Genomic DNA, 57,671 nt, shown 5'->3' on the forward strand with positions numbered 1-57,671 from the left:
ATGAATCCTGAAAATGGCGGCATTTTGTCACTAGTAGGTGGTTTTAACTTTGTTCACAGCAAGTTTAACCGCGCAACCATGTCCGTGCGTCAGGTTGGTTCTAGTATCAAACCATTTATTTACTCAGCCGCTATCGATAAAGGCCTAACGTTAGCAACTCTAATCAACGATGCGCCAATCAACAAATGGGACGCAGGTTCAGGATCGGCATGGCGACCAAAGAACTCGCCTCCAACTTACGGCGGTCCAACTCGCCTTCGCATTGGCTTAGCGCAATCGAAAAACGTAATGGCGGTTCGTACCTTACGTGAAGTGGGTCTGGATGAAACTCGTCAGTACCTAACTCGCTTTGGATTCGATATCAACGAAGTACCTCGCTCAGAAACTATCGCATTGGGTGCGGGTAGCTTAACGCCAATGAAAGTGGCACAAGGTTACTCGGTTTTTGCAAACGGCGGTTACTATGTTGAGCCGTTCTACGTAGAACGCGTTGAAGATGCATTTGGCGAAGTTTTGTTTAAAGCCAACCCTAAGAGCGTTTGTCATCAAGATTGCCCACAAATGAGCCCACAACCAGAAATGGATCGCTTTGCCAGTGAGTTCGGTGAGCAAGACGTTGCCGTTGATGGCCAAGCTCCAGAGAACGCACTAGAAAATGATGAACCAAAATACGCACCACAAGTGATCTCTGAACAAAACGCATTCTTGATGCGTGAAATGATGTACAGCAACATCTGGGGTGGCGGCAACTGGCGTGAAGGAACTGGCTGGAACGGTACCGGCTGGCGTGCACAAAAACTTGAGCGTCGTGATATTGGTGGTAAAACTGGTACGACTAACGATTCAAAAGACGCATGGTACAACGGTTATGGTCCGGGCGTAGTTGCGATTGCATGGGTGGGCTTCGATGATCACTCACGCGCGTTAGGCCGCACGACGGTGAACAGCAATTTGGGTCAAGGCCAAGTATCTGGTGCTGAATCAGGAGCGAAAACAGCAGAGCCAGCATGGATTGACTTTATGCAAGTGGCATTGGAAGGCAAGCCAGAACAAGGCAAGAATATCCCAGATGACATCGTGCGCGTTCGCATCGATCGCAACAGCGGTCTGCTGACTCATAAAGTCGATAGCACGTCCATGTTTGAATACTTTGAGAAAGGCACGGAGCCAACCGAATACGTTGGTAACAGCCTCGAAGACAGCATTTATTCAAGCGGTTCTGGTGGCACAACGGAAGAGTTGTTCTAAACCAAACGAAAGAAAAGATAAGGGGAGAGCGTTGGCTCTCCCCTTTTTTATAACGTTAAGCGGCCATAGAAGATGGCTGCGACTCTAGAATTGCTTTGATTTTCGCTGCTAATGCTTCAAAACGAGCACGCAACGGAGAGCCAGGGCGGTACGCCAAAACAATGCTGCGTGAAGGCGTAGGGTTGACGGCAGGAATGTAGCAAACGCCATCTTTTTGTTTTTCGGCTGGAATAGAAAGCTGAGGCAACAAAGTAATACCCGCTCCCGCAGCAACCATATTACGCAAAGTTTCTAAACTGGTGGCTTTAAAGCGCTCATCATCTTTTGCTCCTGCCGCAAAGCAGAAACCTAACGCTTGGTCGCGTAAGCAATGTCCATCACCTAAAGCCAGCACAGTCTTCCCATTGAGCTCTAACATATCAACCTGGTCGAGCTGTGCCCATTCATGACCACATGGTACAGCAACACTAAGCGGTTCGTTGTACACTTCAATCTCTTTAAATGGGGCAGTTTCCGCCACAGAAGCCAATACCAAGCAGTCCAGCTTCCCTTCCTCTAGCTGACGAACCAACTGATGAGTTTGAGCCTCATGCAGGAACAGCTCAAGCTCAGGGAACTCTTCTTTCAGCTGTGGAAGAATTTTAGGCAATAAGTACGGCCCAACCGTCGGAATAAAACCGATGTGCATTGGACCGGTCATCGCCCCACTCTGTCCGCTGGCCATATCTTTAAAGGTTTTCACCTCACTCAGAATGCGTTTAGCTTGATCCACCAGCTGTAAGCCAGAGTCGGTGAACAACACTCGGCGGCTGCTTCTTTCTAACAATGCAGTGCCGAGTTCGTCTTCCAGCTTACGTATTTGACCACTAAGCGTTGGCTGACTGACAAAACACGCCTCTGCCGCTTTGCGAAAATGCTTGTGCTCCGCCAGTGCGACTAAGTACTCAAAATCCCGAATATTCATAACACACGATTCGCTTCTATTTGATGATAGTCAATGTCTATCAAAACCATAGCATCAAACGATTAGAGCTATCAAAGGATTTTTACAATAATGGGCTCAACAAAACGAAACAGAGCCAAACGACAAGTCACGCTCTAAACGCTTCACTCGAATATTTTAAAGGAATCAATATGTTTGTATCTAAAGAAGGTCAAAACGTACCACAGGTTACTTTCCCGACTCGCCAAGGTGATACTTGGGTGAACGTTACCTCGGATGATCTATTCAAAGGCAAAACCGTGATCGTATTCAGTTTGCCTGGAGCGTTTACACCGACTTGTTCTTCTAGCCACTTACCTCGTTACAACGAGCTATTCCCTGTGTTCAAAGAACACGGTGTTGATGAAATTTTGTGTATTTCGGTAAACGACACATTCGTTATGAACGCGTGGAAACACGACCAAGAAGCCGAGCACATCACCTTTATTCCAGATGGTAATGGAGAGTTCACCGATGGCATGGGCATGCTCGTGGACAAAAATGACATCGGCTTTGGTAAACGTTCTTGGCGTTACAGCATGTTGGTAAAAGATGGTGTGATTGAGAAGATGTTCATCGAGCCAAATGAGCCAGGAGACCCGTTCAAAGTATCGGATGCCGACACTATGCTGAACTACATCGCACCAGAGTACAGAACTCAGGAATCGATCACTGTATTTACCAAGCCTGGTTGTCCTTTCTGTATGAAAGCCAAACAAAACTTGATTGATCACGGTCTTCAATATGAAGAAGTAATTTTGGGGAAAGATGCAACTTCCGTCAGTCTTCGTGCTATTACAGGCCGTACGACCGTCCCGCAAGTATTCATCGGCGGTAAACACATCGGTGGTAGCGAAGAGCTAGAAACTTACCTAGGCTAACCTGTCCATAGCCTACACCCCCGGTCTCCGGCGTCTTTGACTCGGAGGCCACCCTGTCTCTTCCCGCTCAAATCTAAGTCCTTCGTTCTTAAATCGTTCTACTACCTGAATCAACGATTTTAAATACAACACTTTTTGTTCATCATAACGTCTTGTTTCTATTCCCAAGCCAAATACAAAAAAACCTCGCAGATACGAGGCTTTTTTCTGGACTAGAGTTTCATGGATTACATCATCGCATAACGACTCACTAGCACAATCGCGGTGAACCCAATGGTGAAAAATCCCCCGGCAAGTCCTAGTGCTACTCTCAGTTCTGTCGACATTATCTTTTCCTATTTTCTGGCTGACGCGGCACCATACACCAGTTACGTGCTACAGAATTTCATCCAAGCTAATTTTCCATTTTTGGGTCCGTACCACCTAACAAGCGCACATGGTAAAGCCTATTCATCTTCTGCTAATCTTGGGCAAGTTGAATTGAGGTAAACATCATGGCTTGTCGTAGCTGCCAAGAACATTGGTTTTGGAAAAAGATCGGTCGTTGTCAACGATGCATGGATCAATTGACCGTACTTTCAGTTGTGTGTTGGATCATTTGGTGGTTTGCTTTTCGCGATCATCCACAAAGCATTGAATCGATCGCCCTGATCTTTGCGGGCTTTGCATTTAACATTTTATTGTTTCTGCACTTATGGATGCGTTTTGTCATCTTGCCGTGGCAGCGTCGTCGCGGGAAACCGAATGGAGAGGATCACCACAAATGACAGATAGAAAAAAGCCCCAAAATCAATCTCGATTCTGGGGCTCTCTTAGATTCTTCTAAGAAAAAGCAGTGGTACTTTAATAGACCGAGCTTCCTCTCAAAGGTTCAAAGTTTTTTCGATTTTTTTAGCAAAAACTTATGTAAATGATCGTTCTCTAATGATATCTGTTTAAATACTAACAAAATCAATACGCTATGCGACATGACTGCGTTGGATGACCTGTTCAACTAAATTGATCTCTAACGCCACTTCATCACAGGCATGTTGACGCGGGCATTGGTCGCAATCTTTCAACACTTTTTCTGGCAACAGAGACTTAGATGTTGGCAAGAAACTCTGCTTCATAAAGAACTCTGGCGTACGTGTTAGTACGAAGACTTTCTTAATCGCCATTTGACGTGCTTTATCCACCAAATAGTTCACGATCGCGCTGCCTTGCCCTTGTCCTTGCCAACCCGCCTCAATACCGAGCGAGCGAATTTCCGCAAGTCCAGAGTCATACACATACAGAGACGCGCAACCAGTCACTTCACCATGATGTTCAGCAACGGCAAATGAGCCAATGTCGCGAACGAGTTCATTACGAGAACGAGGTAAGTTTTCGCCCATATTCGCCCAGTACGCAACCATGCCCTCAAGCGTTTCGATATCCGTTAAACGTGCAGGACGTACTTTGACGGCCGAGCTATCACGCTGCGCCAAACGCTTGTCCGCTTGGTCAACGGCATAAGCGACTTGTTTTGGTGACACGCCACCAAGCGCGCTACGTTTTTCTAGACAAGACTCAATCGTTAGGATGTCGTACACATCGTTGTCGATGACGTCAGAGAACTCTTGCAGCTCTTGCAATGACAACTCTTCCAGTGCACAACCTTTGGCAATCGCGCCAACGACAGCCACACCGACAATATGATGCGCTTCTCGGAAAGGAATGCCTTTCGCGACCAAGTAGTCCGCTAATTCTGTGGAATTGGCGTAGCCTTGTTTCGCTGCTTCTAACGTACGTTCGCCATTAACCTTGATACCATCGAAACACAACGCAGCCATTTCCATACAGTCGTTCCATGTATCAAGTGCATCGAACAAACCTTCTTTGTCTTCTTGCATGTCTTTGTTGTACGCCAGTGGCAGGGCTTTGACTGTCATCATCATGCCAGCAAGTGCGCCGTACACGCGACCAGTCTTACCACGAATGAGCTCTAGCGCATCTGGGTTTTTCTTCTGTGGCATCAATGACGAGCCAGACGTCACTGTATCTGCCAACTCAATGAAGTTCGACTCACCTGAGTTGTAGAAAATCATATCTTCCGCGAGACGTGACAAGTGCAGCATAGAAATAGAAGCGACAGACATCAGTTCCATCACATGGTCACGATCCGATACCGAATCGAGTGAGTTACGCGTAGCACGGTGAAAACCAAGATTATGCGCCAGTTGTTCACGATCAATTGGGTAAGCTGTACCAGCTAACGCGCCAGAACCTAGCGGACAGGTATCTAAACGTTGCAGCGCATCACTCAGACGTGAGTAATCACGCTCAAACATTTCAACATACGCCAAACACCAATGAGCAAACGTCACAGGCTGAGCACGTTGTAAGTGAGTATAACCAGGCAAAACCGTACCTTGATGCTGTTTCGCCACTTGCACCATTTGCGATTGCAGACGATCAAGCGCAATAAGAAGTTGCTGCCCTTGCTGACGACACCAAAGCTTTAAGTCGGTCGCCACTTGGTCGTTACGAGAACGACCAGTGTGCAGCTTTTTACCTAAGTCGCCGACTTTGCTGATCAACTGCTGTTCCACCCACGAGTGAATGTCTTCAGCATCAGAGCGTAAAATCTGATGCGGATCTTCCATCACTTCGAGTTTCAACTCATTTAAAGCGAGCTCGAGCTTTTGCTGCTCTTCTGCTGATAATACACCAACCGAAAGCAATGCTTTAGACCACGCAATTGAGCCTACGATATCTTGCTCAGCCAATCGGTAGTCGAAACGCAACGAATCGTTGAACTCTTTGAATCTGGTATCTGCCGCTTGGGTAAATCTTCCGCCCCATAATGCCATTGCGTCTCTCCTGATGACTATTGCTTACTTTAACGTGTCTAATGAGTGATGACGAAATCGGTGGTCATTTGCTCACTTTTTCTTATACGCCAACGTTACGGCAATTCAATATAAAAATAAAGTATAAATTCAATATTTTTACATATATATTCACCCCGCTTAATTTGCGACTCTTTGGGTAATAAAAAAAGACCCGCCATATGTTGGCAGGTCTTTATTCAATCCGAGATGGGGAGTGATTATTTTTTCTGGCTATTCAATGCACGAATACGGCTTGATAGCGAGTAAAGACGGATGAAGCCACCAGCATGACTTTGATCGTAAACCTCATCTTCACCAAAAGTAGCGAACTCTTCTGAGTACAAGCTGTTGTCAGAACGTTTTTGCGTTACCGTTGCTTGACCTTTGTATAGCTTAACAACCACTTCGCCATTGACGTCTTGTGCTAGCTCTTCTGAGGCAGCAAGAATCGACTTACATAGCGGTGTAAACCAACGACCGTCGTACACAAGGTGAGAGGCTTTTAGACCAAGTTCTTCACGGAACTCGAATGACGATTTGTCTAGCACCAATTGTTCAACTGCGCGCAGAGCTTCCATCATGATGGTACCTCCCGGAGTTTCGTAACAGCCACGAGACTTCATTCCCACCAAACGGTTCTCTACGATATCAATACGACCCACACCGTGTTTTGCACCTTTTTCGTTTAAGTAAACTAGCGCGTTGTATGGTGTCATCGCTTCACCATCCACTGCCACAACTTCACCTTTTTCGACTTTCAACGTAACGTATTCAGCGTCATTTGGCGCTTGTTCAGGATCAACGGTCCAGACCCAGCAATCTTCGTTTGGTGCATTCCATGTATTTTCAAGCACACCACCTTCAGTAGAAATGTGCCATGCGTTCGCATCACGTGAATAAATCTTCGTTAGAGACGCTGAACAAGGAATGTTACGCTCTGCAAGGTACTCCAGACATTGTTCGCGGCTCACTAAATCCCACTCACGCCATGGAGCGATAACGTGTAGATCTGGTGCTAACGCAGCAAATGCACCCTCGAAACGCACTTGGTCGTTACCTTTACCAGTGCAGCCGTGACACAATGCGTCCGCGCCCACTTTACGTGCAACTTCAACTTGCGCTTTGGCAATGATAGGACGCGCCATTGATGTACCCAACAGGTATTTGCCTTCGTAGTAAGCACCGGTTTTTAGTGTTGGGTAGATGTAGTCTGCTACCATTTCTTCTTTTAGGTCAGCGATGTAGCACTCTGATGCGCCAGATGCTTTTGCTTTCGCTTCAATGCCTTCGAGCTCTTCAGCACCTTGACCTACATCGGCCACGAAAGCGACGACTTCACAGTCATAATTCTCTTTTAGCCACGGGATGATTACTGAAGTATCTAGACCGCCTGAGTATGCGACTACCACTTTATTTACGTTCACTTTGCTCATGTTTTTTCTCCAAACTTAACTGGCGCTGCGCTCGGCGGTCAGTGCCAACCACTTCCTAATGTTGAATTCTTTAACTGTTTTGCTTCCGCTTATTGAGGCAGAAACTGTGTTCCAATACTTTCACCAGCAAATAACTGCGTGAGTTTTTCTGGGTAGCGCCACGTCGCCACTTCTATCGGACGACCAAGATCGTTGGCGGCTTCGAGAGCAGCTTTCACTTTGACGATCATCCCATCAGTGATCACTTGGCCTTCGATCAGCGCATTGGCTTCTTTCTCAGATAAGCTTTTAAGCAGATGACCTTTGCCATCTAACACACCGCTTACATCTGACAACAGCACCAACTCCGCGTCCAAAGCACCCGCAACGGCAACCGCTGCTTGATCCGCATTCACGTTCATCATTTGACCTTCAGCCGTGAGACCAATAGAGCTGATGATAGGCAGTGCGCCCGTATTTAAAATCGCTTGAAGTAGGCTTGAGTCACCCGGCGTCGCTTTGCCCACCGCGCCTAATTCAGGATCTAACTCTTCGACATGACAAAGGCCACCATCCGCTAGGCTCAAGCCCACCGCATTCAAACCATCGGCAATCGCTTGACCTTGCAGTAACTTATTTGCCGTTCCTGCCAGCGCACCGGCAATGACTGGAATTTGATCGTATGGCGTCACACGTAGACCATGTTTCTTTACGGTCTTAAGTTGAAGTTTCGCCATCAACTCATCCACCAAGTAGCCACCGCCATGAACGATGGCGATTTGTCGCTGCGCCGACTTCTGGTATGCCGCGATGGCACCAAACAGTTGGCTTAAGGTTTGAGTGCAAGATAGAGCCGCACCGCCTAGCTTAATGACTAAAGGAGCTTGATTGGTTTGCGTCATTGCTTTTCCCTCTTTCAACGACTACAGCAACGCTGTCAGTTCTGGGTAACCGTAATGAATATTTAAACACTGCATCGCTTGACTCGATGCACCTTTAAGTAGGTTGTCGATGGCTGAAATCACAATGATGTGTTCGCCTTGCACCTTCCAGCCGATATCGCAGAAAGGGGTATTTTCAACATCCTGAATACGTGGAATGCCATCACCTTTGAGGCGTACGGCTGGCTTACCTTGATAAGCTTGTTCAAAAGCTTGAGCAACTTGTTGCTCCGTTACACCTTGCGCCAACTTCATCGTGACAGTAGCAAGAATGCCGCGTTTAAAGTTGCCAAGATGAGGAGTAAAAATCACATCACACCCTAAATGCTGGGCAATTTCTGGTTGGTGACGATGATTGAATACACCGTAAGGCTGAAGGCTAACCTCACAAAAACTGTTGGTCATTGAGGCTTTACGCCCTGCGCCAGAGACACCACTTGTCGCGTTAATGACTGGCCACTGTTGAGTGTCCAACAAACCATCAACGAGTAGTGGCTTAATAGCCAACTGCGACGCCGTTGGGTAGCAGCCAGCTACCGCAACTAAAGGAGCGTTTTTAATCTCTTCTTGGTTCCACTCCGTTAAGCCATACGCCGCTTTATCTAGCCAGTTGTTGAATTGATGCTCAAAGCCGTAAAAGGTGTCGTAAAAGCCATCGCTTTTGACACGAAACGCGCCGGACAAATCAAAGACCTGACATCCAGCGTCGAGAAAGATAGGAGCAAGATCATGGCTGACCTCATGAGCCGTAGCTAAAAAAACCACATCAGAGTCTTGCGCAACTTGCTTTGGATCGGTCAACGCATTCACCACCATATCAACCACGTTCGCCAATTTACCGTGTAACTGTGCAATGGTTTTTCCTGCATCGACACTGTTGGCGGAAACGTACAAACCTGATAGCGTGAGTTGTGGGTGTTTATTAACCATGAACGCTAACTCTGCGCCGGTGTAACCGCTGGCTCCGATAATTGTGGTTTTTAGCATTGTGTGACATCCATATACTTAAAGCTCAAAATGATTATTCATATTTAAAATTAGCTTTATTTTGATTTTTTATTCATTAAATATGAGTTAATATGTGTTTTACATTTTTGTGCTCTGTCTGTCAATAGGAGAATTGAAGAATCCATGCAATTACCAACTTTTCTAGAGGTCTATGAAGGACTCATTAGTACCTCTTCGATCAGCTCGACTGATCCAAGCTGGGATCAAGGCAATGCCAAAGTGATCGAGAAACTCGCCACTTGGTTTAAAGATCTTGGTTTTCACGTTGAGGTGATCGAAGTCGAATCAGGCAAACACAATATGATTGCACGCATGGGCGAAGGCGAAGGCGGTCTGCTGCTTGCTGGGCACAGCGATACCGTGCCATTTGATGAAGGACGCTGGAGCTTTGATCCCCATAAGCTCACAGAGAAAGACAACCGCTTCTACGGTCTGGGTACGGCAGACATGAAAGGCTTTTTTGCTTTCATTTATGAAGCAGTAAAAAAGGTGGATTGGAGCAAGCAAAACAAGCCGCTTTACGTATTGGCCACCTGTGATGAAGAAACTACCATGCTCGGTGCAAGACACTTCACCACAAACGCGCCGTTCAAGCCGGATTACTGCATCATTGGAGAACCCACTAGCTTAGTTCCTATTCGTGGCCACAAAGGGCATGTCGCCAATGCGATTCGGGTTACCGGTAAATCCGGCCACTCCTCTGACCCAGCTTTGGGCGTCAACGCGATTGAAATCATGCATGAAGTGTTGTTTGCGATGATGCAACTGCGCGACAAACTCATTAAAGAGTATCACCATCCAGGATTTGCCATCCCTAGTCCAACGTTGAACTTAGGCCATATCCATGGCGGTGATAGTGCCAACCGTATTTGTGGTTGTTGCGAGCTGCACTATGACGTTCGCCCATTGCCGGGCATCAGTTTGGACGGTTTAGAAAACATGCTGCGCAGCGCACTACAAGAAGTAGAAGCTAAATGGCCGGGACGAATCGACATCGTACCGTTGCATGAGCCAATTCCAGGATATGAATGTCAGCACGATCATCCATTTATCGGTGGTGTCGAAGAGATCTGTCAAACCAGTTCGCAAACCGTCAACTACTGCACGGAAGCGCCTTTCTTGCAGCAACTGTGTCCGACTCTGGTACTTGGCCCTGGTTCTATCGAACAAGCGCACCAACCAGATGAGTTTCTATCCTTTGATTTTATCGAACCAACCATTGATGTGCTCTCAAAGGCGATGGTTAAGTATTGTTGTTGATTGAGTTTAAAAAAAGCCTTTATGCAGCTCCGATGAGCTGCATATTTTGGCTCTCAAAGCACAAGGTTTTATGCACCGTTAACACGAATTTAACTTGTTATTTTGTAATTAATTTTCACTTTTAATTCTATGCCCGTCGAAACTTTGCTCTAAATCAGGAGAGACGCCGAATAATTGCAAACTTAGTCTGCTTTATTTGACTAGAACTGGTGCTTTTCGCTAGATTGGAGTCTTAACAAGGACAATGGATGTAGTTTTTTTACGAGGCAGGACGACAATGAACGAGAAATACGCCGCACTTAAAAGCAATGTGCGCATGTTAGGCCACTTACTGGGTAACACGATTCGCGATGCCCACGGCGAAGAAATCTTCGAGAAAGTGGAGACCATTCGTAAATTATCCAAATCGGCTCAAGCAGGTAATCAAGCAGACAGGGAAAGCTTGATAGAAGAAATCAAACACCTACCCGATGAGCAACTAACGCCAGTCACCCGTGCGTTTAACCAATTTCTAAACCTCACCAATATTGCCGAGCAATACCACACCATTTCACGCCACTGTGAAGAGCACATCTGTGAACCAGACGCGATCAACTCGCTGTTTTCAAAACTGGTACAAAACGATGTTAGCAAACTCGATACGGCTCAAGCGGTACGTGATTTGAATATTGAACTGGTATTAACCGCGCACCCAACGGAAATCACTCGCCGCACCATGATCAATAAACTGGTCAAGATCAACGAGTGTTTATCCAAACTAGAACTCAGCGACCTGTCTTCTAAAGAACGCAAAAAAACTGAGCGTCGCTTAGAGCAACTTATCGCACAAAGCTGGCATTCTGACGTGATTCGTCAACAACGCCCTACTCCATTGGATGAAGCGAAATGGGGCTTTGCCGTAGTAGAAAACTCACTGTGGGAAGCTGTGCCAGATTTCCTACGTGAAATGAATGATCGTCTGAAGTCTTACCTAGGTGAAGGTTTACCAATTGATGCTCGTCCAGTGCATTTCTCTTCTTGGATGGGGGGTGACCGTGATGGCAACCCGTTCGTTACTCATAGCGTAACGCGTGAAGTACTGCTTCTGTCTCGTTGGAAAGCCGCTGACCTTTATCTCAATGACATCAATGAATTGATCAGCGAACTCTCTATGACCGTTTCTAACGATCAAGTTCGTGAACTTGCTGGTGAAGATCAACATGAACCATACCGCGCAATCCTGAAACAACTACGTGCTCTGCTCAATGAAACCAAAGATATTCTTGATGCGAAGATCCACGGTCAAAAACTGGCAGTCAAAGCACCGCTACAAAAAGTTGAACAGCTTTGGGATCCTCTGTACGCGTGTTACCAATCACTGCATGAGTGCGGCATGGGCGTCATCGCTGACGGCTCGTTGCTAGATACGCTGCGTCGTGTGAAAGCATTTGGCGTTCACCTAGTTCGTCTTGATATCCGCCAGGAAAGTACGCGCCACGCAGATGTACTCTCTGAGCTGACTCGATACCTCGGCATTGGTGATTACGAACAGTGGAGCGAGCAAGATAAAATTGCTTTCCTCACCAATGAACTTGCATCTAAACGTCCGCTACTGCCACGCGATTGGGAGCCATCAGAGCCGGTCAAAGAGGTGTTAGACACCTGTAAGATCATCGCTCTGCAACCGCGCGAAGCGTTCGGTGCTTACGTCATCTCAATGGCTCGTACCGCCTCAGACGTACTCGCTGTGCACCTATTACTGCAAGAAGCGGGCTGCCCTTACCGTATGGATGTTTGCCCTTTGTTCGAAACTCTAGACGACTTGAACAATGCAGAGTCGGTCATTAAGCAGCTAATGAGCATCGACCTTTACCGTGGCTTTATTCAAAACCACCAAATGGTCATGATCGGCTACTCTGATTCAGCAAAAGATGCGGGTGTCATGTCGGCAGGCTGGGCTCAGTACCATGCTATGGAATCTCTAGTTAAAGTGGCAGAAGACGAAGGTGTTGAGCTGACTCTGTTCCATGGTCGTGGCGGCACCGTTGGTCGCGGCGGCGCACCTGCACACGCGGCTCTGCTGTCTCAACCACCAAAGAGCTTGAAAGGCGGGTTACGCGTAACAGAACAAGGCGAAATGATCCGCTTTAAACTGGGTCTACCAGATGTTGCGGTAAACAGCTTCAACTTGTATGCAAGCGCCATTTTGGAAGCAAATCTACTGCCACCACCAGAGCCAAAACAAGAATGGCGCGACTTGATGGAAGTGCTGTCGGAAGTGAGCTGTGAAGCTTACCGTGGCGTCGTCCGTGGCGAACCAGATTTTGTTCCATACTTCCGTCAAGCGACGCCTGAACTAGAGCTAGGCAAACTGCCGCTTGGTTCACGCCCTGCGAAACGTAATCCAAATGGCGGTGTAGAAAGCTTACGTGCAATTCCTTGGATCTTCTCGTGGAGCCAAAACCGTTTGGTGCTTCCGGCTTGGTTAGGCGCAGGTGAAGCTATTCAGTACTCAGTAGACAAAGGTCATCAGGCGCTACTGGAAGAAATGTGTCGCGAATGGCCGTTCTTCTCAACTCGCCTAGGTATGCTTGAGATGGTGTACACCAAGTGCAACATGGAAATCTCTCGCTACTATGACCAACGCCTAGTTGAACCTCAACTTCAACCATTGGGTGACCGACTGCGTGAACAACTTCAACGTGATATTAAGTCCGTACTGAACGTAGAGAACAACGAGAACCTAATGCAAAGCGACCCATGGGGCCAAGAATCAATTCGCCTACGTAACATCTACGTAGAGCCATTGAACATGCTTCAAGCTGAATTGCTATACCGTACTCGTCAAACAGAAGAGGCGTCTGCAAACCTTGAAGAGGCACTGATGGTGACCATCGCAGGTATTGCAGCAGGTATGCGTAACACGGGTTAAAAATAACCATTCGTAATACAAAAGGCTGAGTTCATACTCAGCCTTTCTTATATTCATAACTTCCAACCACATAATTGCGCAGCAAATAACCAGATATTTATACCACAAAAAACCCATAAAATACCAACAAATTAGAATTATTAACTACAAAATAACTCTATTGAGTATTATGTTAGTTTTTCAGGGTAATTTTGTCCTAGTATTCCACTTCATGCTTATTATTTATATACTACTTGCCTGCTGAGAGCTCATAAATCCAATCATACCTGCTCCAGCCCTGATGGGGATCCCCATCTCTAGGTGATAAACGGCTTTAAGGTGACAGGACCAACTTTGTTGGTGCTACTTATACATTAAAAAACTCAAGCGCCAGTAAGAGCGCAGCTGAAAGTGTAAGTAGCTTGTTTACAAGTTTATTGACCATTTGGATTGAAGACATGTCATTACCACACGTAATCTTAACTGTTCTTAGCACTCGCGACGCAACCGGTTACGATATCACTAAAGAATTCTCTGCTAGCATCGGTTACTTCTGGAAAGCAAGCCACCAACAAGTTTACCGTGAACTAAATAAAATGGCCGAGAAAGAGCTGGTTACTTGCGTACTAGAACCTCAAGAAGGCAAACCAGACCGTAAGGTTTACTCCATCACAGATGCAGGCCGTAGCGCTCTTGGAGAATGGTTTGATCAACCAACTGCACACCCAACCGTTCGTGATGAATTTTCAGCGAAACTTATGGCTTGTGCTGTTCAACCATCAACACCTTTCCGTGATCAACTAGCAGAACTTGTTGAAGAGTCTCGTAAACTGGTTTCTCACTACAAAGAAATTGAAGCTGCTTACTACGCAACGCCTTCAACTTTGGACAAACAAGCTCGTTTAGAGCGCCTAACGCTTCGTCGTAACCTACTGTTACGTGAAACGTGGATCACTTGGGCAGAAGAAGTCCTAACAGAACTTGAAGTGATTGGTTAATTTCCTTTTACTTAGAGACAACGAAAAAGGCTTGCCACTTGGCAAGCCTTTTGTCTTTTTGAAACCGGATTTACGCTTCTACGGCTACACGAGGGCGAACACCCAAAGTATGGCATAGCGCATAAGTCATCTCCGCACGATTCAGCGTATAGAAGTGGAAATCTTTTACACCTTCGCGACTTAGTACACGAACCATATCAATAGCTTGGCTTGCACCTACAAGTTGGCGAGTCACAGGATCATCATCCAAACCTTCAAACTGTTTGCTCATCCATCCTGGCACTTTAACATTGTTCTGCGCTGCAAAGCGTGAGGCTTGCTTAAAGTTCGATACTGGCAAAATACCCGGAACGATTTCTACATCGATTCCCGCCGCAACACAGCGGTCACGAAAACGCAGATAAGATTCCACATCAAAGAAGAACTGAGTAATGGCACGGTTCGCACCAGCGTCCACTTTACGCTTTAGGTTTAGCAGATCCGATTGAGCACTTTTTGCCTCTGGATGCACTTCTGGAAAAGCCGCCACAGAAATATCAAAATCGTGACGAGATTTTAGTAGCTCAACCAAGTCCGAAGCATACATATCTGGAGCACCGCCACCAGGTGGGATGTCACCACGCAGCGCAACGATATTTTCGATGCCGTTATTCCAGTAATCATCAGCAATCTCAATCAACTCTGAACGTGTTGCATCGATACAAGTGAGGTGAGGCGCAGCAACTAAGCCGGTCTCTGCTTTGATTTCCTTGATAATGGAGTGAGTTCTATCACGTTCACCAGAGTTTGCTCCGTATGTTACCGAAACAAATTTAGGCTTGAGCGTTTTTAGACGATGCACAGAGTTCCACAGCGTTTCTTCCATCTTTTCGCTGCTTGGCGGAAAAAACTCAAACGAGACATTAATGTTATCTGACAACTCAGCAATATTCTGGTTTAAGGCGTCGATATGGCCTGCGTGCGTGTATCCCATCTTACTCTCCCTGTGGCACTCCGCCACGAAATCAAAATCCTTGAATCGACGTTTAGACGTCTATATGTCTACAGAATGTATTGAATGTGATTTAATGTCAACCTTGTGATTATGAATTTTTCTCACGTTAATAATGAGGACAGTTCAAGTTAATTCGCATCTGCTATTTACTCATAACAACGTTTAAAAATGGCGAATCTTATTTTAAGTATGGCACTGAGGAAGGAATAAAAAACCCCGGATGAATTCCAGGGTTTTTAGGTATCTCGCAAAGTTTAGAATAATCCAGCTAAGCGGTTGAGATCCGATTGGATTGCACCAGCGGTCACCTCGCGTCCTGCACCTGGGCCACGAATCACCAAAGGGTTGTCCTTGTACCATTTACTTTCAATCGCAAAAATGTTGTCGCATGGCAGCAAGTTAGCTAGCGCATGTTCGCGCGGTAATGCTTCTACGCCCACCGTCGCTTTGCCATTTTTCTCTAAGCGCGCCACATACCGAAGCACCTGCTCATCTCTTTGTGCTTTGGTTAGACGCTCTTGAAGAATCTCACTGAGCAGTGCGCCATTATCAAAGAACTCATCCAAACTCAGAGAGCGCAGCTCTTCAGGCACCAGTGATTCCACTTTTACGCTGTCCGGTTCAATATCCAGACCAGACTCACGCGCTAAGATAACCAGTTTACGCATGACATCCGAGCCATCTAAATCAGCACGCGGATCCGGTTCTGTTAATCCTTGTTGCCACGCTAAATCGACCAACTCATTAAACGGCACCGAGCCATCAAACTGCTGGAACAGCCAAGAAAGTGTTCCCGAGAAGATTCCGGATAACGCCACAATCTCATCACCACTTTCACGCAGATCTCGCACGGTATGGTTGATAGGTAACCCTGCCCCAACCGTCGCGTTGTAGAGCCAGTAGCGACCGATTTTCGCGAATGCATCTTGCACTTGATGGTAGTATTGACTGTCGGCAGAGCCTGCAACTTTGTTAGCAGAAATTAAATGGATGCCTTGTTGGGCGATATCAACATAACGTTGTGCCAACTCTTTGCTCGCGGTCACGTCCAATACCACGGCTTCATCATAACTTTGTAAATCGCCCAACCGACTCAGCCACGCCCCATCGTTCTCAATACTTTCTTCATCAAACCTGTCGGCAACCACCGCCGCATCGATACCCTTTTCATCAAACCAATATGTCTGACTATCGACAACGGCGACTAAGTCAAAGCTCATACCGTGGCGTTTTTCGAGTTCTGTTTTCTGAGTCGCAAATAGATTTAACCAGCTAGAACCGATATTGCCTTTGCCACATAACGCTACCGCTACGCGCTTTTGCGCTTGGAATAACTGGCTGTGAATCAACTGCACTAATGCTTCGGTATCGGTGCGACGCAGTACCGCAACTAGGCTTAAACCTGATTCAGTTTCAGAAACAAATTCAACTGGTGCGTGCTTCAATTTTTGGTAAAAACCAAAACAATGGTTGGCATTCTTCGTTACGCCCGCTCCGACAGCGGCCACAAGTGAATAGCCTTCTTTGAGTTTGATTTCAGCTTCAACTGCAAGATCTTGTAGGTACTTCAGCGCACCTGTCGCAATCTCTGCGGTGTACGCTAAGCGTAATTTTTGCTGATCGGCTTGGGCTTCGTAAGAGAGTGGCTCGAGTTGCGCACGTTGAAGAGACTTTAAAACATCACTTTGGGTTTTGTTGAAGTCATGACCATGCCTAAAAGACAATTGAATCAACAATACTTCATCCAAAGAAGTGATGATTTTCGCTCCACGCCCAGAAGCAAGTACACGCTCAATACGCGTTGAACCCGATTCAGGTTGATAACTGCACTTGAGGCTTAAGTCCATCGTGCTTTGCGCGACAGGTTGTAACGTACGGCTATGCAAGACCGGAGCTGCAAGGCGGGCCAGTTCACTCGCTTCGTCTAAGCGCAGTAAAGGCAACAGACATGCGTCCGACACCAAACGAGGATCCGCACTGTAAACACCAGCAACATCACTCCAAATGGTTACGGTTGTCACTTCCGCCAAAGCACCTATTACGGTTGCGGAATAATCCGAGCCATTCCGCCCCAACAGTACGGTTTCTCCTGCCTCATTTTGCGCCATAAATCCGGTGATGATGACGCGTTTGTGGCTGTGTTGCGCCAACGTCTCCTTAATCAGGGGATAAGAACGCGCACGGTCAACTTCCGGTTGAGTACCAGCTTCTGCACGTAAAAATGCACGTGCATCTTGTGCGACCGCAGGAACATTTTGTTGTGAAAGCAAGGCAGCCAATAAACGTGAAGACCACACTTCACCGTGACCCAACACTGCCGCTTTTTGCGCATCCGTCAGTGGTGCAGCCAGCTCGGCTAAGGTACTGAACTCATCGTGCAAAGAAGCGAGCAATTGCGTCTGCACCTCGCCTTCTAATAAAGATTCAATTAGCTCCGACTGGAATTGTCTTAAGCCTTGCAGTGCTTCATGCGCAATACGGCCATCTTTGTCTAAACCTTCCAGAAACTCGATCAAGCGATTAGTGGTCTTCCCCGCGGCGGATACCACCACCAGATCATTCTCGACAGAGTATTCTTTGAGAATATCGGCCACACGTAAGTAACATTCAGGGTTTGCTAAGCTGCTGCCACCAAATTTATGTAACTGACGTTGTACACTCATTTTTAGTTCTCCTATTACTGAGCAGCTTTTACAAAGGCTTGAGCGAGATCGGCAATCAGGTCTTGTGCATCTTCTAAACCCACAGACAGACGAAGCAGTTGATGCGACACGCCCGCTTCCGCTAACGCCTCTTCCCCCATGGCTCGATGCGTCATAGATGCGGGGTGACAAATCAAACTCTCCACGCCACCAAGCGACTCTGCAAGAGAAAACAGTTCGAGCTCTTTAACAAACACTTTAAGTTGCTCAAATGAGCCTGCAAATTCAAAGCTCAACATAGAACCAAAACCCGACTGCTGCTTTTTCGCGATTTCGTGACCAGGATGATCTGGCAAACTCGGATGGTAAATCTTCGCGACCAAAGCTTGCTGTTGTAGGTAGTTGAGTACGTGTTGAGAGCTTTCTTCGTGCACTCGCATACGGGCGCCTAAAGTGCGGATCCCACGCAACGTCATGTAACTATCGAAAGGCGTACCCGTGGCGCCAATACAGTTTCCCCACCATGCAAGTTCTTCTGCGTGCGCTTCTGTTTTGGTGATCACCACACCACCAATCACGTCCGAGTGGCCATTAATGTATTTTGTGGTTGAGTGGATAACAAAGTCAGCACCGAGATCCAAAGGCTTTTGGTACACCGGTGTCAAAAAGGTATTGTCGACCGCAACCAAAGCGCCCACTTGTTTGGCTTTTTCGCATACCGCTGCAATATCAACCACACGAACCAAAGGATTCGATGGAGTTTCTAACAAAATAAGCTTTGGCTTTTTCGCTAGTGCAGCCTCTAGAGCTTGCTCATCCGATTGATCAACGAACTGCACTTTGAAGTCGCCTTTGTTAGCTCGTGTATTGAACAAACGGTATGTGCCACCATAGCAATCATGCGGTGCAACAATCAGATCATCTGGCCCAAGAAAAGCCGATACCCACAAGTTAAGTGCGGAAGTACCGCAGTTAGTCACCACTGCGCCTTTGCCAGACTCTAACTCTGATAACGCACTCTCTAGCAAACCACGGTTTGGGTTACCTGAACGCGTGTAATCGTATTTAGGGACTTCACCAAAAGCAGGGAAACCATAGTTGGTTGAAAGGTAGATTGGTGGAACAACAGCGTGGTATTGGCTGTCTGATTCGATACCAGTGCGTACAGCAATGGTCGCAGGCTTGCGGGTGCTCATGGGTGTATCCTTTCACGGGTGATGACTTCTAAATAGGAATGCGCTATATCTAATTTGTCAGATCTATCTGAACAACACTCTTCCTTAACTGTTCTGTTCACTTTACTTGTCAAAAAATGAGACGTCAACACTTCTAGACGTCTATATGTCTTTGCTTGTGGCAGTAAATGCAGCTAAAATCAGCACCTATATTAATTTTCAACTTATTACATAAATGAAGGTGTGCAATGGCTGACTGGAATGGCGAATACATTAGCCCATATGCTGAGCACGGTAAAAAAAGCGAACAAGTAAAAAAAATTACCGTTTCTATCCCGCTAAAAGTTTTAAAAGTGCTGACTGATGAGCGTACTCGTCGTCAGATCAATAACTTACGCCATGCAACCAACAGCGAACTACTATGTGAAGCATTCCTGCACGCATATACAGGTCAGCCATTACCAACGGATGAAGACCTTCGTAAAGACAGACCGGATGACATTCCAACTGAAGCAAAAGCGTTAATGACGGCGATGGGTATCGAATTCGAAGCATTTGACGACGAATAATTGCTTACAAATTCATCCGCTTTAGGAGCTGCGCCGGGGGCAGTTTTTGGAGATATAAAAAATGGGACGTCAATGCGTCCCATTTTTGTGTTCAATGTGGCTGAGTAAATTACTCTGCCATGTAGTTTTCTGGCATCTCGATACGAGCAACACCGGAATCTACTGCCGCTTGAGCTACCGCTTTTGCTACGCGAGGTAGCAGACGTGGATCCATTGGCTTAGGAATGATGTAGTCGCTGCCAAATTCTAGCTTCTCAACACCTGCAGCTTTTAGTACCGATTCAGGCACAGGCTCTTTTGCCAATGCACGAATTGCGTCAACTGCTGCCAGCTTCATGTCGTCATTGATTTCACTCGCACGTACATCTAACGCACCACGGAAAATGAAAGGGAAACACAATACGTTGTTCACTTGGTTTGGATAATCACTGCGACCAGTACCCATAATTAAGTCATCACGCACTGCGTGTGCTAGCTCAGGTTTGATTTCAGGATCTGGGTTCGAACAAGCAAATACAACTGGCTTGTCAGCCATGAGTTTCAACGCTTCTGGTGGCAATAGATTTGGACCAGATACACCTAGGAATAGGTCTGCACCTTCGATCACATCTTCTAGTGTGCGCTTATCTGTATTGTTTGCGAACAGTTGCTTGTACTCATTCAGATCATCACGACGAGTATGGATCACCCCTTTGCGATCCAGCATGTAGATCTTCTCGCGCATTGCGCCACACTTGATAAGCAGCTCCATACACGCAACGGCTGCAGCACCAGCACCAAGACAAACAATAGTTGAATCTTCAAGCTTCTTACCCTGCAGCTCGATAGCATTGAGCATACCTGCAGCTGTCACGATAGCCGTACCATGTTGATCATCGTGGAATACTGGTACGTCACAACGCTCAATCAAACGCTTTTCAATTTCAAAACAGTCTGGTGCTTTGATGTCTTCAAGGTTGATACCACCGAAAGTGTCAGCAATGTTCGCAACCGTATCAACGAACTCGTCGATCGTGCGATGCTTCACTTCAATATCAATTGAATCAAGGCCAGCAAAACGCTTAAACAGTAACGCTTTACCTTCCATTACAGGCTTAGAGGCAAGTGGGCCAAGGTTACCTAGACCAAGAATAGCGGTACCGTTTGAAATAACCGCAACCATGTTGCCTTTCGCCGTGTACTTGTACACGTTGTCAGGGTTTTGTGCGATTTCACGTACAGGCTCAGCCACGCCAGGGCTGTATGCAAGAGCAAGGTCACCAGCAGTTTCTGCTGGTTTAGTTAATTCGACAGCGATTTTACCTGGGGTTGGGTAAGCATGGTAATCCAGAGCTTTTTGGCGATGTTCTTCTTCTGGGGTGGCTGCTTGGCGATTGTCTTCAGACATGGATCGTTTCTCTTTGTTATTTTTAGGTAAGGGGGGCATAAATTCTAAAGGATAGAAATCAATCTTCATAGGTAAGATTGCGAGCAATATCCTTAAAAAGCCGATAATAAAAGAGATTAGACCAGATAAATGTGTTAAGCACCTGATTTTCTGGTCAGGTGCTCTTTTTATGATATGAATTCTTTTTGAACAATGCGTCAGTATGTTCGTTACTCTTCATCGACATACTGAGCTTGAAGGTAGTTTTCAATGCCTGACATTTCAATCAAGCCAAGTTGGGTCTCAAGCCAGTCCACATGCTCTTCTTCATCTTCGAGAATATCTTGAAATAAATCACGCGAAACATAGTCGCGAATATCTTCGGCATAGGCAATCGCATCTTTTAGATCAGGAATGGCCGCCATCTCCAGTTTAAGGTCGCATTCGAGCATTTCCTTAGTATCTTCACCAATCATTAGCTTTCCAAGATCTTGAAGGTTCGGTAATCCCTCCAAGAACAAGATCCGCTCGATAAGGTGGTCAGCATGCTTCATTTCATCAATCGACTCGTGGTATTCCTTATCGGCAAGGTGCTTTAACCCCCAGTCTTTATACATACGAGCATGAAGAAAATATTGATTGATAGCGATGAGCTCGTTACCGAGCACTTTATTGAGATGTTGGATGATGATTGGATCGCCTTTCATGACAAAGCCCTCCTATTTGGCTTCTATTAACTTTAGAAGCAAATGAGAAGGTGTCAAAGAGACCAAGTAATCCTCAAAAAGCAATGAGGTAGTTAACTGGCTTGTCTTAATTCTGTGTAATGTGTTTCTGCTAGGATTTCTTTCGCCTGCTTAATGCACTTACCACACTGGCTCCCTAAAGCAGTGCATCTCTTAATGCCTCGAATATCAGTTACACCTTCATCTATCGCCAACTTCCTAATTTTTTTGTCGGAGACGCCATGGCAAAGACAAACGTACATATAAAAACCTTTCTAATAAAAACCGAAGACAAGAATATAAACGGGAATGGTTCTTGTTACCACTCGTATTGAGGGCGTATTGAGAACATTTCGTTATATAGGTTTTTGTTGGGAAAGAGAGGATCAATCACTTATGAGGGAACTACGAATCAGAAAAAACATACTTCAAGTAAGAGGTTGTTTTTTAAAAACAAGAAGGGAGCACCTTCAGTTTGTGCTTATAACTAAATAAAAAACAAATACGAAAAAGGGAAGCCGAAGCCTCCCTTTTCTTGATGCGCTTTCTTCAAAAAGAAGAAGAGTGCAAGATTTCGTTTAATTCGTTAAGAATTATTCGAAGATCTTAGCAACAACACCAGCACCTACTGTACGGCCACCTTCACGGATAGCGAAACGTAGACCTTCGTCCATTGCGATTGGTGCGATTAGCTCAACAACCATTTGGATGTTGTCGCCTGGCATTACCATTTCTACGCCTTCTGGTAGAGAGATATCGCCAGTTACGTCAGTTGTACGGAAGTAGAACTGTGGACGGTAACCTTTGAAGAAAGGAGTGTGACGACCGCCTTCTTCTTTAGATAGTACGTATACTTCTGATTCGAACTTAGTGTGTGGAGTGATTGAACCAGGCTTAGCTAGTACTTGACCACGTTCAACTTCGTCACGCTTAGTACCACGTAGAAGTGCACCAACGTTCTCACCTGCACGGCCTTCGTCTAGAAGCTTACGGAACATCTCTACACCAGTACATGTTGTAGTAGTTGTATCCTTGATACCTACGATAGCAACTTCGTCACCAACTGTTAGGATACCACGCTCGATACGGCCAGTTACTACTGTACCACGACCTTGGATTGAGAATACGTCTTCGATAGGCATTAGGAATGGCTGATCTACCGCACGCTCTGGCTCAGGGATGTAAGTATCTAGAGCTTCAGCTAGTTCAACGATTTTCGCTTCCCACTGCTCTTCGCCGTTTAGTGCGCCTAGTGCAGAACCTTGGATAACTGGTAGGTCATCACCTGGGAAATCGTATTCAGATAGAAGTTCACGAACTTCCATTTCTACTAGTTCTAGTAGCTCTTCATCGTCAACCATGTCACATTTGTTCATGAATACGATGATGTATGGGATACCAACCTGACGGCCTAGTAGGATGTGCTCACGAGTTTGTGGCATTGGGCCATCTGTCGCAGCAACAACTAGGATACCACCGTCCATCTGTGCAGCACCAGTGATCATGTTTTTAACGTAGTCAGCGTGTCCTGGACAGTCAACGTGTGCGTAGTGACGGCTTGGAGTGTCGTACTCTACGTGAGAAGTTGCGATTGTGATACCGCGCTCACGCTCTTCTGGAGCGTTATCGATAGATGCGAAGTCTTTCGCTTCACCGCCGTACACTTTAGCTAGAGTAGTACAGATAGCAGCAGTTAGAGTTGTTTTACCGTGGTCAACGTGGCCGATAGTACCAACGTTAACGTGCGGTTTCGTACGTTCAAATTTTTCTTTAGACACGATCGTGTTCCTTCCTAGTTATGATTCGCCGTGATCATTATTGATCTACGACGCGCCAGAAATTGTTATTTTATGCGCCAACGCCCGTTAGCGCAATATTTGGACGGCTTGATCTCGCAAAAAGTCGTAAACTTTTTGTAGTTCAATCGTCAATTAGTAACCACGCTCTGCAATAATTTTATCTGCGAAGTTTTTCGGCACTTCAGCGTACTCGTTAAACTCCATAGAGTAAGACGCACGGCCTTGAGTTGCAGAACGTAGGTCAGTTGCGTAACCAAACATCTCAGATAGTGGAACTTGAGCACGGATGATCTTAAGACCAGCCACACCTTCATCCATACCTTCGATCATACCGCGACGACGGTTTAGGTCACCAACAACGTCACCCATCCAATCTTCCGGAGTGGTTACTTCGACATTCATCATTGGTTCTAGAATCACAGGTTGTGCTTCTAGTGCACCTTTCTTGAATGCCATCGAGCCAGCGATCTTAAACGCCATCTCGCTTGAGTCTACATCGTGGTAAGAGCCATCAAATAGTGTAGCTTTAATATCTAGGACAGGGTAACCCGCTAGAACACCACTATTCATTTGCTCTTCGATACCTTTCGCTACCGAACTAATGTATTCCTTAGGAATCACACCGCCCACGATTTCGTCTACGAATACGAAACCTTCACCAGGTTCTGAAGGCTCAAGTTTGACCCATACGTGACCGTATTGACCGCGACCGCCAGATTGACGAACGAACTTGCCTTCCACTTCCGCTTTACCACGAATGGTTTCACGGTAAGCAACCTGAGGTTTACCAACGTTACAATCAACGCTGAATTCACGCTTCATACGATCAACGATGATATCTAGGTGAAGTTCACCCATACCAGAGATCAGAGTCTGACCTGTTTCGTCGTCCGTTTCTACGCGGAATGATGGATCTTCCGCAGCCAGTTTACCTAGCGCGATACCCATTTTCTCTTGGTCTGCTTTAGAACGAGGTTCTACAGCGATCTGAATAACTGGTTCAGGGAATTCCATGCGCTCCAGAATCACTTTGTGGTTCTGGTCACACAGTGTGTCACCTGTCGTTACATCTTTCAGACCGATAGCAGCAGCAATATCACCAGCGCGAACTTCTTTGATTTCTTCACGCTTGTTTGCATGCATCTGAACGATACGACCAAAACGCTCTTTCTTCTCTTTTACAGAGTTGTAAACCGCGTCACCTGAGTTAACAACACCAGAATAAACACGCATGAAAGTAAGCGTACCCACGAATGGGTCTGTCGCGATCTTGAACGCCAGTGCTGAGAACGGTTCATTGTCGTCTGCGTGACGTTCAATTTCGTTATCTTTCTCGTCAACACCTTTAATTGCAGGTACGTCAGATGGCGATGGCAAAAATTCGATTACTGCATCCAGTACCGCTTGAACACCTTTGTTTTTGAACGCACTACCACAAGTAGCCAGTACGATTTCGTTGTTTAGTGTGCGAGTACGTAGAGCTTGTTTGATCTCAGCTTCGGTCAATTCACCTTCTTCAAGGTACTTGTCCATCAGCTCTTCACTTGCTTCTGCTGCAGACTCAATCATGTGATTGCGCCACTCTTCAGCAAGCTCGATCATGTCTGCTGGAATGTCTTCGTAAGTGAACGACATGCCTTGATCGGCATCATTCCAGTTGATCATCTTCATCTTGATAAGGTCGATAACACCACGGAAGTCCTCTTCAGCACCAACGTTTAGTTGGATTGGAACAGGGTTCGCACCAAGACGGTTTTTAATTTGATCCACAACGCGTAGGAAGTCTGCACCTGCACGGTCCATCTTGTTTACAAATACCATACGAGGAACGTGGTATTTGTCAGCTTGACGCCATACTGTTTCAGACTGAGGTTCAACACCAGACGAGCCACAGAACACAACCACTGCACCATCAAGTACACGAAGAGAACGCTCTACTTCGATCGTAAAGTCAACGTGTCCTGGAGTATCAATGATGTTTACGCGATGCTCAGGGAACTGTGCTTCCATACCACGCCAGAAAGTAGTCGTCGCAGCTGAAGTGATAGTGATACCACGTTCCTGCTCCTGCTCCATCCAGTCCATGGTTGCTGCACCATCGTGAACTTCACCGATTTTATGAGACAGACCAGTGTAGAACAGAATACGTTCAGTAGTGGTTGTTTTACCTGCATCTACGTGAGCACAGATACCGATATTACGGTAGTGCTCAATAGGAGTTTTGCGAGCCACGATTGAATCCTCTTAACTTAGAGATAGGGACTATTGCTATAGCTAAAAAATGCTATCCCCTAGATATAGCAATAGTTCCTAGCATAGGCATAGGAACTAAAGAAGTGCTGCAAGGAACCTTGCAGCACTGAAAAGGTATTACCAACGGTAATGTGCAAACGCTTTGTTCGCTTCTGCCATACGGTGAACGTCTTCACGTTTCTTAACAGCAGTACCTTTGTTCTCAGACGCGTCTAGCATTTCAGCAGCTAGGCGTTGAGCCATAGATTTTTCACCACGCTTACGCGCAGCTTCAACCAACCAACGCATAGCAAGTGCGTTACGGCGAACCGGACGTACTTCTACAGGAACTTGGTAAGTTGAACCACCAACACGGCGAGATTTAACCTCTACCGCTGGGCGAACGTTTTCAAGAGCTTCTTCAAAAATAGCTAAGTGGTCTTTACCAGACTTTTCAGCCATAGAATCTAGTGCAGTGTAAACGATTTTCTCTGCAGTAGATTTTTTACCGTCAACCATTAGGATGTTAACGAATTTTGCCAGCAATTCAGATTTGAATTTTGGATCTGGAAGGATCTTACGCTGACCAATGACGCGACGACGTGGCATGGATTTATCTCCGTTGTCTTCTTCAGGTTTTATCCAAAACTTTTCAGTTTTTTCAAAAAATTAAAAATAATTTAGTGTTTGGCCTTACTTAACGGAATCCATTAAGACTTAGGACGCTTCACACCGTACTTAGAACGACCTTGTTTACGGTCATTTACGCCAGCACAGTCTAGTGCGCCGCGAACAGTGTGGTAACGCACACCTGGAAGGTCTTTAACACGACCACCACGGATTAGAACAACTGAGTGCTCTTGAAGGTTGTGACCTTCACCGCCGATGTACGAAGTAACTTCGAAGCCGTTTGTCAGACGTACACGACAAACTTTACGAAGTGCTGAGTTAGGTTTTTTAGGTGTAGTAGTGTAAACACGAGTACATACACCACGTTTTTGTGGGCACGCTTCTAGTGCAGGCACGTTGCTTTTAACAACTTGCTTTGCACGTGGCTTACGTACCAACTGGTTAATAGTTGCCATTAACTAGCTCCTGATTTACTTGAAAGTAAGCTTTGTGAAAAATCTATCCCTAGCTACCATTGGCAGTTAGGGACGCAAAATTCTATGCAGCAGTGAGAGGTGTGTCAAGAAATATACGGATCTTTTTTGTTCAATTAGAGCAATTCATCCGTAAAGCTTTATCGACAGGAAAGGTGTATTAATCCCAGGTGAGAGATTTATCGTGTTTTGCCGTCAATTCGACAAAGCCAACGTAGTCTACGACAGTCACTGATGGACTGATACGATTTGCCATTCCACGCGCTTGAATATCGCTTTTTAATGCGAACACAGCGGCGTGTTTTATTTGGCTAAACGCCTTGTGCTGTGGATTTGCGGCGTAGACGGCATCTTCAATCAGCAAGGCAGCATCTTGTTCGCTATACAATGCGAATGCATCTTCTAAGGCTGAAACGGTTTTGATGATGTGTAACATAGCGTCCTCAGAATGACAGTAACTTGCCAGCTTGCTGCAGTTTTTCTTTTACTTGCTCAAGGCTGAGTGCTTGAGCATCTATAACGAGATCGGCTTGAGCCAATCCTCTCTGCGCTAACGATTCTGAACACACAAACACCTGTTCGATGTCGTATAGATCGAATAACTTGAGCATCGGCGCGTAATCTTTGCTTAAGATACCACTAGGTTCTTGCCCTAATAGAAGTTGATACACGCCATCTCCGATAAAGATCACGGTGATATCTTCGCAATACGCGGAAGCCGCTAAAAGCGCATCAACGCCTTCGCGACCAGCTGCGCTGCCATGCGGTGCGCTTCGAAATAGATAAGTTAACTGACTCAAAACTGTACCACTCTGTCTTGGGTTAACATCGCTTCGGCTAGACTGCCCAAACCCGCTTGTACAAAATCTTCTGCAAGATTGTTTTGTGTTAAACCATGTTGAGTGGCTTCATCCTCACTAATGATACCACGACGCAGCGCTGCAGCGACACACGTTTCCAAACGCACATCATGTTCTTTAGCGAGACCTTGCCATGCTTTAGTCAAATCAAACTCATCATTAGCTGGCACACTTAACGCAGTACCGTTGGTCACACCATCTTGATAAAAGAACACACTCACCAGAGTATGCCCTTGTTCAATGACTGCTTGTGCGAATTGGTATGCGCTGCGTGCCGATTGGCTGCCGTAAACAGAGCCATTTACCACCAGCGTGTAAGTTAATCCACCCACGCTTATTCGTCCTCGGTTTTACGTTGACGAATGTATAAGTACACGGTGTGTTTTGAAATGTTAAGACGATCGGCAACACGGTTGATGGCGTCTTTGATGTCGAAGATGCCTTTGTCGTACAACTCCATCACGATCTGACGATTCTTAGTGTTGTTCGATACCGATTTATCCGCATTGATTTCTTCAATCGTGCGTTCAACGGTTTGGTCCACCAGCTCTTCTACGTCACTCGCGAAGTTCACCGAAGAAGCGGCTTCTTTCGCTTCTTGCGTTGGCATGAAAGATTGCAACACTTGCGAAAATGGCGCATCAAGGTTGACGTTGATACACAGCAAACCAATTACGCGATTTTCACCGTTGCGGATCGCAACAGTGATTGACTTCATTAGTACGCCGCCTTTGGCACGTGTGAAGTAAGAACGTGAGAAATTACGCTCAGAGCCTTCAATGTCTTTCAGCATTTTTAGCGCTAAGTCAGTAATAGGCGAACCTACTTGGCGGCCGGTGTTTTCGCCATTGGCGATTTTGATTGCAGAGGTATTTAAGTCTTCCAGAGAGTGAAGAACGATTTCACAAAACGGACCGATCAGGCTCGCGATACCGTCCACGACCGCTTCGTAAGATCTCAAGATGATTTTGTCGTGCTCAGTAAATGGCATCACGTTAACCGATTCCATTTCGAGCAACATCTCCGCATTTATTGTTTCTGTAGTTGTCATAAGCCTTCGAGCGAAAAATCAACAAATTGGTGTAAGTTTATCAGAAAATTTGAAACGCAACCTAGCAAACTCACCAACTAGTGACCTAGAACAAAAAAGGCCCGTTAAACGGACCTTTTTCAATAACTTAGCTCAGCTCGTTCTTATTGCTCAGCTTTGTCATTCTCAACTTTTAGTAGCTCAACTTCAAATACAAGTGTTGAGTTTGCTGGAATGCTTGGTGTGTCTTGGTCACCGTATGCAAGCTCTGGCGGGATAACAAATTTGAATTTAGAACCCACAGGCATTAGCTGAACACCTTCTGTCCAACCTGGGATAACGCGGTTTAGAGGGAACGTTGCTGGCTCACCACGATCGTAAGAGCTGTCGAACTGAGTACCGTCAATCAACGTACCTTTGTAGTGTACTTGTACAGTGTCAGTGTCTTTTGGCTTCTCGCCTTCAGCAGGTGTGATTACTTGGTATAGAAGACCGGTGTCTGTTTTCACTACGCCTTCTTGCTTTTCGAATTCCGCACGGAAATCATCGCCAGCTTTTTTCGCTGCCGCTGCTTTTTCTGCTGCTTGTGCTTGCATCTTCTCAGCAACACGCTTGTCTAGAGACTCTAGAGCAGCACGTGTTTCTTCTTCGTTTAGCTCTGCGTTGCCTTTAAAGACATCTTCGATACCTTTAAGAACAAGGTCTTTGTTTAGGTTGATACCGATTTCGCTTGGTTTTTCGATGCTAGTGCTTAGGTAGTTAGCAAATGAAACACCGATTGCGTATGCCGCTTTGTCGTCGTCGGTTTTAAAGTGAACCGCTTTACCTGTTTCTGCTTGAACTTGTTCTGCTTGAGGTGCTGCTTCTGGTTTTGTTTCTTCTTTCTGACAACCTACCGCTAGCATTACTGTTGCAGCAAGTAGCGACACTTTTAAAACTGATTTCATTAAATTCTCCCAATAATGGCTTCGCCATTGGTTATTGTGCACAAATCTTATATGAGACTGGTGAAGACAATCGTTATACCAATATACTAGCTATATGTCTTAAGACACAAACCGGATTATTAGATGTGATGCAAAGAATTTCTCATTTATTCCTATATTTAATTGTCATCACCACGTTAAATGGTTGCTTTTTTACCGAGCAAGAAGTTCAACGTTGGCCACTCGAACCACAGGGTTCAACGAGCTTTGGACTCAGCCGAGATGGTCGATTTGCCCTGCTCTACTCTGAAGAACACCACTTGGTTTTGTGGGACCTAGAGCAAAACAAAAAACTCGCAACGCTTGGAGAGCTTGATGCCGATGGCAACGCGGTATCTCATATTCGTATTTCAGACAACGGCCGTTTTGCTGTAACCGCAGGTCAAATGAACTTTGCCGTTTGGGACCTTGGCTGGACGCAAGCACAAGGGCTGTGGTCCATTTCTGACGCGTTAATTCGCGACATCGACATCACCAGCAACGGTGAACAAGTGCTACTCGGGCTCTCAAACGGTAAAGCCATTTACGTCAACTTAGTCACCGGTCGTCGCTTGGAGTTCCTCGCTCACCGAGAAAAAGTCAACTCTGTCGCCATCTCTCCTAATGGTCGATTCGCATTAACAGGCGGTAACGACTACAAAGCTTACCTCTGGGATACTGAATCTGGTCAGGTATTACGAACTTTTGAACATGAACAACGTGTTGTGCGCGTGGCACTGCAACGAGATGGCAAACTCGCCATGACGTCAGACGGTGGCAATCAAGCGATCATTTGGAATTTAGAAACAGGTCAAAAGGTTTCGCAACTCAGCAGTTGGTCACGCCAGCTGATTTTCTCTACCGCGCGTTTTTCTGATGATGGCTTTCGACTGGTAACGGGAACACCTTCAGGCCGCGTCTCGATTTGGGATACGCAGAGCGGAAAGCGCATTGACGGATTTGAAGTCGAGCCGAAAAAAGATACTCGCCCTCCTCGCGCGGTCGTGTATGATGCTGCCTTTGATTCTAAGCAACGTGTAATTACTGCCACATCGGCGGGCATCGCCCAAGCTTGGCAACTAGAGAACGGGTCATGACAGAAAAACTCATTGAGCAATTGGAAGCACGCATCAACGACTTAGAGTGTCAGGTGGCGTTCCAAGAACAAACCATCGAAGATCTGAACAGTGCATTGTCACAACAACAATTGCAGATCACGAAGATGCAAGATCAAATGAAGTACGTAGTAGGCAAAGTGAAAAATATGGATTCTTCGAATATGGAAGATCCAGCCAACGAGCCACCGCCGCCGCATTACTGATCAATACGCGAAAGACAAAACAAAGCCCAGACTTATGCTGGGCTTTGTTGTAATTGCACGGTGGCTCGTCGTGAAATAATCGAACGGTTAGTCGTTAGCGTAGATTTTCACACACAACTCACCACGAGTATTGATACCCGCACGATACATCCCCGTACTGTTCATAGCGAAATGCAACTCCCCATTCGCATCAATGGCAATCAGGCCACCTTCTCCGCCCATGGTTTTGAGATCACCCTGAATAATGGCTTCACACGCGGTATGTACGTCCTCTTGCAAATAACGCATACGTGCTGCTACATCTTCCGCAACACGTTTACGAATAAAGAACTCACCAACACCCGTAGTTGAAACTGCCACCACGCCATTCTCAGCCACCGTGCCACAGCCTATCAGTGCAGAATCTCCAACACGACCATATTGCTTATTGGTTACCCCACCCGTACTGGTCGCCGCAGCTAAGTTGCCTTGCTGGTCTAACGCCACTGCGCCTACAGTGCCGTGTTTACGGTCATCCGGGTAACGAGACTCAGATAACGCAAACAAACCTTTCTCACGCATTGAGAGCAGCTGTTCATAACGGCGATCTGTGAAGAAGTAATCTTGTTCGGTGTATTGATGGCCTTGTTCAAAAGCAAACTTCTCAGCACCTTCACCAACCAACAACACATGCTTGCTGCGAAGCATCACATCCCGAGCCAACTCGATCGGGTTTTTAATGTGTCTAACGCCCGCGACAGCACCTGCGGCAAGGTTGCGACCATCCATCACAGAGGCATCCATTTCTACCATTTCGTTGTGAGTAAGAACCGAGCCTTTACCCGCATTAAAGTTGGGAGAGTCTTCCAGTACTTTTACCGCAGCGATCACCGCATCAAGCGCTTCTCCACCTTGTTCGAGTATTTGGTGTCCTGCTTTTACCGCAGCTTCTAAGTCTGCCAAGATGGATTGCTGAAGTTCATCACTCATTTGTTCACGCAAAATGGTGCCTGCTCCGCCGTGAATGGCAATTGAGAACGGTTTCGTCATCGCTTTGTCCAACTGTTATTCCTTGTATGATTTGCACTACACCGCAGATAAACAAAAAGCGCAAGTTGAAACCTCAACTTGCGCTTTTTTAAAGCTTTACTAGATGCGTTTATCTAGTGAAGAGCATGCGATTAGTGAGAACCGCAACCGCCGCCGCCACAACATTCGTGGTCATCGCCTTTCTCTTCGCCACCACAGCAACCGCCTTCATGGTCGTGATCGTGGTCATGGCCACCACAACAACCACCAGCTTGGTGAATGTGACCGTGTTCGATCTCTTCTGCTGTTGCTTCACGAGTTGCCATTACTTCAACTTCGAATGTTAGCGTTTGGCCTGCTAGCATGTGGTTACCATCAACAACCACTTCGTCGCCGTCCACTTCAGTCACTTCTACAGGGATTGGACCTTGGTCAGTGTCTGCTAGGAAACGCATGCCAACTTCGATTTGATCAACACCTTGGAATACGTCAGCAGGAACGCGCTGAACTAGAGCGTCGTTGTGCTCACCGTATGCATCTTCAGGAGCTACAGTTACTGAGAACTTGTCGCCAGCCACTTTGCCTTCAAGCTCTTTTTCAAGACCTGTGATTAGGTTGTTGTGACCGTGAAGGTAATCTAGAGGCGCGTCTGCAGTTGATTGGTCAACTACCACACCGTCTTCCATCATTACTTTGTATGCAAGGCTTGCAACAACGTTCTTTTCAATTTTCATACTAACTCCAGAGAGATTAATTGACTTAACCAGAATGGGGTTAAGTACTGCGATGGTAGTATTATGGGGATCAATTATCGAAGTTCAATTACTCAGGCTTAAAAATCCCAATCATTTCCTGTGCGGAGTGTTTATTTTTCTCTACAGATTGCGGTTTACGCTGCTCGGTGTAGTCACACTCAACGCACTCGACTAACTCAATATTGTTTTCTATCCACCAGCGTAGGGTATCTTGCTGGCTGCACTGTGGGCAAGTTGCCCCCGCAATAAAACGTTTCTTGGCTTTCACTTTTGTTCCTTTTCCCGCTTAGGTCTGCGGGTACTACTTCCAATGATTAGGCGACTGGTGATCGCTTTCCATCTCACGACCAAAAATTTCTTCTAGCTCTTTACGAGCTTCTTTGGCTCTTTGGGCGAGCTTCTTATCTTCATTATGCTGAGGCAGCAAGTCTTTAAGCATAGCATTATCGAGCTTACGAAAATGTGCTTCTGCCCGCTTTGCTTGATATGGGTGCATGCCTAACTCAACCAGAGTTTGACGACCAAGATCCAGTGCGCCTAAAAAAGTCTCACGCGAATAGTTTTGCACACCATGGCTCATCAACTGATAGGCCTCAACTCGGCTTCGCGCACGAGCGAGCAATTTGAGATTCGGAAAATGCGTACGGCAGATATCGACAATCGCCATCACTTCATCCGGCGAGTCTGTACAAATCACTAACGCTTCCGCTTTGTCTGCGCCAGCGGCGCGCAACAAATCGATTTGCGTGGCATCGCCATAAAAAACTTTGTAGCCGTACTTACGCAGTAAATGAATTTGGCTGGCGTCACTTTCCAATACCGTAACTTTGATTTTATTGGCGTACATTAAGCGCCCAACGATTTGCCCAAAACGACCAAAACCCGCAATGATGACGCGAGGACGACGATCAACCACGTGACTGGTGACGCTCTCTTCTTCCTGATTAAGCGTATGAGCGAACCACTTCTTTTGTCCCATCAACAAGAGTGGCGTGGTCACCATCGATAGGCTCACCACAACCAACAAAAACGCCACTTGTTCTTTGGATAAAATGCCTTCTTGGCTTGCCGCGGTGAAAATCACAAAAGCAAACTCACCACCTTGGCTCAAGATGGCGGCCATACGGCTACGTGCTTTTTCTCGCACTCGCCCCGCCCTGGCTAGGGCGTACAACACCAAACCTTTCACCACAACCAAAGCCACCACCGCACCAAGAATTTCAAGAGGATGCAACGCCAGTAAGCCCAAGTTTACCGCCATGCCAACCGCGATAAAAAACAGACCAAGAAGCAAACCTTTAAACGGCTCGATAGCGATTTCTAGCTCATGGCGATATTCACTTTCGGCCAGCAGCACTCCAGCTAAGAAAGTTCCTAGCGCCATGGACAAGCCCAGTTTTTGCATCACCACCGAAATGCCTAGCACCACCAAGAGTGAAGCCACGGTAAATAACTCGCGAACCCCACTCATCACGACAAAACGAAACAGAGGGCGCAATAAAAAGTGACCACCAATCAACAAGGCTACGACACTGCCTAAAACGGTAAAAGCATCGAACCAACTACCTACATTCTGTTCACCAGCCAAAAGCGGTAACATAGCCAACATCGGTATGACGGCGATATCTTGAAAAAGCAGCACAGCAAAACCAGACTGGCCCGTTTCGGTGCCATTGAGGCCTTGCTCTTCAATCACTTTGAGTGCAATAGCCGTAGAGGAAAGGGCGAGCCCCATGCCGATGACCAAACTCACCTGCATACTCAAGCCAAACAAACTGACAATGCTACCAATAACCGCCGTCGTCACTACAACTTGCGCGCCGCCAAGACCTAAAATCGGCCCTCGCATTTGCCATAATTTTTTCGGGTTCAATTCCAAGCCAATTAAGAACAGCAGTAACACCACCCCGAGCTCGGCAAAATGCAGAATCGCATCGACATCGCTAATCAGGCGTAATCCCCATGGGCCAATCAATACCCCTGCCAACAAATAGCCAAGCACTGAACCTAAGCCAAATCGCTGCGCCAAAGGAACAGCAATCACCGCCGCCGACAGAAACACGACACTGCTTTGTAGAAACTCACTGGTTATCGCCATGCAGACCTCCTTGGTGCAACGCTTCCCACTCATCAAGAGGATTACTCAGCCATCGACGATACTGCTCCGCGTGTTCATAGCGTTCAATATCAGAAACATTGCGTGACCAATACAACACCAGCGGCTCCATCCAATGCATCTGACACAACGCTGCCGTCAACTCGAACGGTTGCAGAATCTGCTCTAACGGATACTTGTTATACCCCCTAGCACTGAAAGCTTCTTCTTTACCACCCGTGGTGATCACACTGCGCCAATATTTGCCTTCCAGTGCAGAACCGTCGCCAAACGCAAAGCCCTTGCCGAGTACTCGGTCTAACCACTCTTTCAACAACGCCGGACATGAATACATATAAAGAGGATGATGAAAGACAATCACATCATGATTCATCAGTAGATCATGTTCGTGATTCACATCGATAAAGAAATCAGGATAAGCGCCATAAAGATCGTGCACCGTCACGTGCTCAAGTGATTGCACTCGCTTTATCATCACTTGATTGGCAATGGAGTTGTGCGGCTCTGGGTGAGCATAAATGACCAGAACTCTTGGGAGAATAGACGCTGCTACAGCCAAATGGTCGTCCTTGTGGTGATTTTTATCCGTTATCAAATTGTTATACTTTTTTGTATAGCATAATGCAATTAAAGCTCAGTGATCGACTTTTCCCGTCAATAGCCCTACTATTCATCGCGAGATCAACGACCAAGAAACGCGCGCTGCGCAAAGTGAACAAAAACCCTATGATTACCTTCTCTGATATTCAGTTACTGCGTGGCGGTAAACCTCTTTTAGACCAAGCATCGGCAACCATTCACCCAGGTGACAAAGTGGGTCTGGTTGGCAAAAACGGCTGTGGTAAATCGACCTTATTTGCTCTACTGAAAGATGAACTGTCGATTGACGCGGGCTCGTTCAGCCAACCTCAGCATTGGGAATTGGCGTGGGTAGCGCAGGAAACACCTGCTTTAGAACGCAGCGCACTGGAATACGTCATTGATGGTGATCGCGAATACCGCGGTCTTGAGCAACAGCTAGCGGTTGCAGAAGAAAAAGACAACGGTACGCTGGTGGCAGAAATTCACGGCAAGATCGAAACCATTGGCGGCTATAGCATCCGTGCCCGTGCGGCAGAACTGCTTGACGGCCTTGGCTTTAGCCAAGAACAGATGAGCTGGAACTTAACTCAGTTCTCTGGTGGTTGGCGTATGCGCCTTAACTTAGCTCAAGCACTATTGTGTCGTTCCGATCTACTACTGCTCGACGAACCAACCAACCACTTGGATTTGGACGCCGTAATGTGGTTAGAGCGCTGGCTGCAAAACTACCCTGGCACGCTGATCTTGATCTCGCACGACCGAGATTTCCTAGATCCGATCGTTGGTCGCATCATCCATATCGAAAACCAACAGCTGAACGAATACACGGGCAACTACTCGTCATTCGAAAATCAACGTGCGCAAAAAATGATGCTGCAACAAGCGATGTTCGAGAAACAACAAAAGCAAATGTCGCACATGCAAAGCTACATCGACCGCTTCCGCTACAAAGCATCGAAAGCGCGCCAAGCGCAAAGTCGAATCAAAGCGCTAGAACGCATGGAAAAAGTCTTGCCCGCGCAGTTCGATAACCCATTCAGCTTTGAATTCCGCCAACCAGCTGCGCTGCCAAATCCAATAATGATGATGGACGACGTATCGGCAGGTTACGGCGACAACCTAATTTTAGAAAAGATTCGTCTGAACTTAGTACCGGGCAGCCGTATTGGTTTGCTTGGCCGCAACGGCGCAGGTAAATCGACCTTAATCAAACTGCTTTCAGGTGAACTTAAAGCGCAAGGCGGCGATCTCACCTATTCGCAAGGCGTAAAGATCGGCTACTTTGCTCAGCACCAGTTGGAGACGTTGCACCCAGAAGAAACGCCACTGCAGCACATGATGCAGATTGCACCGGATCAAACAGAGCAGCAACTGCGCGATTACCTAGGTAGTTTTGGTTTCCAAGGCGACAAAGCGCTAGAAAAAGTCGCACCGTTCTCTGGTGGTGAAAAGGCACGCTTGGTGCTGGCGTTGATCGTGTGGCAAAAACCAAACTTATTGCTACTCGACGAACCAACCAACCACCTAGACTTAGACATGCGCCAAGCGTTAACCATGGCTCTGCAAACGTTCGAAGGTGCGATGGTGATTGTTTCACACGACCGCTACTTACTGCGCGCAACCACCGATGATTTGTACTTAGTGCATGATCGCCAAGTTGCGCCATTCGATGGTGACTTAAACGACTACTACAAATGGTTGACCGAACAACAAAAAGCCGAGCGAAAAGAAGCACAAGCGTCGCAACCAGTTAAAGATACCGCAAACAGTGCCGCTGCGAAGAAAGAGCAAAAACGTCGCGAAGCGGAATTTCGTAAACTGACGGCGCCAATTCGCAAAACCCTGACACAATTAGAAAATAAAATGGATAAGTTAGGTGTAGCACTGGCAGAGGCTGAAGAACAATTGGCGGATAACTCACTGTATGAAGCCGAAAATAAAGCTAAACTAAATGAAGTGCTGGCCCTTCAAGCTTCGAGCAAATCAGAACTTGAAGAAGTGGAAATGGAATGGATGTCTGCTCAGGAAGAACTGGAGCAGATGGAGCTAGAGTTTAACCAATGACAAACAAACACGCGGAATACACTCTTACCCTAGAACACCTTTGGCAGTTCAGCCTGCAGTTTTATGGCGTGCGAGAAGTAAAAGAAGCGTGTTTATCATTGCAAAACAATTACCACGGTAACGTGAATCTATTACTGCTGCTCCGTTGGCTCGACGAGCAGCAGCTTATCTTCCAAGAGAAAGACTGGCACTTAGTCCAAAGCTGTCTTGGCCGTAGTGAAACGCTGCTGCACTCTTTTCGCGACCTGCGACGTCATCTAAAATCCCAAGTGAACGATGCGTTATATCGAGAAAGCCTGCAGTTTGAACTGCAACTCGAAAAGCAACAACAAGCCGATTTGGTCGACTGTATTAACTCACTTACACTGATTAAAAACGATGGCGATCCACTCACGCTCAGATACTGTCGTCAGCTTGGTGGAGAGCATTTGCAACAAGCCTTTGCTATCCCTGTGCCAAACATTCACCCACCAAAACACTCATAACGCTGTAGAATACCTATAATCTTTATAAAGGATTATATTAATAAGTTCTTCAACTGACATGAAGGACCATATAAGAGCAGTTAGGTATGACACAATTTTTCGCAGCCGCCGGGATCAAGAACCCGCACCTTCAGACCCTTTTACCGCGCTTTATTCGTAAAAAAGCGCTGTTTACGCCTATTTGGCAGACGCTGGATACCGACGATGGCGACTTCCTCGATCTCGCTTGGAGTGAAGATCCCACCAAAGAACCCGCGCAGAACAAACCCATCTTCGTTTTGTTTCATGGCTTGGAAGGATGCTTCTACAGCCCGTATGCAAACGGCCTGATGAATGCGTTTGCGAAATCTGGTTGGTTATCGGTGATGATGCATTTTCGTGGCTGTAGCGGCAAACCGAACAAAAAAGCTCGCGCATACCATTCAGGAGAAGTAACGGACGCTCGCTTCTTTTTGGAACACCTCCATCTGCGCTTTCCAAACAATCCAAAAGTCGCCGTCGGCATCTCCCTTGGGGGCAATATGCTGGCGAACTACTTAGCCCAATACAAAGATGACCCGATTTTAAAAGCGGCCACCATCGTCTCTGCACCACTGGATTTGGCGGCTTGTGCCAATCGAATTGAGCAGGGCTTTTCCAAAGTGTATCGCCGTTACCTACTCTCTTCGCTCAAAAGGAATGCTCTACAAAAACATCATTTACTGCATGGCGAATTGGCGCTGTCGTACAACTCCATCAAGCGCGTCACTCGTCTGTACGAATTTGATGACTTGATCACTGCACCTCTGCATGGTTTTAAGGATGCACAAGATTATTACGATCAATGCTCAGGATTGAGCAAGTTACAGCAGATCACCTTGCCAACTTTGATCATCCACGCCAAAGACGACCCGTTCATGACCGAAGAGGTGATCCCCAAATTTGTTCTGCCAGATAACATTGATTACCGTCTGTTTGAGCACGGCGGACACGTTGGTTTTCTGACTGGTACTGCATTAAAACCAAAGTTCTGGTTAGAGGAAGCCCTGCCCGCGTACTACGAAAGTGTCGCGGCAGAGTACCTTTCAGCTGTATCCAAACCGCGAACACAGTAAACTAGCCTTTCATCATAAAAGTTTGAGGTATTTATGATCATTCCTTGGCAAGACATCGCGCCAGAAACACTGGAAAATCTAATTCGTGAGTTCGTGCTACGCGAAGGCACCGACTATGGCGCGGTTGAAATTTCACTGCAAAACAAAATCGATCAAGTGAAGACGCAACTAGAAAAAGGTGAAGCCGTCATCGTGTTCTCAGAACTGCATGAAACGGTTGATATTCAACTCAAAGCAAAGTTTTAGCACGTTCACATTTTTACCGTATCCCACTCGATGACAAGTCGTTGTTACATGCTATAGTGGGTTATCGACCGTGCAGCGGTTCGCTGCTGCACTTTACAGGTACGTAATTTTCGACAAGGTTTGTCATGTCAGCTAAACACCCAATCATTGCGGTTACTGGTTCATCCGGTGCCGGCACAACCACGACGTCTGAAGCATTCCGCAAGATGTTCAATATGATGAACATCAGGCCGGCATGGGTGGAAGGAGACAGCTTCCATCGCTTTACTCGCCCTGAAATGGACATCGAAATTCGCAAAGCCCGCGAGCAAGGCCGACATATCAGTTACTTTGGTCCGCAAGCGAATGACTTCCCGGGATTAGAAGAGTTTTTCCGTAAGTTCGGTCATGACGGCACTGGCAGCGTGCGCCGTTATCTGCATACGTTTGACGAAGCAGTTCCCTACAATCAAATGCCAGGCACATTTACACCATGGCAAGACTTACCTGAAAACAGCGACGTGCTGTTTTATGAAGGGCTGCATGGTGGTGTGGTTGATGGCGATGTTAATGTTGCTCAGCATGTGGACTTCTTAATTGGCATGGTGCCAATTGTAAACTTAGAGTGGATCCAAAAATTCGTGCGCGACACTCGCGATCGCGGCCATTCGCGTGAAGCGGTGATGGACTCAATCGTGCGCTCAATGGACGATTACCTCAATTACATCACTCCGCAGTTTTCTCGTACTCACATCAACTTTCAACGCGTCCCAACCGTCGATACCTCCAACCCGCTTAACGCCAAAGGCATTCCGAGTTTAGATGAAAGCTTTGTGGTGATTCGTCTGCGTGGCATTAAGAATGTCGACTTCCCATATCTGCTGGCCATGATTGATGGCTCATTTATGTCGCGCCACAACACCATTGTTGTGCCAGGCGGCAAAATGAGCTTTGCAATGGAGCTCATAGTTAGGCCTATCCTACAACAGCTGATTGAAACAGGAAAAATTGGCTAAAAACGTAGCGGGCTAGATGTTTACTTTTCATACCGTGATCATGTGCACAGTTTTGCTTACAAAATCTCAATCATGGCACGATTAAAATCAAGAAATCGTTTTCGAAAAAGGATACTATTTCTTACCGAAACACAAGAGAGCTTGCAGCATATAAAAAGTGCTCTTATTCTAGTAAGCCTAATTCAGGCTTAGCTAAAATATGGATAGCGCAAGCGTACCCTGCAGAGGAAGTGAGATATTATGGTTCTAGGTAAACCTCAAACCGACCCAACATTAGAGTGGTTTCTTTCACACTGTCATATTCATAAGTACCCATCAAAGAGCACGCTAATTCACGCAGGTGAAAAAGCTGAAACGTTGTACTACATCGTTAAAGGCTCTGTTGCGGTTCTTATCAAGGACGAAGAAGGTAAGGAAATGATTCTTTCTTACCTAAACCAAGGTGACTTTATTGGTGAACTTGGTCTATTCGAAGAAGACCAAGAGCGTACAGCTTGGGTTCGCGCTAAATCTCCTTGTGAAGTTGCTGAAATTTCTTTCAAGAAATTCCGTCAGCTTATCCAAGTAAACCCAGACATCCTAATGCGTCTTTCTGCGCAGATGGCTCGTCGTCTTCAAGTAACTAGCCAAAAAGTGGGTGACCTAGCGTTCCTAGACGTAACTGGTCGTATCGCTCAGACGCTTCTGAACCTTGCTAAACAACCAGATGCGATGACTCACCCAGACGGCATGCAAATCAAGATCACTCGTCAAGAAATCGGTCAAATCGTTGGCTGTTCTCGTGAGACAGTAGGTCGTATCTTGAAGATGCTAGAAGAGCAGAACCTAATCTCTGCGCACGGTAAAACTATCGTTGTTTACGGTACTCGTTAATCTCAATTTAGAGTGACACGAACAAAATTATAAAAGCCACCAATGGCGACATTGGTGGCTTTTTATTTACCTTGTTATTTACCTTGCAACTCAGTCAAACCCTAGGTCGCAAGAGGCTAACAAACAACAACGTTAGCCCGAGGTATTCCATGGCGTTTAGCCATTAGTACTTTCAAAAATTTTGTCTGCTGATGCTGCAACAAAGCCTGGATACAACTCGCCATTCTCCATTGGGTAACGTTTAGCAAACTCGTAAAAGCCACCTGGGATAATTTCCGAACCTTCTTCGAAGGTCACTGGCACTTTGTCTGCCATCGTCGACGATTGCTCAAGCAACACGTCTGGTGAGCCTTTCACCTCACCGCCCGACTCATTGATCACAAACCCTGCCTGACGAAGATGGTCGTTAACCTGTTTGACTTCATCGTGTTGATTCAGCTGATTCACACTCACCGTAAAGTGATTAGCACCATAACCGTGCGCGGCCAGCCAAGACGCATACTCGCTCTCTTTAGCCAACGTTTGGTAATCAGCAAAGCTTAGATCCCATAAGCGACCGCCATGCAGAAATGCACTGCCCGACAGTTTTTCAGCATCCACTTGCGCAACCAGTTTCGCCACAATATCTTGCAGCTCTGGCGAACACTCTTCGACTTTCAGCTCACTGATGAAGACTTTAGGCTGATTCGGATCTGGGTGCTCATAATGTTTTGCGACCAGTTTTTTGCTCTCAAATACGTAGTCCCCACACGCTTTATAGCCAGCAGCTAAAAACGGTTTCGCCAATGTCTCGATACCTAGCGGTTCAACATTGAAAGTGCGTAAAGCAATATGATCATTAATCAGAGCCTCATCTTCTTGTAGAAGCTGATGCACCTTAGCAGCAGAAGGACAAAGACGTTGGATGTAGTCTTGCCATAGCGATTCAAATAACACATCGGGCGTCATAACGACTCCTTGTTACGAGATGTAGGATTAAGATAAGAGTGTGGTCGCTCGTTCACAGCCCAAAAGCTGTCCAGAATAATGAACGAGCAACCATCAACCTGTGACGGTAAATGTCAGTCAGTCAGTCAAACACGCTTTTTGAGTCTGTGCTCACTTGCCGTGTAATGCCAACGCGTACTACCCAAACCTAAATGATGCGTCAGCACATTGGGCCACGATGCATGGTCGTGACCCTGTTATTGTTGAAACTTAAAGCGTCACGCCAGGGCTCAATGTCGCAGGTAATTCCGTCTCCTGCCCTTCCATGGATGCCATAGGGTAAGCACAGTAATCCGCCGCGTAGTACGCGCTTGGACGAAGGTTGCCTGATGCACCTGGGCCACCAAACGGTGCGTCACCACTTGCGCCCGTCAATTGACGGTTGCGGTTTACGATGCCTGCGCGAATGTGGTCAACAAAGTATTCCCATTCTTGATCGTCTGTTGATACAAGACCTGCCGACAGGCCAAAGCGCGTGTCATTCGCCAGCTCTACGGCTTTATCCAAACCTTCATAGCGCACGACTTGCAGCAGCGGTCCGAAGTATTCTTCATCTGGCAACTCGGCAATGTTAGTCACATCGATGATGCCAGGAGAAACAAACGCCGCCTCTCCTGCTTTCGCTTCAATCAAGCTTTCACCGCCTAGAGATTGCAGGTTTGCTTGCGCATCAAGTATGAACTTCGCCGCAGCCACAGAGATTTGTGGGCCCATAAATGGCGCAGGTTCTGCGAATGGTTGATCCATGCGAATGTTTTTCGTCGCTTCCACCAGCTTAGTGATCAGAGCATCCCCTTTCTCACCAAACGGCACGTATAAACGACGAGCACAAGTACAACGTTGACCAGCACTGATGAATGCCGATTGGATGATGGTGTACACCGTTGCATCCAAATCACCGTAGTTATCAGAGATGACCATCGGGTTGTTGCCGCCCATTTCTAGCGCTAACATCTTGCCTGGTTGACCTGCAAACTGACGATGCAGAATGTGACCCGTGTTCGCACTGCCCGTAAACAGAATGCCATCAATACCTTTCGCATCAGCCAACGCAATACCGGTTTCCTTCGCACCTTGAACAAGGTTGATCACGCCTTTTGGCAAACCCGCTTCTTCCCACAATTTCATAGCTAGCTCGCCAGTCCAAGGCGTTTGCTCAGATGGTTTGAACACAACTGTGTTCCCCGCTAGCAAGGCAGGAACGATGTGGCCATTCGGTAAGTGACCAGGGAAATTATATGGCCCAAACACCGCCATTACGCCAAGAGGGCGATGTCGCAATACAATCTGGTTGCCCGCAGCTTCGCGAGTCGCTTCACCAGTACGGTCATGGTAGGCACGAATAGAAATAGCGATTTTTCCAGCCATTGCAGCCGCTTCTGTGCGCGTTTCCCAAATTGGTTTACCCGTTTCTTTCGCGATCACTTCGGCAATTTTTTCACTGTTTTCTTTCACTTTTTCAGCAAAAGCCAACACAATTGCTTCGCGTTCAGCGAATGGACGTTTTTTCCATTCGACGAACGCAGCACGCGCTGCAGCAACGGCTTGGTCTACTTGTTCCGCCGTTGCACCGTTACCGCGCCAAATTACTTCTTGGTTGTACGGCGACAGAGACACAAACTCTTCACCCTGACCTTGTACCCATTCACCTGCAATCCAATGTGTCATTGTTACTATCCTTAAATTCTGTCGTCTGTTACTGCGGTAGAAGGCGAACGAAATCCCCTTCCTTCACCAAGAGCGCATCAGCTAATTCAGGCGCTAACACAACGCTTTGCGTTTCTGCGTCGTACGCGGCTTTTGCTGCAGCGGCACGGAAGTTCTCGAATGACGAGTTACACATCAAGAAGTCTTGAGTGCTGGTATGCGCTGAGATTTTGACTTGAGCACGGAATGAATGACGTACCGATTCGATATTGCGTAAGTCACATTCAACCGTTGGACCGCCATCGAAGATGTCGACGTAGCCACGGTTGGTAAATCCTTCACGCTCTAGCAGCTTCAGCGCTGGGCGCGTGTTGTCATGCACTTGACCAATCACCGCTTGTGCTTCTGGGCTCAATAGGTTGATGTAAATTGGCAGCTTTGGCATCAAGTCAGCGATAAAGCCTTTCTTGCCGATGCCGGTAAGATAATCTGCAAGTGTGAAATCAATAGAGAAGAAATGCTCTTGTAACCATTGCCAAAATGGAGAATTACCATTCGCATCAGAGACGCCACGCATCTCGGCAAAGATGGTTTTAGAGAAACGCTCTGGGTGCTCCGCCATCATAAGAAAGCGGCACTTAGACATCAGACGGCCATTTAGGCCCTGGCGATATTTTTCGCGTAGGAACAGCGTACAAATCTCACTGTTCCCCGTGTAGTTGTTGCCAAATGTCAGTAGTTTAACGACGTTATTTACGCCGAGTTTTGGCGAAGAGTGAACCACTTTACTGATGTGATATGAGTAGAACGGTACGTCCCAGCCAATAGATGCTTCGATTCCGGTGGTACCCGCAACCTCACCCGATTCAGAGTCAAAACCCACCATTAGGTAGCCTTCGTCACCGGGCTCGGTCACGTCGGGCTTACCAAAGCTGTACTCCGAGTGTTTGATTCGATTGGTTAACAGTTCTTCGTTAACCGGTAGAGATGTAAATCCGTGACCAGACTCCACCGCACAGGTGTGCAGCGCGTCATAATCCGACATCGCGATAGGGCGAACTACTAGCATCAATACTCCCTCCAGATGCAAGAAGATCCTAACTATATTGTAGGAACAATTCCCCCATCAGAGATCCTTGACGGGGGTGTCTGCGTTGACGTTTAAACTGATATCGCGCTTAAACTAAAGTCGCGATAGCTTTATCCAGTTTCGCCAAGCCTTCTTCAATTTCTTGTTGTGTGATAACGAGTGATGGTGTGAAACGCACGACATTGGCACCCGCAACCAATACCAATAGACCTTGTTTACCTGCAGCAACCAGCACATCACGTGCACGGCCTTGCCACTCTTCATTCAGCGCAGCGCCTAGCAATAGACCTTTGCCACGAACTTCAGAGAATAGGTTGTACTTCGCATTGATCTTTTCTAGACCTGCGCGGAACAGCGCTTCGCGCTCTAAAACACCAGCAAGCACTTCTGGTTTTGTCACTTCGTTAACGACCGCTTCTGCCACTGCACATGCCAATGGGTTACCACCGTATGTTGAACCGTGAGTGCCCACTTTCAGATGCTCAGCCAGTTTTGCTGTTGTTAGCATTGCACCGATAGGGAAACCACCACCCAGTGATTTCGCTGTGCTTAGAATGTCTGGCGTGATGCCTAGACCTTGGTAAGCATAGAAATGACCAGTACGTCCGTTACCCGTTTGAACTTCATCAAAGATAAGTAGCGCGTTGTGCTTGTCACACAGTTCACGTACTGCTTGGGCAAATTCCGGAGTTGGTGGGACGATACCGCCTTCACCTTGTAGCGGCTCCATCATAACCGCACATGTGCGATCTGACATGTGTGCTTGAAGTGCTTCGATATCGTTGTATGGTAAATGCGTAACATCGCCTGGCTTAGGACCAAAACCGTCTGAGTAAGCCGCTTGACCGCCAACCGTCACAGTAAAGAATGTACGACCGTGGAAACCTTGTTTAAATGCGATGATTTCTGATTTTTCAGGGCCATGAACATCTGCCGCGTAACGGCGTGCTAATTTCAGTGCCGCTTCGTTTGCTTCTGCGCCCGAGTTAGCAAAGAATACGCGCTCAGCAAAGCTCACTTCAGTTAGCTTTTTCGCAAGGCGAAGTGCCGGCTCGTTAGTCATCACGTTACTTAGATGCCACAGCTTGTTGCCTTGCTCAGTCAACGCATCAACCATTACTGGATGACAATGACCCAAGCAGCTCACTGCAATACCACCAGCAAAGTCGATGTACTCGTTATCGTCCTGATCCCAAATACGTGAGCCTTTGCCTCTTACAGGGATCATTTCCATCGGGTTATAGCAAGGTACCATCACCTCATCGAATAAACCGCGCTCTACTTTAATTTCCGTTGTCATTGCACATTCCTTCTTGATACCGCATGCGTAGCAGATAAGCGAATTTAACCGGCCATCGTTGCCAGCAAATAATGTTTTGCATTTAAGCTATTGCGGCATTGTATTTACATTTAATTAACCATTTCAATAGTGATTTATTCTTTTCGTATTGCTGCGCAACTGCCATTAATCACTACTTATGAGTATTTATGCATCAAGAAAGTAAAATAGAGAAGTGAATTTTTATAAAAGTTATGTAATACAGGGGTTAGACGAGTCAAAATGACGTGCATAAGCAGACCATCAACCATGAAACGCATAGTTTTGCATTCCACTTACACCGTCAAAAAGATGAACAATTTGTTAAGAAAAGTGATCGAGATCAGATCGCTCTACGTGCAAGAAAGTTGGCTAACAGCTCATGTCCTTGCTCAGTTTTGATTGATTCTGGATGAAACTGCACAGCATCAATAGGCAGGGTTTTGTGCTGATATCCCATAATTTCGTCCATGCTTCCATCAGGCAGTTCCGTCCAAGCGGTCAATTCAAACACATCGGGTAACGTGCCGTTTTTCACCACAAGAGAATGGTAGCGGGTTACCGTAAGTGGGTTATTTAGATTTTTAAACACACTGCGACCCGTGTGGCGGATAGGCGATGTTTTACCATGCATGACTTGTCTCGCACGCACAACTTCACCACCGAACACTTGCGCAATGGCTTGATGGCCAAGGCACACCCCCAAAATAGGAAGCTTACCGGCAAAATGTTCTATCGCTTGCAGGGAAATACCCGCTTCGTTTGGCGTACAAGGCCCAGGGGAAATCACCAAATGGGTTGGATTGAGGGCTTCGATACCTTGAATGTCGATTTCGTCATTGCGCACGACCTTTACGTGAGCACCAAGCTCGCAAAAGTATTGGTAAAGGTTGTAAGTGAAAGAATCGTAGTTATCGATGATCAACAACATAACGTGTCGGCTGCTCCAATCCGTTTTGGCAAGGCTTAGGGATCAATTGTCTGGTTTACCACAATTGAGGGCGGTATTTTGCAACACCCAATTAGAAAGGCAAGTCTTTGCGCAATAAAAAGGCCAGCATCGGCTGGCCTTTGAGTTTTACAGCTATGTTTTTAGGAAAGGAGTGGCTTAACGGCGGCGGCGGAACAAGCCAAGTCCAAGCATTGCTAGCAGTGCACCAAACCCAAACGAACCACCATCAGAGTCTTTCGAATCTGTGGTGCCCGTTTCAGGTTGAGTCATAGAGACTGCACGAGCAGAGCTAAACTTAACGACGTTGCCAGTCGAGTCTGTCACTTTCTCTTCCAGTTGGTAGTTACCTTGCTCTGGCGCCTGTTCAAACTCAACATTCACGCTGCGCGCTTTAATGTCCGTTTGATCTAAAGTCTTGCTCGCTGAGTAAGCTTTCGCATCACTACTTACAGCGGCAGCTTGAGTCGCGACGGTTAAGCTAACAGTCACGATGTCACCTGCAACCGCGTTTGGTGGTAAACGTACATCTACCGCTAAGTTTTCACCCGCTTTCGGTAAATCGATGTCCGTATCAGGTAAATCAATCGCGATGATCACAGGATCGTGGTCAGATGCCGAGAACGCATCTTTGTATTTCGGCATATCACCTGTGTATTTGCTGCCGTACTCAAACAAGTTACTTTCTAGTGAGTTAATGTGCCAATCTTCAATCGCTACCACTTTTTGCGCCAAGCTGTTGCTTGCCAAGGCGTGGTCTAAATTGCCCAGCTCACCAGAATAGGTGTACGAGAACGTGTCTGTGCCATGCAGCAAGGTATTAAGGTTGTTCAGGCCGTAACCTTGTTTGATTTGCGTTTGCTCAACTTGCAACTCACCACCGTTGATTGTGGTGTAACCCGCCGTGTAAATATCACGTCCGTATTTCTCTTTCGAGTAATCAGTCAGTGTCAGTAGTGGATCTTCCATGCCATACGCATTGAGATCCCCCATCAGCAACACATCGCCTTTCACGTCTTTCAACGCTTCACCCACTGCGTGCGCAGCAGAAACACGGAAGTTGTTACAGTTACCTTGCAGATCCGCAGGCTCCGAGTCTTCTACGCCGGCAATCCACTCTTCAATACATTCAGAACCTTTCGATTTGAAGTGGTTAACGACGATAGAAAGATCTTCACCGCTCTCTTGTACCGTGAAGGTTTGCAACAAGCTGTGGCGTTGGTATTTGTCGTACGCAGGGTTGCTCTCAGCACCATCTTTACGGGTAATGGTGTTTTCGGCAATGTGCTGCTCTGGCGTGAAGATCACTTTCGCCGCTTCTTTTGGCGTGACCACTTTCGCGCGGTACAAGATAGCAACCATGATCGCATCACTTCCGAAGTACTCTTCTTGGTACTTGTCTTTATCTGCGATTTCAACGTAAGTGTAATGATCGTCTGCGTCATCGATTTCTGCATTCAATGCATCCACCAAGTTTTGCACAGCACTGCCATCACCGAAGCCGTTATTTTCCACTTCCATCAAACCAATGATGTCAGCATCCATCTTATTCATCGCAGACACGATCTTCGCTTGTTGGATCAAGAACTCATCGTGATTCGTCGCGCCACGGTTTTGGCCTGTCGGGTTGTTGTTTCCGCTGTCTGCAACCGAAGTGAAGTAGTTAAGCACGTTAAAGCTTGCAACGCGTAAATCCGACTCTGCGATAGCTGGCGCCGCTTTACGCTCTACATCAAAACCATCACCCGCAGCCACAAAGTTAGTGTTGTTTACATCGTTCGTCGCGATCAGACGGTATTCGTTGTAGCTGTAATTCACTACGCCCTGTAAACCTTCAACGCGCGAACCTAAGCGAATGTGCTGTTCAGATGAACCGTCTTGATCCAAATCTTGACCAAACTCAGGGTAGTAAGGAATTTTGCCGTTCGGTGCTTTGGCATCAGATTCTAGGAAAACTCGATTCTCTGCATTTTGTTTTGCTAGCGCGACCGCTTCTGCACTGTCTGCTGCGTGAAGCTGAGTTGGCTTAAAGAGCGGAGCTTGGTGCGACAACATCATGTTGTTACGTTTTGAATCGTAATCGTAAGAGAAGTTGCGAGTAACAAACAAATCACTGGCTGAGTTCAGCGTCACTTGCATCCCTTCATGGCGCTCTAACGCATCACGCAGAGTTTCGCCTTCTTTGATCACAAGCGGCGTCACCAATGGAATGTCTGACGTGCCAGTTTTTACATAGCTGGTTGCGTCAGAAGAAAGCTGAGTATTGCTGTAGTACTCCTGAACCTTACCTTTCACACAAACTACGTCACCAGGCTTTAGCTCGGTATCTGCGGCGTTCGTATGAATAAATAGACCTTCTGACGTCTTATCGTTGTTATCGTTCTCGATAGCTTGCAGGTAGAAGCCTTTCGTCAAACCGCTAGTAACAGCGCTCACGACACCAGTAACAAAATGCTCTTCTGTCGTAATGTATGGGTAACCATCGATAAATGGCGAAGAAGCACCTTCACCTTGAATGTCTTGAATGGATGTGAACGTTGGCGCGTGTCCATCCACTTCACACACAAATGCTGCAGGTGGCTCAGCTGCATTCAGCTCGCCCAAGCCATCAATGTTGTCTTTTGCTAACGTTGTCCATTGAGAAGATTGGAAAGTCGCAGAAGGCGTCAGTGCGTCACCGTTACGTACCAAAGTGGCGTCTTTGCCAAATGCTACACCCCCCATCACGCCGACCATGTCGTGAACTTCACCATCTTTTAATAGTGCGAGAGGATCGTCACCATTAAAGTTCGCCACGTTTTTATCGGTCTGGTCAGCCACTGCTTTAATCGCATCGCTGGCATCGCCATGGGCAAGAACAAACACCTGCTTCGCTTGCAACGTTACTTGGCTCAAATCGATCTTGCTGCCCCAAGTGCCACCACCATTAGATGATTTCGCTAGCTCATAACCTGTTAGCGTGACTGCGGCATCACCGGTATTCGCGATCTCGACCGCTTTATTATACGAGCCACCTTCTACGTACTGGGAAATGATAATTTCTGCATTCGCGTTAGCGCTAAGCGCACTAGCGATGGTTAATGCAAGTATTGAGGGTTTGATTAACGTGTCCATTGTCGTACCTGATATTTATTTAAATGCAAACTAAGCTCCGATCAGAGCCTACCATTTGTGTCTACTATCAGGTTTATTTATGAAATAAATAAGAAAGAGCAGTAAAAACCGTGAAATAAATCACATGTGAATCTATAAAAATATGCCAAAACAGCGTATTCAAACATATTTTGTAATAAATACAGTTAAGTAGTGCAGCAGGAAAGCAAAATTAGACTAATTGCTCAGTTTATTTTTCCGTTCCATGTTATGGAATACATCAATGCTTTCTTGGTACACCAAACTATTATTTCGAGCGCTTTCATGCTTCATTAAATATAATTAATTACTAATTTAGTAATATTGCTACTTTGGTTTCTTTCAGGCTCTCGCTTGTTATTTACTCCCCCGCTTTGCGCACTCGCCATTTACACTTCAAATTTTTATTAATCAAAAATGATAAATTCCGATAACACAGTGGAGAAAAACATACGCAAGCGTTATAAAACCAACGCGAGACAATAAGATCTCATCCATCATCTATCGTGGACAAATCAATGAAAACAATTCAACGTATTGGGCTAGCTCTCTCCGCGTTTGGGCTTATGACAGGTTGTCAGCTAACATCTTCTGAACCGCTTTACCCAACCGCTAATCAAAAAACTATCCAATCAGCAAAATATGAGTTCAAGGGAATGGAAGAGTTTGAAGTCAGTGACGATGGTGTCATTTCTTTTCGTGCCCGCCCGCCTGGACCAGACTATTACTGGGAGCCATATAAAATCAAACAGTTAAGTTACGAGATATCCTGTGTTTTCCTCACTAATTATGTGGATCGTGGGATGGTGGTGAAATCGTCGTTTTTAGGCGCTCGTGGCCGCGTTGAGTACTATGATATGGAGCGCTGTATGGACAACACGCCCTTTGAGTAATTTTCTCAGCACATAAAAAAGCTCCACCGAAGTGGAGCTTTTTGGGTATTGGATTACTTGAGATTACGGACGAGCCACAAAACCGACAGCTTCGTATGCTTTTTTCAGTGTTTCCGCCGCACGAGCCGATGCTTTCTCCGCGCCTTGCTTCATCACTTCATCCATAAACGCGCGATCTGCGCGAATACGACGGTATTCTTCTTGAATTGGCTCAAGCATCGCAACAACCGCTTCACCCACGTCTTTCTTGAATGGGCCGTACATTTCAACGCCTTTGTATTTCGCTTCAATCTCTTCAAAGCTCATGCCTGTCGCTGCAGAGTAAAGACCCATTAGGTTAGCAATACCCGCTTTGTTTTCAACATCATGGCGAATGCTTGGTGGCGTTTCGGTATCCGTTTGCGCTTTGTTGATCTTCTTGATGATCGATTTCGGCTCTTCAAGCAGCGTGATAACGTTCTTACGGTTATCATCAGACTTCGACATTTTCTTCGTCGCATCTTGAAGGCTCATTACGCGCGCGTTAACCGTTGGAATATATGGCTCAGGTACCGTAAAGATTGGGCTTTCTGGCGAGTAAATGTTGTTGAAACGCGTTGCGATATCACGCGCTAATTCTAGGTGCTGCTTCTGGTCGCTACCTACTGGCACTTGGTGTGCGCCGTAAAGCAGGATGTCGGCCGCCATTAGCACTGGGTAATCAAACAGACCCACGTTTACGTCGTTCGCGTAACGTGCAGACTTGTCTTTAAACTGAGTCATACGGCTCAGTTCACCCATTTGAGTGTAACAGTTAAGAAGCCAACCAAGTTGAGCATGCTCTGGTACGTGTGACTGAACAAATAGCGTGCTCTTCTTCGGATCAACACCAACTGCCAGACAGATCGCCAATGCGTCTAGAGTCGCTTCATGTAGGGCTTTAGGATCTTGGCGAACCGTAACCGCGTGAAGGTCTACAACACAGTATTGGCAATCATAATCGTCTTGCATCTGCTGCCATTGACGTAGAGCACCCAAGTAGTTACCGATACTTAGTTCACCTGACGGTTGAACACCACTCAATACGATGGGTTTGCTCATTAGAATGATTCCTTTGACTTCTTAATCTAATTAAAATGAAAAACCGTGCGGCTTTTAGCGCACGGTTTACTCAGTGTACTCATTAACAAGTATTTTGGAAGCTCTTTTGTTGCCGTTATGCAGAAACGGCTACTACTTCCAATAATTCAGATAAACTGTCTGCGACAAAATCTGGGTTTGAAGCTGAAATAGGCTCACCATGGTTGTAACCGTATGTTAAACCAAACGAAGCACAACCTGCGTTTTTCGCAGCCAGGATGTCATTCTTCGAGTCGCCAACCATCAGCATTTCGCTCGCTTTCACCTGATGTTTTTCCATCAACCAGTTCAGTGCGACTGGATTTGGTTTTTTCTCAGGGAATGCATCACCACCCAATACGTCCACAAAGTATTTTGCGATGCCATGTTGATCTAGAATTTCTGGAACAAACTTCGATGGTTTGTTCGTTACAAGCGCCATCGTAAAGCCTGCCTGATGTAGCTCTTCTAGCGTCTCTTTTACTGTTGGGTAAAGATGGCTCAGCTGATGACCGCTTTGCGCGTAAAAGTCATCAAACAGCTCGCGTCCTTTTGCACGCAGCTCTTCACTAAGATCGCTACTGATGGTCATGCTTTGGCTTAGCGCGCGACCAATCAGGACGTCAGCACCGTTACCTACGTAATCACGTACTTGCTCTTCCGATACTGCAGGGTAACCCAAAGCTTGTACCGCTTGGTCTGCAGCAACGGCCAAATCAGGTACGCTGTCCAACAATGTGCCATCCAGATCGAACGCAATCAGTTTAATATCTTGTTGAGTCATAATTTCCCTAGCTAAAAATAACAAAGGATGGTTTCCCATCCTATGTGTTTGATTCTTCAAGCCACTAAGCCTTTGGGCTCAGTGACATATGGTCTCATTCGCTTACTTCGCAGCCAAGCGCTGACGAACTGCTTCGAATAAACAGATGCCTGATGCAACCGACACATTCAAACTTGATACGCTACCTGCCATTGGGATTTTAATCAAATCATCGCAAGTTTCTCGCGTTAGGCGGCGCATGCCATCACCTTCTGCGCCCATGACAATTGCCAGAGGACCAGTCAGTTTTGCTTGGTAAATGTCGTGTGTCGCTTCACCCGCCGTACCCACGAACCAGATGCCCTGCTCTTGCAGAGTACGCATTGTGCGCGCTAGGTTGGTTACACGAATCAAAGGCACCACTTCTGCAGCGCCACAGGCTACTTTGCTTACTGTCGCATTCATTGGTGCTGATCGATCTTTAGGAACGATAATCGCAGCAACACCAGCAGCATCGGCGTTACGTAAACAGGCACCAAGGTTGTGAGGGTCAGTCACACCATCCAACACCAATAGCAACGGTGTCTCATGCTGCGCTAAGATGTCGTCGATGTCGTTTTCGTTTAGCTGTTTTGCTGGTTTTACGCGCGCGATGATGCCTTGGTGGTTTGCACCATGTGCTTTGTCATCCAAGGTTTTACGCGTCATTTGTTGGATAGAAACACCACACACCTGCAAATCGTTCAAGATTGGCATTAGGCGATCGTCTTGGCGTCCTTTTAGAACGTACGCTTCAATAAAACGTTCTGGTTCGCGTTCCAATACCGCTTTCACGGCATGAATGCCGTAAATAAATTCGTTACTCATTACTTAACCTGTTTCTGTGCTTCGCTCACCGCCAATCTGCGGTAACAGATTGGCGCTTCAGCCTACTGCGCGTCTTGCTTAGTGCGCTTGGTTTTCTTTGGCTTACTGTGTGGCTTTTTCTTGTGGGCTTTCTTCACCTTTGGCTTCTTTGCGCTGTCGTCATCCCCACGTTTTGGCCCTTTGCGTTTACGGCCAGAATCCGTTTGTTCTGGGCGCTTAGTTGGCTCAATAGCAGGAACAGCGCGCGCTGTAGCACCTTCTTTTGATGAAGAACGTGTCGCCGCACGTTTTTTCTCTTTGGCTTTGCGTTTCGCTTCCGCAGCTCGTTTCTTAGCTGTCTTACCTTCGCCGCGTAGCTTACGACTTGTTTCGACCAATTCAAAGTCAATTTGCTTGTCATCTAGGTTAACAGCCAGCACTTTTACTTTGACCGCATCACCCAGACGATAGATGTTACCGAAGCTTTCACCGATAAGTCTTTGACCAATAGGATCAAACTGGTAGTAGTCGTTCGCAAGCGTTGAAATATGCACCAAACCATCGATATGCAGATCGGTCAAGCGCACGAAGAAGCCAAAACTGGTGACGTTAGCAATCACGCCTTCCAGCTCATCGCCGACGTGATCTTGCATGTATTCACACTTCAACCAATCCGCAACTTCACGCGTTGCATCATCAGCGCGGCGCTCTGTCATTGAACATTGTTCGCCGTAGAAGTCCATGTCATCGAATGAGTAATGGTAACCACCCGTTGGCGTCCAACGGTCTTGGTTGCGGCCTTCTTCTTTAGCGATCAAGTACTTGATAGCACGGTGCAGCAACAAGTCAGGGTAACGACGAATTGGTGACGTAAAGTGAGCGTAACGCTTAAGCGCCAAACCGAAGTGGCCTGCGTTGTCCGCGTTGTACACCGCTTGCTTCATGGAGCGCAGCAGCATGGTTTGGATCAGCTCTTGGTCTTGACGACCTGCAATTTGACGCGCGAGATCGGCGTAATCTGTCGGAGAAGGCTCTAAACCACCTTTCAACTCTAAACCTAGCTCACTAAGGAAATCGCGGAAGCCTTGCAAGCGCAGCTCACCCGGAGATTCGTGAATACGATACAGTGCAGGCTCTTTGGCTTTTTCTACCAATGATGCCGAGGCAATGTTAGCTAAGATCATACATTCTTCGATGATCTTATGCGCATCATTACGAATCACTGGCTCAATGCTTTCAATCTTGCGCTCAGCATTAAAAATGAATTTGGTTTCGACGGTCTCAAACTCAATCGCACCACGTTGATCACGCGCTTCTTTCAACACTTTGTACATCGCGTGCAACTCTTCAAGATGCGACACGAGTGGCTGGTAGCGTTCACGCAATTCTTCATCACCTTCAAGAATCGCGCTCACTTTGCTGTATGTGAGACGAGCGTGGGAATTCATTACCGCTTCGTAGTGCTTGTAGCTTGAGAGCTTACCGCTTTCAGAAATGGTCATCTCACACACCATACACAAGCGATCCACTTGCGGGTTAAGCGAACACAAACCGTTTGAAAGCACTTCAGGCAACATTGGGACAACTTGCGATGGGAAGTACACAGAGTTACCACGGTTGATGGCTTCTTTGTCTAACGCTGAATCTGGGCGCACGTAGTAGCTTACGTCTGCGATTGCGACCCAAAGACGCCAACCACCATCTTTTTTCTTCTCACAGAAAACGGCGTCATCGAAGTCTCGCGCATCTTCACCGTCAATGGTAACGAGCGGCAATTCACGCAAGTCAACACGGCCAACTTTCGCTTCTTCTGGCACTTCTTCGCCCAAGTTTACGATTTGTTTTTCGACCGCTTCTGGCCACTCATAAGGGATTTGATGGGTGCGAATTGCGATTTGTGTTTCCATACCTGGCGCCATATTTTCGCCAAGAACTTCAACCACTTTACCCATCATGCCACGCGAGCGAGAACCACGATCGGTAATTTCAATCACCACGACGTTACCCATACGAGCGCCAGCTTTGTGCTCGTTCGGGATCAGAATATCTTGGCTGATGCGCGAATCATCCGGCACAACATATGAGTAGCCGTACTCAAGGAAGAAGCGACCAACAATCTGGCTATTGCGCTCTTCAAGTACGCGAACTAAGCGACCTTCACGACGACCACGCTTGCTGTTGTCTGTTGGTTGTACCAGCACGAAATCACCATGAATGATGTTCTTCATTTGGTGATGTGGCAGCAAAATATCATCGTCCTTGCCGACGCTGCCTTCTGGACGTACCCAACCGTGACCATCTTTGTGGCCAATCACGTAACCTTTCACCATTTCAAGTTTTTCAGGCAATGCGTAGCACTGACGGCGGGTAAACACCAGTTGACCATCTCGTTCCATGGCACGTAAACGGCGGCGCAACCCTTCGTATTGCTCTTCGCCTGCTAACTTTAAAGCTTCAAACAAGTCATTGCGATTCATTGGTACGCCCGCTTGTTCAAGGAACTCGAGGATGAACTCTCGGCTTGGAATTGGATTTTCGTAATTTTGGGATTCACGATCTGCGAATGGATCGTTTGGAATATTGTCTGACATAGGCACGCCTATCTAGCAAGGAAGGTATAGAGCTAGTATATCTGAGTCTCTCGATAACCTACAGAATTGCTTTGAAAAAAGAATGATCGAGATCGACTCTGGAACTGCAAATAAACTAAGGGCGAGCAAGCAGGATCAAAAGCTCAGAGTTATCGCTCAGTAAGGATTCAATGGTGCACTCATCCAACTCGGCGAGGAAGGCTCTTTTTGCTTTGGCAAGCTTATCTTTGAGGCGACATGCGGGGGTAATGTGGCAAAACTCCACCCCACAATTGACCAAATCTAACGGCTCCAAATCTCGCACGACACCACCAACGGTGATCTCAGACGCTGGCTTCATCAAGCGAATACCACCGTTTTTACCGCGCACGGTATGCACGTAGCCTAGCTGCCCTAAACGGTTGATTACTTTGACCATATGATTACGAGACACACCAAACAAATCCGTCACTTCGGTGATATTGGTCAGCTCATCTTTTGGCAATGATGCTAAATAAATCAAGGTTCTCAGCGCGTAATCAGTAAAGCTCGTTAACTGCATGTTCTCTCCCAGAGTGCGACTTAATAGCTCAATGTCAGTGACGAAACAACCAACTTACGCTATCGACAAAAGTGTAAATCTTTTCTTGATCGAAAGATACATTTGAGATACAACTTTAAACATGCATTACAAATACAACTTAAAAATAGGAAGTTCTTATGCTCAGCAATCAAACCATTGAGATCGTGAAAGCGACCGCGCCACTAATCGCAGAAACAGGACCAAAACTGACCGCTCACTTCTATGACCGCATGTTTACTCACAACCCTGAGTTAAAAGACATTTTCAACATGAGCAACCAGCGTAATGGCGATCAGCGTGAAGCGCTATTCAATGCCATCT

53 protein-coding genes (2 of these 53 only partly in view) are annotated in these 57,671 nt (G+C 46.6%); 17 read left to right on the top strand and 36 right to left on the bottom strand.

What is annotated here, in order from left to right:
• Positions 1-1,248: the 3' end of a penicillin-binding protein 1A gene (locus DYB02_RS15365; protein ID WP_029804285.1), read on the top strand. 1,323 nt of this gene lie to the left of the window's left edge; the window shows 1,248 of its 2,571 coding nt (coding positions 1,324-2,571); its start codon lies beyond the left edge, outside the window; its stop codon occupies positions 1,246-1,248.
• 55 nt (positions 1,249-1,303) lie between these two features.
• On the opposite strand, the gene oxyR is transcribed toward DYB02_RS15365, so the two are convergent.
• Positions 1,304-2,212: a DNA-binding transcriptional regulator OxyR gene (oxyR, locus tag DYB02_RS15370; RefSeq protein ID WP_005465160.1), complete on the bottom strand. Its 909-nt coding sequence runs from the start codon at positions 2,210-2,212 to the stop codon at positions 1,304-1,306.
• A 170-nt stretch (positions 2,213-2,382) separates the two neighbouring features.
• On the opposite strand from oxyR, the gene DYB02_RS15375 reads away from it, so the two are divergent.
• Together DYB02_RS15375 and DYB02_RS15385 are read left to right on the top strand one after the other, a co-directional pair.
• Positions 2,383-3,111, top strand: coding sequence for a redoxin family protein (locus DYB02_RS15375; RefSeq protein WP_015297397.1), 729 nt, complete (start codon positions 2,383-2,385; stop codon positions 3,109-3,111).
• A 494-nt stretch (positions 3,112-3,605) separates the two neighbouring features.
• Positions 3,606-3,878, top strand: coding sequence for a DUF3624 domain-containing protein (locus DYB02_RS15385; protein WP_029804283.1), 273 nt, complete (start codon positions 3,606-3,608; stop codon positions 3,876-3,878).
• A gap of 192 nt (positions 3,879-4,070) precedes the next feature.
• On the opposite strand, the gene argH is transcribed toward DYB02_RS15385, so the two are convergent.
• The 4 genes from argH to argC all read right to left on the bottom strand — a co-directional run bounded on the left by argH (position 4,071) and on the right by argC (position 9,306).
• Positions 4,071-5,945, bottom strand: coding sequence for an argininosuccinate lyase (argH, locus tag DYB02_RS15390; protein WP_029804282.1), 1,875 nt, complete (start codon positions 5,943-5,945; stop codon positions 4,071-4,073).
• A gap of 239 nt (positions 5,946-6,184) precedes the next feature.
• Entirely contained in the window at positions 6,185-7,399 is a 1,215-nt protein-coding gene (locus DYB02_RS15395) for an argininosuccinate synthase (protein ID WP_029804281.1), read from the bottom strand.
• A gap of 89 nt (positions 7,400-7,488) precedes the next feature.
• Positions 7,489-8,280, bottom strand: coding sequence for an acetylglutamate kinase (gene argB, locus DYB02_RS15400; RefSeq protein ID WP_005496562.1), 792 nt, complete (start codon positions 8,278-8,280; stop codon positions 7,489-7,491).
• Positions 8,281-8,301: 21 nt separating this feature from the next.
• On the bottom strand, positions 8,302-9,306 hold the full coding sequence (gene argC / locus DYB02_RS15405; protein WP_024702325.1) for an N-acetyl-gamma-glutamyl-phosphate reductase: 1,005 nt from the start codon (positions 9,304-9,306) through the stop codon (positions 8,302-8,304).
• A gap of 144 nt (positions 9,307-9,450) precedes the next feature.
• Here argC and argE point away from each other — a divergent pair, with 144 nt between their 5' ends.
• From argE to DYB02_RS15420, 3 genes are all read left to right on the top strand, one after another.
• Positions 9,451-10,587: an acetylornithine deacetylase gene (gene argE / locus DYB02_RS15410; protein WP_029804279.1), complete on the top strand. Its 1,137-nt coding sequence runs from the start codon at positions 9,451-9,453 to the stop codon at positions 10,585-10,587.
• 277 nt (positions 10,588-10,864) lie between these two features.
• The gene (gene ppc, locus DYB02_RS15415; RefSeq protein WP_005465143.1) at positions 10,865-13,498 is read left to right on the top strand and encodes a phosphoenolpyruvate carboxylase; all 2,634 of its coding nucleotides are present in this window, start codon (positions 10,865-10,867) and stop codon (positions 13,496-13,498) included.
• Positions 13,499-13,935: 437 nt separating this feature from the next.
• Positions 13,936-14,475, top strand: a complete 540-nt coding sequence (locus DYB02_RS15420; RefSeq protein ID WP_005395734.1) for a PadR family transcriptional regulator — start codon at positions 13,936-13,938, stop codon at positions 14,473-14,475.
• Positions 14,476-14,545: 70 nt separating this feature from the next.
• On the opposite strand, the gene metF is transcribed toward DYB02_RS15420, so the two are convergent.
• From metF to DYB02_RS15435, 3 genes are all read right to left on the bottom strand, one after another.
• The gene (gene metF / locus DYB02_RS15425) at positions 14,546-15,448 is read right to left on the bottom strand and encodes a methylenetetrahydrofolate reductase (RefSeq protein WP_005465139.1); all 903 of its coding nucleotides are present in this window, start codon (positions 15,446-15,448) and stop codon (positions 14,546-14,548) included.
• A gap of 275 nt (positions 15,449-15,723) precedes the next feature.
• Positions 15,724-18,132: a bifunctional aspartate kinase/homoserine dehydrogenase II gene (locus DYB02_RS15430; protein ID WP_029853220.1), complete on the bottom strand. Its 2,409-nt coding sequence runs from the start codon at positions 18,130-18,132 to the stop codon at positions 15,724-15,726.
• 14 nt (positions 18,133-18,146) lie between these two features.
• Positions 18,147-19,307: an O-succinylhomoserine (thiol)-lyase gene (locus tag DYB02_RS15435; protein ID WP_020839768.1), complete on the bottom strand. Its 1,161-nt coding sequence runs from the start codon at positions 19,305-19,307 to the stop codon at positions 18,147-18,149.
• 227 nt (positions 19,308-19,534) lie between these two features.
• On the opposite strand from DYB02_RS15435, the gene metJ reads away from it, so the two are divergent.
• The gene (gene metJ, locus DYB02_RS15440) at positions 19,535-19,855 is read left to right on the top strand and encodes a met regulon transcriptional regulator MetJ (protein WP_025558160.1); all 321 of its coding nucleotides are present in this window, start codon (positions 19,535-19,537) and stop codon (positions 19,853-19,855) included.
• 109 nt (positions 19,856-19,964) lie between these two features.
• On the opposite strand, the gene DYB02_RS15445 is transcribed toward metJ, so the two are convergent.
• From DYB02_RS15445 to fkpA, 12 genes are all read right to left on the bottom strand, one after another.
• Positions 19,965-21,242, bottom strand: coding sequence for a malic enzyme-like NAD(P)-binding protein (locus DYB02_RS15445; protein ID WP_005465132.1), 1,278 nt, complete (start codon positions 21,240-21,242; stop codon positions 19,965-19,967).
• A gap of 209 nt (positions 21,243-21,451) precedes the next feature.
• Positions 21,452-21,928 (bottom strand): bacterioferritin, encoded by a 477-nt coding sequence (bfr, locus tag DYB02_RS15450; RefSeq protein ID WP_005395745.1) that lies wholly within the window; start codon positions 21,926-21,928, stop codon positions 21,452-21,454.
• Positions 21,929-22,020: 92 nt separating this feature from the next.
• Positions 22,021-22,209 (bottom strand): (2Fe-2S)-binding protein, encoded by a 189-nt coding sequence (locus DYB02_RS15455; protein WP_005496545.1) that lies wholly within the window; start codon positions 22,207-22,209, stop codon positions 22,021-22,023.
• A gap of 330 nt (positions 22,210-22,539) precedes the next feature.
• Positions 22,540-23,724 (bottom strand): elongation factor Tu, encoded by a 1,185-nt coding sequence (gene tuf / locus DYB02_RS15460; RefSeq protein ID WP_005480487.1) that lies wholly within the window; start codon positions 23,722-23,724, stop codon positions 22,540-22,542.
• Positions 23,725-23,877: 153 nt separating this feature from the next.
• The gene (gene fusA, locus DYB02_RS15465) at positions 23,878-25,977 is read right to left on the bottom strand and encodes an elongation factor G (RefSeq protein WP_005496543.1); all 2,100 of its coding nucleotides are present in this window, start codon (positions 25,975-25,977) and stop codon (positions 23,878-23,880) included.
• 138 nt (positions 25,978-26,115) lie between these two features.
• Positions 26,116-26,586: a 30S ribosomal protein S7 gene (gene rpsG, locus DYB02_RS15470; protein ID WP_005488949.1), complete on the bottom strand. Its 471-nt coding sequence runs from the start codon at positions 26,584-26,586 to the stop codon at positions 26,116-26,118.
• A gap of 101 nt (positions 26,587-26,687) precedes the next feature.
• Positions 26,688-27,062 (bottom strand): 30S ribosomal protein S12, encoded by a 375-nt coding sequence (gene rpsL, locus DYB02_RS15475; protein ID WP_004399892.1) that lies wholly within the window; start codon positions 27,060-27,062, stop codon positions 26,688-26,690.
• Positions 27,063-27,240: 178 nt separating this feature from the next.
• A complete protein-coding gene (gene tusB / locus DYB02_RS15480) occupies positions 27,241-27,516 on the bottom strand; it encodes a sulfurtransferase complex subunit TusB (RefSeq protein WP_020839769.1) in 276 nt (91 codons plus the stop codon).
• Positions 27,517-27,523: 7 nt separating this feature from the next.
• The gene (tusC, locus tag DYB02_RS15485) at positions 27,524-27,880 is read right to left on the bottom strand and encodes a sulfurtransferase complex subunit TusC (protein ID WP_005458285.1); all 357 of its coding nucleotides are present in this window, start codon (positions 27,878-27,880) and stop codon (positions 27,524-27,526) included.
• Positions 27,877-28,272, bottom strand: coding sequence for a sulfurtransferase complex subunit TusD (gene tusD / locus DYB02_RS15490; RefSeq protein ID WP_029806831.1), 396 nt, complete (start codon positions 28,270-28,272; stop codon positions 27,877-27,879). Before tusD ends, tusC begins: the two co-directional genes overlap by 4 nt.
• 2 nt (positions 28,273-28,274) lie before the next feature.
• Positions 28,275-28,991, bottom strand: coding sequence for a helix-turn-helix transcriptional regulator (locus DYB02_RS15495; RefSeq protein WP_005438378.1), 717 nt, complete (start codon positions 28,989-28,991; stop codon positions 28,275-28,277).
• A gap of 143 nt (positions 28,992-29,134) precedes the next feature.
• Positions 29,135-29,917 (bottom strand): FKBP-type peptidyl-prolyl cis-trans isomerase, encoded by a 783-nt coding sequence (gene fkpA, locus DYB02_RS15500; RefSeq protein WP_005458290.1) that lies wholly within the window; start codon positions 29,915-29,917, stop codon positions 29,135-29,137.
• A 128-nt stretch (positions 29,918-30,045) separates the two neighbouring features.
• On the opposite strand from fkpA, the gene DYB02_RS15505 reads away from it, so the two are divergent.
• Both DYB02_RS15505 and DYB02_RS15510 read left to right on the top strand, forming a co-directional pair.
• Positions 30,046-31,032, top strand: a complete 987-nt coding sequence (locus tag DYB02_RS15505; protein ID WP_029806670.1) for a WD40 repeat domain-containing protein — start codon at positions 30,046-30,048, stop codon at positions 31,030-31,032.
• A complete protein-coding gene (locus DYB02_RS15510; RefSeq protein WP_005458294.1) occupies positions 31,029-31,256 on the top strand; it encodes a SlyX family protein in 228 nt (75 codons plus the stop codon). The genes DYB02_RS15505 and DYB02_RS15510 overlap by 4 nt, the downstream gene beginning before the upstream one ends.
• An 87-nt stretch (positions 31,257-31,343) precedes the next feature.
• Here DYB02_RS15510 and DYB02_RS15515 read toward each other — a convergent pair whose 3' ends face one another.
• The 5 genes from DYB02_RS15515 to kefG form a co-directional block, all read right to left on the bottom strand.
• Entirely contained in the window at positions 31,344-32,285 is a 942-nt protein-coding gene (locus DYB02_RS15515) for an isoaspartyl peptidase/L-asparaginase family protein (protein ID WP_029862439.1), read from the bottom strand.
• Positions 32,286-32,416: 131 nt separating this feature from the next.
• The gene (gene slyD / locus DYB02_RS15525) at positions 32,417-32,998 is read right to left on the bottom strand and encodes a peptidylprolyl isomerase (protein ID WP_005464765.1); all 582 of its coding nucleotides are present in this window, start codon (positions 32,996-32,998) and stop codon (positions 32,417-32,419) included.
• Between the two features lie 88 nt (positions 32,999-33,086).
• Positions 33,087-33,287: a YheV family putative zinc ribbon protein gene (locus DYB02_RS15530; protein ID WP_005464767.1), complete on the bottom strand. Its 201-nt coding sequence runs from the start codon at positions 33,285-33,287 to the stop codon at positions 33,087-33,089.
• A gap of 33 nt (positions 33,288-33,320) precedes the next feature.
• On the bottom strand, positions 33,321-35,117 hold the full coding sequence (gene kefB / locus DYB02_RS15535) for a glutathione-regulated potassium-efflux system protein KefB (protein ID WP_005464769.1): 1,797 nt from the start codon (positions 35,115-35,117) through the stop codon (positions 33,321-33,323).
• Complete coding sequence (gene kefG, locus DYB02_RS15540) at positions 35,101-35,694, bottom strand: glutathione-regulated potassium-efflux system ancillary protein KefG (RefSeq protein ID WP_005496536.1); 594 nt, start codon at positions 35,692-35,694, stop codon at positions 35,101-35,103. The genes kefB and kefG overlap by 17 nt, the downstream gene beginning before the upstream one ends.
• A gap of 167 nt (positions 35,695-35,861) precedes the next feature.
• On the opposite strand from kefG, the gene DYB02_RS15550 reads away from it, so the two are divergent.
• The 6 genes from DYB02_RS15550 to crp all read left to right on the top strand — a co-directional run bounded on the left by DYB02_RS15550 (position 35,862) and on the right by crp (position 41,474).
• Positions 35,862-37,781, top strand: coding sequence for an ABC transporter ATP-binding protein (locus tag DYB02_RS15550; RefSeq protein WP_021449774.1), 1,920 nt, complete (start codon positions 35,862-35,864; stop codon positions 37,779-37,781).
• Positions 37,778-38,266 carry a TIGR02444 family protein gene (locus tag DYB02_RS15555; protein ID WP_005458139.1) on the top strand — a complete coding sequence of 163 codons (489 nt, stop codon included), beginning with the start codon at positions 37,778-37,780 and terminating at the stop codon, positions 38,264-38,266. Before DYB02_RS15550 ends, DYB02_RS15555 begins: the two co-directional genes overlap by 4 nt.
• A gap of 86 nt (positions 38,267-38,352) precedes the next feature.
• Positions 38,353-39,360 (top strand): hydrolase, encoded by a 1,008-nt coding sequence (locus tag DYB02_RS15560; protein WP_005496534.1) that lies wholly within the window; start codon positions 38,353-38,355, stop codon positions 39,358-39,360.
• 33 nt (positions 39,361-39,393) lie between these two features.
• On the top strand, positions 39,394-39,606 hold the full coding sequence (locus tag DYB02_RS15565; protein WP_005458136.1) for a YheU family protein: 213 nt from the start codon (positions 39,394-39,396) through the stop codon (positions 39,604-39,606).
• Between the two features lie 125 nt (positions 39,607-39,731).
• Positions 39,732-40,601, top strand: coding sequence for a phosphoribulokinase (locus DYB02_RS15570; protein ID WP_005458134.1), 870 nt, complete (start codon positions 39,732-39,734; stop codon positions 40,599-40,601).
• Between the two features lie 240 nt (positions 40,602-40,841).
• Entirely contained in the window at positions 40,842-41,474 is a 633-nt protein-coding gene (crp, locus tag DYB02_RS15575) for a cAMP-activated global transcriptional regulator CRP (protein WP_005381432.1), read from the top strand.
• Positions 41,475-41,630: 156 nt separating this feature from the next.
• Here the strand turns inward: crp and DYB02_RS15580 are convergent, their stop codons facing one another.
• The 6 genes from DYB02_RS15580 to DYB02_RS15605 all read right to left on the bottom strand — a co-directional run bounded on the left by DYB02_RS15580 (position 41,631) and on the right by DYB02_RS15605 (position 50,579).
• Positions 41,631-42,422, bottom strand: coding sequence for a DUF1338 domain-containing protein (locus DYB02_RS15580; RefSeq protein WP_029804600.1), 792 nt, complete (start codon positions 42,420-42,422; stop codon positions 41,631-41,633).
• Between the two features lie 249 nt (positions 42,423-42,671).
• Entirely contained in the window at positions 42,672-44,129 is a 1,458-nt protein-coding gene (astD, locus tag DYB02_RS15585) for a succinylglutamate-semialdehyde dehydrogenase (RefSeq protein ID WP_005480036.1), read from the bottom strand.
• A gap of 28 nt (positions 44,130-44,157) precedes the next feature.
• On the bottom strand, positions 44,158-45,177 hold the full coding sequence (gene astA / locus DYB02_RS15590) for an arginine N-succinyltransferase (protein WP_005458129.1): 1,020 nt from the start codon (positions 45,175-45,177) through the stop codon (positions 44,158-44,160).
• A gap of 109 nt (positions 45,178-45,286) precedes the next feature.
• Positions 45,287-46,498: an aspartate aminotransferase family protein gene (locus DYB02_RS15595; RefSeq protein ID WP_005458126.1), complete on the bottom strand. Its 1,212-nt coding sequence runs from the start codon at positions 46,496-46,498 to the stop codon at positions 45,287-45,289.
• A 361-nt stretch (positions 46,499-46,859) separates the two neighbouring features.
• Positions 46,860-47,447, bottom strand: coding sequence for an aminodeoxychorismate/anthranilate synthase component II (locus DYB02_RS15600; protein WP_021823193.1), 588 nt, complete (start codon positions 47,445-47,447; stop codon positions 46,860-46,862).
• A 177-nt stretch (positions 47,448-47,624) separates the two neighbouring features.
• Positions 47,625-50,579: an ExeM/NucH family extracellular endonuclease gene (locus tag DYB02_RS15605; RefSeq protein WP_025442319.1), complete on the bottom strand. Its 2,955-nt coding sequence runs from the start codon at positions 50,577-50,579 to the stop codon at positions 47,625-47,627.
• 536 nt (positions 50,580-51,115) lie between these two features.
• On the opposite strand from DYB02_RS15605, the gene DYB02_RS15625 reads away from it, so the two are divergent.
• Positions 51,116-51,490 (top strand): hypothetical protein, encoded by a 375-nt coding sequence (locus DYB02_RS15625; protein WP_029804602.1) that lies wholly within the window; start codon positions 51,116-51,118, stop codon positions 51,488-51,490.
• A gap of 63 nt (positions 51,491-51,553) precedes the next feature.
• Here the strand turns inward: DYB02_RS15625 and trpS are convergent, their stop codons facing one another.
• The 5 genes from trpS to nsrR form a co-directional block, all read right to left on the bottom strand.
• A complete protein-coding gene (gene trpS, locus DYB02_RS15630; RefSeq protein ID WP_005468382.1) occupies positions 51,554-52,570 on the bottom strand; it encodes a tryptophan--tRNA ligase in 1,017 nt (338 codons plus the stop codon).
• Between the two features lie 115 nt (positions 52,571-52,685).
• Positions 52,686-53,372 carry a phosphoglycolate phosphatase gene (locus DYB02_RS15635; protein ID WP_005468384.1) on the bottom strand — a complete coding sequence of 229 codons (687 nt, stop codon included), beginning with the start codon at positions 53,370-53,372 and terminating at the stop codon, positions 52,686-52,688.
• A 102-nt stretch (positions 53,373-53,474) separates the two neighbouring features.
• Complete coding sequence (gene rlmB, locus DYB02_RS15640; protein WP_005455666.1) at positions 53,475-54,218, bottom strand: 23S rRNA (guanosine(2251)-2'-O)-methyltransferase RlmB; 744 nt, start codon at positions 54,216-54,218, stop codon at positions 53,475-53,477.
• A 62-nt stretch (positions 54,219-54,280) separates the two neighbouring features.
• Entirely contained in the window at positions 54,281-56,788 is a 2,508-nt protein-coding gene (gene rnr, locus DYB02_RS15645; protein WP_015297413.1) for a ribonuclease R, read from the bottom strand.
• A gap of 115 nt (positions 56,789-56,903) precedes the next feature.
• Positions 56,904-57,329 carry a nitric oxide-sensing transcriptional repressor NsrR gene (nsrR, locus tag DYB02_RS15650; RefSeq protein WP_005496514.1) on the bottom strand — a complete coding sequence of 142 codons (426 nt, stop codon included), beginning with the start codon at positions 57,327-57,329 and terminating at the stop codon, positions 56,904-56,906.
• Between the two features lie 158 nt (positions 57,330-57,487).
• Here nsrR and hmpA point away from each other — a divergent pair, with 158 nt between their 5' ends.
• On the top strand, positions 57,488-57,671 hold the 5' portion of the coding sequence (gene hmpA, locus DYB02_RS15655) for an NO-inducible flavohemoprotein (RefSeq protein ID WP_029806376.1). Its footprint extends 1,001 nt past the window's final position; 184 of the gene's 1,185 nt are visible here — the first part of the coding sequence; its start codon is at positions 57,488-57,490; its stop codon lies off the right edge, out of view.

It is taken from the genome of Vibrio parahaemolyticus, from assembly GCF_900460535.1.
In the GTDB taxonomy this organism is placed as follows: Bacteria; Pseudomonadota; Gammaproteobacteria; order Enterobacterales; family Vibrionaceae; genus Vibrio; species Vibrio parahaemolyticus.

Coding starts and splice junctions, on each gene's coding strand:
- oxyR (WP_005465160.1), bottom strand. CDS start 2,212: ATGAATATTCGGGATTTTGAGTACTTAGTCGCACTGGCGGAGCACAAG.
- DYB02_RS15375 (WP_015297397.1), top strand. CDS start 2,383: ATGTTTGTATCTAAAGAAGGTCAAAACGTACCACAGGTTACTTTCCCG.
- DYB02_RS15385 (WP_029804283.1), top strand. CDS start 3,606: ATGGCTTGTCGTAGCTGCCAAGAACATTGGTTTTGGAAAAAGATCGGT.
- argH (WP_029804282.1), bottom strand. CDS start 5,945: ATGGCATTATGGGGCGGAAGATTTACCCAAGCGGCAGATACCAGATTC.
- DYB02_RS15395 (WP_029804281.1), bottom strand. CDS start 7,399: ATGAGCAAAGTGAACGTAAATAAAGTGGTAGTCGCATACTCAGGCGGT.
- argB (WP_005496562.1), bottom strand. CDS start 8,280: ATGACGCAAACCAATCAAGCTCCTTTAGTCATTAAGCTAGGCGGTGCG.
- argC (WP_024702325.1), bottom strand. CDS start 9,306: ATGCTAAAAACCACAATTATCGGAGCCAGCGGTTACACCGGCGCAGAG.
- argE (WP_029804279.1), top strand. CDS start 9,451: ATGCAATTACCAACTTTTCTAGAGGTCTATGAAGGACTCATTAGTACC.
- ppc (WP_005465143.1), top strand. CDS start 10,865: ATGAACGAGAAATACGCCGCACTTAAAAGCAATGTGCGCATGTTAGGC.
- DYB02_RS15420 (WP_005395734.1), top strand. CDS start 13,936: ATGTCATTACCACACGTAATCTTAACTGTTCTTAGCACTCGCGACGCA.
- metF (WP_005465139.1), bottom strand. CDS start 15,448: ATGGGATACACGCACGCAGGCCATATCGACGCCTTAAACCAGAATATT.
- DYB02_RS15430 (WP_029853220.1), bottom strand. CDS start 18,132: ATGAGTGTACAACGTCAGTTACATAAATTTGGTGGCAGCAGCTTAGCA.
- DYB02_RS15435 (WP_020839768.1), bottom strand. CDS start 19,307: ATGAGCACCCGCAAGCCTGCGACCATTGCTGTACGCACTGGTATCGAA.
- metJ (WP_025558160.1), top strand. CDS start 19,535: ATGGCTGACTGGAATGGCGAATACATTAGCCCATATGCTGAGCACGGT.
- DYB02_RS15445 (WP_005465132.1), bottom strand. CDS start 21,242: ATGTCTGAAGACAATCGCCAAGCAGCCACCCCAGAAGAAGAACATCGC.
- bfr (WP_005395745.1), bottom strand. CDS start 21,928: ATGAAAGGCGATCCAATCATCATCCAACATCTCAATAAAGTGCTCGGT.
- DYB02_RS15455 (WP_005496545.1), bottom strand. CDS start 22,209: ATGTACGTTTGTCTTTGCCATGGCGTCTCCGACAAAAAAATTAGGAAG.
- rpsG (WP_005488949.1), bottom strand. CDS start 26,586: ATGCCACGTCGTCGCGTCATTGGTCAGCGTAAGATCCTTCCAGATCCA.
- rpsL (WP_004399892.1), bottom strand. CDS start 27,062: ATGGCAACTATTAACCAGTTGGTACGTAAGCCACGTGCAAAGCAAGTT.
- tusB (WP_020839769.1), bottom strand. CDS start 27,516: ATGTTACACATCATCAAAACCGTTTCAGCCTTAGAAGATGCATTCGCA.
- DYB02_RS15495 (WP_005438378.1), bottom strand. CDS start 28,991: ATGACAACTACAGAAACAATAAATGCGGAGATGTTGCTCGAAATGGAA.
- fkpA (WP_005458290.1), bottom strand. CDS start 29,917: ATGAAATCAGTTTTAAAAGTGTCGCTACTTGCTGCAACAGTAATGCTA.
- DYB02_RS15505 (WP_029806670.1), top strand. CDS start 30,046: ATGCAAAGAATTTCTCATTTATTCCTATATTTAATTGTCATCACCACG.
- DYB02_RS15510 (WP_005458294.1), top strand. CDS start 31,029: ATGACAGAAAAACTCATTGAGCAATTGGAAGCACGCATCAACGACTTA.
- DYB02_RS15515 (WP_029862439.1), bottom strand. CDS start 32,285: ATGACGAAACCGTTCTCAATTGCCATTCACGGCGGAGCAGGCACCATT.
- slyD (WP_005464765.1), bottom strand. CDS start 32,998: ATGAAAATTGAAAAGAACGTTGTTGCAAGCCTTGCATACAAAGTAATG.
- kefB (WP_005464769.1), bottom strand. CDS start 35,117: ATGGCGATAACCAGTGAGTTTCTACAAAGCAGTGTCGTGTTTCTGTCG.
- DYB02_RS15550 (WP_021449774.1), top strand. CDS start 35,862: ATGATTACCTTCTCTGATATTCAGTTACTGCGTGGCGGTAAACCTCTT.
- DYB02_RS15555 (WP_005458139.1), top strand. CDS start 37,778: ATGACAAACAAACACGCGGAATACACTCTTACCCTAGAACACCTTTGG.
- DYB02_RS15560 (WP_005496534.1), top strand. CDS start 38,353: ATGACACAATTTTTCGCAGCCGCCGGGATCAAGAACCCGCACCTTCAG.
- DYB02_RS15565 (WP_005458136.1), top strand. CDS start 39,394: ATGATCATTCCTTGGCAAGACATCGCGCCAGAAACACTGGAAAATCTA.
- DYB02_RS15570 (WP_005458134.1), top strand. CDS start 39,732: ATGTCAGCTAAACACCCAATCATTGCGGTTACTGGTTCATCCGGTGCC.
- crp (WP_005381432.1), top strand. CDS start 40,842: ATGGTTCTAGGTAAACCTCAAACCGACCCAACATTAGAGTGGTTTCTT.
- DYB02_RS15580 (WP_029804600.1), bottom strand. CDS start 42,422: ATGACGCCCGATGTGTTATTTGAATCGCTATGGCAAGACTACATCCAA.
- astD (WP_005480036.1), bottom strand. CDS start 44,129: ATGACACATTGGATTGCAGGTGAATGGGTACAAGGTCAGGGTGAAGAG.
- astA (WP_005458129.1), bottom strand. CDS start 45,177: ATGCTAGTAGTTCGCCCTATCGCGATGTCGGATTATGACGCGCTGCAC.
- DYB02_RS15595 (WP_005458126.1), bottom strand. CDS start 46,498: ATGACAACGGAAATTAAAGTAGAGCGCGGTTTATTCGATGAGGTGATG.
- DYB02_RS15600 (WP_021823193.1), bottom strand. CDS start 47,447: ATGTTGTTGATCATCGATAACTACGATTCTTTCACTTACAACCTTTAC.
- DYB02_RS15605 (WP_025442319.1), bottom strand. CDS start 50,579: ATGGACACGTTAATCAAACCCTCAATACTTGCATTAACCATCGCTAGT.
- DYB02_RS15625 (WP_029804602.1), top strand. CDS start 51,116: ATGAAAACAATTCAACGTATTGGGCTAGCTCTCTCCGCGTTTGGGCTT.
- trpS (WP_005468382.1), bottom strand. CDS start 52,570: ATGAGCAAACCCATCGTATTGAGTGGTGTTCAACCGTCAGGTGAACTA.
- DYB02_RS15635 (WP_005468384.1), bottom strand. CDS start 53,372: ATGACTCAACAAGATATTAAACTGATTGCGTTCGATCTGGATGGCACA.
- rlmB (WP_005455666.1), bottom strand. CDS start 54,218: ATGAGTAACGAATTTATTTACGGCATTCATGCCGTGAAAGCGGTATTG.
- rnr (WP_015297413.1), bottom strand. CDS start 56,788: ATGTCAGACAATATTCCAAACGATCCATTCGCAGATCGTGAATCCCAA.
- nsrR (WP_005496514.1), bottom strand. CDS start 57,329: ATGCAGTTAACGAGCTTTACTGATTACGCGCTGAGAACCTTGATTTAT.